Origin of the sequence: Saccharibacillus qingshengii (assembly GCF_013185195.1) — a bacterium.
Lineage (GTDB): Bacteria > Bacillota > Bacilli > Paenibacillales > Paenibacillaceae > Saccharibacillus > Saccharibacillus qingshengii.
In genome coordinates this window covers 1-46,238 of the sequence record NZ_JAAZWC010000034.1, presented here as the reverse complement: position 1 = coordinate 46,238, position 46,238 = coordinate 1, and the positions used below count along the sequence as shown (strand labels likewise).

The 46,238-nt window shown below is 55.9% G+C and carries 36 protein-coding genes and 1 other annotated feature; of the genes, 30 read left to right on the top strand and 6 right to left on the bottom strand.

What is annotated here, in order from left to right; all coding sequences use genetic code 11:
- The first annotated feature begins 590 nt into the window (after positions 1-590).
- Positions 591-1,577 carry an iron-hydroxamate ABC transporter substrate-binding protein gene (locus HRQ60_RS20865; RefSeq protein ID WP_425501732.1) on the top strand — a complete coding sequence of 329 codons (987 nt, stop codon included), beginning with the start codon at positions 591-593 and terminating at the stop codon, positions 1,575-1,577.
- Positions 1,578-1,742: 165 nt separating this feature from the next.
- Here the strand turns inward: HRQ60_RS20865 and HRQ60_RS20860 are convergent, their stop codons facing one another.
- Positions 1,743-2,453 carry a YoaK family protein gene (locus HRQ60_RS20860; RefSeq protein ID WP_246281422.1) on the bottom strand — a complete coding sequence of 237 codons (711 nt, stop codon included), beginning with the start codon at positions 2,451-2,453 and terminating at the stop codon, positions 1,743-1,745.
- A 250-nt stretch (positions 2,454-2,703) separates the two neighbouring features.
- Between HRQ60_RS20860 and HRQ60_RS20855 the strand changes: the two genes are divergently transcribed.
- A complete protein-coding gene (locus tag HRQ60_RS20855; RefSeq protein ID WP_343044771.1) occupies positions 2,704-3,282 on the top strand; it encodes a class I SAM-dependent methyltransferase in 579 nt (192 codons plus the stop codon).
- A gap of 17 nt (positions 3,283-3,299) precedes the next feature.
- Positions 3,300-4,280: an aldo/keto reductase gene (locus HRQ60_RS20850; RefSeq protein WP_172199778.1), complete on the top strand. Its 981-nt coding sequence runs from the start codon at positions 3,300-3,302 to the stop codon at positions 4,278-4,280.
- A gap of 210 nt (positions 4,281-4,490) precedes the next feature.
- Here HRQ60_RS20850 and HRQ60_RS20845 read toward each other — a convergent pair whose 3' ends face one another.
- Positions 4,491-6,653 (bottom strand): 5'-nucleotidase C-terminal domain-containing protein, encoded by a 2,163-nt coding sequence (locus HRQ60_RS20845; protein WP_172199775.1) that lies wholly within the window; start codon positions 6,651-6,653, stop codon positions 4,491-4,493.
- Positions 6,654-6,842: 189 nt separating this feature from the next.
- Positions 6,843-7,091, top strand: a binding site (T-box leader).
- Between the two features lie 57 nt (positions 7,092-7,148).
- Between HRQ60_RS20845 and tyrS the strand changes: the two genes are divergently transcribed.
- The 4 genes from tyrS to HRQ60_RS20825 all read left to right on the top strand — a co-directional run bounded on the left by tyrS (position 7,149) and on the right by HRQ60_RS20825 (position 13,576).
- Positions 7,149-8,447, top strand: coding sequence for a tyrosine--tRNA ligase (gene tyrS, locus HRQ60_RS20840; protein ID WP_172199772.1), 1,299 nt, complete (start codon positions 7,149-7,151; stop codon positions 8,445-8,447).
- 385 nt (positions 8,448-8,832) lie between these two features.
- Positions 8,833-11,934 carry a beta-galactosidase, LacZ type gene (gene lacZ, locus HRQ60_RS20835; RefSeq protein WP_172199769.1) on the top strand — a complete coding sequence of 1,034 codons (3,102 nt, stop codon included), beginning with the start codon at positions 8,833-8,835 and terminating at the stop codon, positions 11,932-11,934.
- 155 nt (positions 11,935-12,089) lie between these two features.
- Positions 12,090-13,049: a cysteine synthase A gene (gene cysK / locus HRQ60_RS20830; RefSeq protein ID WP_172199767.1), complete on the top strand. Its 960-nt coding sequence runs from the start codon at positions 12,090-12,092 to the stop codon at positions 13,047-13,049.
- The gene (locus HRQ60_RS20825) at positions 13,046-13,576 is read left to right on the top strand and encodes a DinB family protein (RefSeq protein ID WP_172199764.1); all 531 of its coding nucleotides are present in this window, start codon (positions 13,046-13,048) and stop codon (positions 13,574-13,576) included. The genes cysK and HRQ60_RS20825 overlap by 4 nt, the downstream gene beginning before the upstream one ends.
- A 229-nt stretch (positions 13,577-13,805) precedes the next feature.
- On the opposite strand, the gene HRQ60_RS20820 is transcribed toward HRQ60_RS20825, so the two are convergent.
- Positions 13,806-14,018, bottom strand: a complete 213-nt coding sequence (locus HRQ60_RS20820; protein WP_172199761.1) for a hypothetical protein — start codon at positions 14,016-14,018, stop codon at positions 13,806-13,808.
- Positions 14,019-14,029: 11 nt separating this feature from the next.
- The gene (locus tag HRQ60_RS20815; RefSeq protein WP_172199758.1) at positions 14,030-16,156 is read right to left on the bottom strand and encodes a sigma-70 family RNA polymerase sigma factor; all 2,127 of its coding nucleotides are present in this window, start codon (positions 16,154-16,156) and stop codon (positions 14,030-14,032) included.
- Between the two features lie 207 nt (positions 16,157-16,363).
- Between HRQ60_RS20815 and HRQ60_RS20810 the strand changes: the two genes are divergently transcribed.
- The 3 genes from HRQ60_RS20810 to HRQ60_RS20800 all read left to right on the top strand — a co-directional run bounded on the left by HRQ60_RS20810 (position 16,364) and on the right by HRQ60_RS20800 (position 18,965).
- Complete coding sequence (locus HRQ60_RS20810; protein WP_172199755.1) at positions 16,364-17,383, top strand: acyltransferase family protein; 1,020 nt, start codon at positions 16,364-16,366, stop codon at positions 17,381-17,383.
- A 64-nt stretch (positions 17,384-17,447) separates the two neighbouring features.
- On the top strand, positions 17,448-18,500 hold the full coding sequence (locus tag HRQ60_RS20805) for an LLM class flavin-dependent oxidoreductase (RefSeq protein WP_172199752.1): 1,053 nt from the start codon (positions 17,448-17,450) through the stop codon (positions 18,498-18,500).
- Positions 18,501-18,713: 213 nt separating this feature from the next.
- Positions 18,714-18,965, top strand: a complete 252-nt coding sequence (locus tag HRQ60_RS20800; protein ID WP_172199749.1) for a YolD-like family protein — start codon at positions 18,714-18,716, stop codon at positions 18,963-18,965.
- 141 nt (positions 18,966-19,106) lie between these two features.
- Here the strand turns inward: HRQ60_RS20800 and trhO are convergent, their stop codons facing one another.
- The gene (gene trhO / locus HRQ60_RS20795; RefSeq protein ID WP_172199746.1) at positions 19,107-19,988 is read right to left on the bottom strand and encodes an oxygen-dependent tRNA uridine(34) hydroxylase TrhO; all 882 of its coding nucleotides are present in this window, start codon (positions 19,986-19,988) and stop codon (positions 19,107-19,109) included.
- Positions 19,989-20,163: 175 nt separating this feature from the next.
- Here trhO and murB point away from each other — a divergent pair, with 175 nt between their 5' ends.
- The 3 genes from murB (at position 20,164) to HRQ60_RS20780 (ending at position 25,541) form a co-directional block, all read left to right on the top strand.
- Positions 20,164-21,186 carry a UDP-N-acetylmuramate dehydrogenase gene (gene murB, locus HRQ60_RS20790; protein WP_172199743.1) on the top strand — a complete coding sequence of 341 codons (1,023 nt, stop codon included), beginning with the start codon at positions 20,164-20,166 and terminating at the stop codon, positions 21,184-21,186.
- A gap of 187 nt (positions 21,187-21,373) precedes the next feature.
- Positions 21,374-24,214, top strand: coding sequence for a chitinase N-terminal domain-containing protein (locus HRQ60_RS20785; protein WP_343044770.1), 2,841 nt, complete (start codon positions 21,374-21,376; stop codon positions 24,212-24,214).
- 196 nt (positions 24,215-24,410) lie between these two features.
- A complete protein-coding gene (locus HRQ60_RS20780) occupies positions 24,411-25,541 on the top strand; it encodes a nucleotidyltransferase domain-containing protein (protein ID WP_172199740.1) in 1,131 nt (376 codons plus the stop codon).
- A 109-nt stretch (positions 25,542-25,650) separates the two neighbouring features.
- Here HRQ60_RS20780 and HRQ60_RS20775 read toward each other — a convergent pair whose 3' ends face one another.
- Positions 25,651-26,679 carry a LacI family DNA-binding transcriptional regulator gene (locus HRQ60_RS20775; RefSeq protein ID WP_172199737.1) on the bottom strand — a complete coding sequence of 343 codons (1,029 nt, stop codon included), beginning with the start codon at positions 26,677-26,679 and terminating at the stop codon, positions 25,651-25,653.
- 293 nt (positions 26,680-26,972) lie between these two features.
- Here HRQ60_RS20775 and HRQ60_RS20770 point away from each other — a divergent pair, with 293 nt between their 5' ends.
- The 17 genes from HRQ60_RS20770 to HRQ60_RS20690 all read left to right on the top strand — a co-directional run bounded on the left by HRQ60_RS20770 (position 26,973) and on the right by HRQ60_RS20690 (position 45,866).
- A complete protein-coding gene (locus HRQ60_RS20770; protein ID WP_172199734.1) occupies positions 26,973-28,022 on the top strand; it encodes an alcohol dehydrogenase catalytic domain-containing protein in 1,050 nt (349 codons plus the stop codon).
- Between the two features lie 550 nt (positions 28,023-28,572).
- On the top strand, positions 28,573-29,337 hold the full coding sequence (locus HRQ60_RS20765) for a GTP pyrophosphokinase (protein WP_425501734.1): 765 nt from the start codon (positions 28,573-28,575) through the stop codon (positions 29,335-29,337).
- Positions 29,338-29,526: 189 nt separating this feature from the next.
- Entirely contained in the window at positions 29,527-30,672 is a 1,146-nt protein-coding gene (locus HRQ60_RS20760) for a tetratricopeptide repeat protein (RefSeq protein ID WP_172199731.1), read from the top strand.
- Complete coding sequence (locus HRQ60_RS20755; protein WP_172199729.1) at positions 30,651-31,145, top strand: GGDEF domain-containing protein; 495 nt, start codon at positions 30,651-30,653, stop codon at positions 31,143-31,145. The genes HRQ60_RS20760 and HRQ60_RS20755 overlap by 22 nt, the downstream gene beginning before the upstream one ends.
- Before the next feature lie 187 nt (positions 31,146-31,332).
- The gene (locus HRQ60_RS20750) at positions 31,333-32,100 is read left to right on the top strand and encodes a response regulator transcription factor (RefSeq protein WP_172199727.1); all 768 of its coding nucleotides are present in this window, start codon (positions 31,333-31,335) and stop codon (positions 32,098-32,100) included.
- Positions 32,097-33,602, top strand: a complete 1,506-nt coding sequence (locus tag HRQ60_RS20745; protein WP_172199725.1) for a sensor histidine kinase — start codon at positions 32,097-32,099, stop codon at positions 33,600-33,602. The genes HRQ60_RS20750 and HRQ60_RS20745 overlap by 4 nt, the downstream gene beginning before the upstream one ends.
- Positions 33,603-33,684: 82 nt before the next feature.
- Positions 33,685-34,893, top strand: a complete 1,209-nt coding sequence (locus tag HRQ60_RS20740) for a TolB family protein (protein ID WP_172199723.1) — start codon at positions 33,685-33,687, stop codon at positions 34,891-34,893.
- A gap of 271 nt (positions 34,894-35,164) precedes the next feature.
- Complete coding sequence (locus HRQ60_RS20735) at positions 35,165-36,142, top strand: CehA/McbA family metallohydrolase domain-containing protein (protein ID WP_172199721.1); 978 nt, start codon at positions 35,165-35,167, stop codon at positions 36,140-36,142.
- Between the two features lie 2 nt (positions 36,143-36,144).
- Entirely contained in the window at positions 36,145-37,107 is a 963-nt protein-coding gene (locus tag HRQ60_RS20730) for a PHP domain-containing protein (RefSeq protein ID WP_172199719.1), read from the top strand.
- A gap of 46 nt (positions 37,108-37,153) precedes the next feature.
- The gene (gene phnW, locus HRQ60_RS20725; RefSeq protein WP_172199717.1) at positions 37,154-38,275 is read left to right on the top strand and encodes a 2-aminoethylphosphonate--pyruvate transaminase; all 1,122 of its coding nucleotides are present in this window, start codon (positions 37,154-37,156) and stop codon (positions 38,273-38,275) included.
- A complete protein-coding gene (phnX, locus tag HRQ60_RS20720; protein WP_172199715.1) occupies positions 38,275-39,093 on the top strand; it encodes a phosphonoacetaldehyde hydrolase in 819 nt (272 codons plus the stop codon). The genes phnW and phnX overlap by 1 nt, the downstream gene beginning before the upstream one ends.
- Positions 39,083-40,438, top strand: a complete 1,356-nt coding sequence (locus tag HRQ60_RS20715) for an aspartate aminotransferase family protein (RefSeq protein ID WP_172199713.1) — start codon at positions 39,083-39,085, stop codon at positions 40,436-40,438. Before phnX ends, HRQ60_RS20715 begins: the two co-directional genes overlap by 11 nt.
- Positions 40,439-40,595: 157 nt before the next feature.
- The gene (locus HRQ60_RS20710; protein ID WP_172199710.1) at positions 40,596-41,957 is read left to right on the top strand and encodes an extracellular solute-binding protein; all 1,362 of its coding nucleotides are present in this window, start codon (positions 40,596-40,598) and stop codon (positions 41,955-41,957) included.
- A gap of 123 nt (positions 41,958-42,080) precedes the next feature.
- Positions 42,081-43,028, top strand: a complete 948-nt coding sequence (locus HRQ60_RS20705) for a carbohydrate ABC transporter permease (protein WP_172199707.1) — start codon at positions 42,081-42,083, stop codon at positions 43,026-43,028.
- Positions 43,029-43,047: 19 nt separating this feature from the next.
- Positions 43,048-43,878, top strand: coding sequence for a carbohydrate ABC transporter permease (locus HRQ60_RS20700; protein ID WP_172199704.1), 831 nt, complete (start codon positions 43,048-43,050; stop codon positions 43,876-43,878).
- Positions 43,875-44,990, top strand: a complete 1,116-nt coding sequence (locus HRQ60_RS20695; protein ID WP_172199701.1) for an ABC transporter ATP-binding protein — start codon at positions 43,875-43,877, stop codon at positions 44,988-44,990. The genes HRQ60_RS20700 and HRQ60_RS20695 overlap by 4 nt, the downstream gene beginning before the upstream one ends.
- A 69-nt stretch (positions 44,991-45,059) precedes the next feature.
- Positions 45,060-45,866: a DeoR/GlpR family DNA-binding transcription regulator gene (locus HRQ60_RS20690; RefSeq protein ID WP_172199698.1), complete on the top strand. Its 807-nt coding sequence runs from the start codon at positions 45,060-45,062 to the stop codon at positions 45,864-45,866.
- The last annotated feature ends 372 nt before the right edge of the window (positions 45,867-46,238 follow it).

The window sequence follows — 46,238 nt, the reverse complement described above, 5'->3', positions numbered from 1 at the left end:
TTTATTCTACACGAATCCGGCCATGAGCCCTTTTTGTATTCAGTTCGAGGTGTTGCACTTCATTTTACAATCCGTCTGTTTAATAAAATTCGGGTTTAGAGAATTAATTTAGATGGAAGAAAGGTTTGTATCGGGGATTGTGCTCTATATAATATGTGTAGTACCAAATGGGAGGCGGCGCCGCTCGTATCCTATTTGGTACTACACATACAAAGATCAAAGATATATTTAAAAAACAGACTGACAACATTTTATAATGTTGTCAGTCTGTTTTCGTTGTCTCTTATTAAAAGCAATATGCAAGTTAAATATTCTTTGTTAAGAGTCTTTGCTGATTTATAGACGAATATTTTTTTGCCTGCTATACTGTTGATAACTAATCTCATTTAGGTTTTAGAAATGTCACACTAAAAATCACAAAATATCCGACGATGTGCGATGAGTGGCGTTGATCTTAAATCATAAATGTACGATTTAGGCGTATTGAAGGCATAAGTTGATGTTCGTTGAGCGTACACGAAACGTAATCTACGATAACGATTATCAGTGTCCGTGGGCAAAAGAACATAGACTTCGGGGGGACATTTGGAATGATGAAAAAGAATACGTTTGGTTTCGTGGCGCTGATGCTGCTGTTCGTGCTTGTACTGAGCGCCTGCGGCAGTGCGCAGCCGAAACAGACGGCAGCGACCGAATCGGCCGTGGAAACCGCTGCGGAACCGGCGGCGTCGGAACCGGCAGCCGCGGAAGAAACGGCTTCGGGCACCGTTACTTATGAGTCGGAAACGGGACCTGTCGAGATTCCGGCCAATCCGACGCGCATCGTGGCTTTGGCCAACGCGCCGAACGTGCTGTCGCTGGGAGTAACGCCGGTCGGCGTAGACCAGTGGACCGGCGCGAATCCGCTGTTTACGGATAAGCTCAAAGACGTTGCGGTCGTATCCGAAGAACAGCCGGAAACGGTAGCCGCTCAAACGCCGGATCTGATTATCGCCGGATCGCATATGAAGAATCTGGATCAACTGAGCAAAATCGCGCCTACCGTCGTGTATACCTGGGGGAAGCTGAACTATTTGGACCAACAGGTCGAGATCGGCAAGCTGCTCGGCAAAGAAGCGGAAGCCCAAGCCTGGGTGGATGATTTCTCGAAACGAGCGTCGGCTGTCGGAGAGCAGATCAAAGCGAAGTACGGCGACGAGGTCACGGTGTCCGTGATTGAAATCGACGGAAAAAGCGTGTATCTCATGGGCGACAGCTGGGCTCGGGGTACGGAAATCGTGTATCAAGCCATGGGCCTGAAGATGCCGGAGAAGGTCCAGGAAGCCGTGAAAGCGGAAGGCTACTATTCGCTGTCGCTCGAAGTGCTGCCGGAATACCTGGGCGATTTCGTACTGGTTAGCCGCAAGCTGGACGCAAGCGACGAGGTCATCGGTTCCGAAGTCTGGAATCAGGTTCCCGCGGTCAAAGAAGGGCATGTGATCGAATTCGAATCCAGAGCTTCTTCGTACAGCGACCCGACGACACTCGAGAATCTGCTCGGCATCTTCGAAAAAGGCTTCCTGGAAGACTCGAAGTAAGCGGACAGAACGTTCTTGAAGAACACTTGCGAACAGATTCATACGCTAGGCAAAAAAGCCCGGAAAACGCGGCTCCGACTGGGTCGGACGCGCTTCCGGGCTTTTTGTCGTTCGGATATTCAGGCAGGCACGGCGGGGAAGCCTGCGATCTGCCAACCGTTTGCGTCAACGTTCTCCTTGTTCGTCAAGACCCCGGAACATCTTCAAAGCCACGATCAAGATAATGACCATAATGATAATCGGAATCCAGATCGCGCTGAACGGCATGTGGATCTCCGCGATTCCGGCGATCAGCGCACCGAAGCAGTAGATCGCGACAGCGGTAAAACGCAGCCAGGTTTCCCCGTTTACTTTCGCGGATTTTGCTTTGCCCCCGAAACGGCTGCGGAAAAAAGCGACAAAGTCTTCGATAACGCTGGCCAGGTTGTTGGTCAGCACCGTCGTGGAAATACCGGCAACGCCGAGTTTGCGGGCGGCCGTCGTCTGCATGCCCATCGCGCTGCTCAGCAGGAGGATCAGCACATGAAGAAGCGTCTCGCTCATGACGGGACCGGCCAAAGCGGCGAAGACCAGATAGAAAGCCAGTTCGACAAACAAAATCAGCGTAATCCGCGCAGGCCAGAAGCCTTTGGCTTTGGAACCGCTGAGGAGAAAAGCCGCTGCGGCGTTGCCGGCGATAAAGCCAAGGCAGGCCAGCGCCGCGCGCAGGAACGACAGCTCAGCCACATGGGCGAAGGACATCCCGAGAATTACGATGTTGCCGGTCATATTGGCGGTGAATACGCGGCCCAGATGGATATAGCCGATCACGTCGACGATACCGGCCGACAAGCACAGCAGCATAAGAATACCGCCGCGCCAGGTTTTGGCGTGCAAAGCGTTCATTCCTTTCCGGGTGACGGTGCGCCGCAAGCGGCTGCGGTTCCGGCCCAAGACCGGCGAACCGGGAACGGTTGAAGCGCACCGAATCAAAAATTGAAGAGCCGTTCGTATAGCCCACCGTTTGATTCTCGCAAGAAAGTGGACTGATTTCAAGAAAACGAAGCAAAATGGGGCATTTTTCGAAAAAGGGGTTATGATTGAGGAGACGAAAAAATAGCATCCAACCCCAAAAAGGAGGACTGCCGTGCAGGATTGGTATTTGATACTGAGTGTTTCGCTTGCGGCCGTTGTGCTGCTGTTGGTCCTCTTGATCGTGGCTGCCAGTATTCGTAACGGAATTACGCCGATGCCGACCAGCCGCCTGGTCCGGCGCATGGTGATGCAGCAGATCGGTCTGCCGGCGGATCGCAGCGAGATCGTGGAAGCCGGTTCCGGTTTCGGAACGCTCGCCCTCCAGTTGGCGCGGCGGTTCCCGATGTGCCGGATAACCGGTATCGAGAATTCGATCGTGCCCCTGTTGATCTCGAGGCTGCTCGGCCGCTTCAACCGGATGCCCCGCTCGCGTCTGGAATTCCGCCGCGGCGATCTGTTTGAGCAGACTTACGAGACTTCGGATTTGGTCGTCTGCTATCTGCATCCGGCCGCAATGCGGCGGCTGGGTCCGATTCTGCGGCAGCGCGCAAAAGAAGGCTCGAAAATCGTCAGCGTCTTTTTTGCTTTTGACGATTGGGAGCCGGAATCTGTCGAGGTGTGCGGGGATATGTACCGGACAAAGGTATATGTGTACCGTGTGCGCAGACATCCGCTCGATATTCGGGTATAAAAAGGAGCGAATATAAAATGGAAACTGTCAAATTGGGCCGAACGGGACTGGACGTCTCCAGAATATGTCTGGGCTGTATGAGCTACGGCATTCCCGATCGGGGAGCGCACGCGTGGACGATGGACGAAGAAGCCAGCCGCCCGTTTATCCGCAAAGCGCTGGAGCTGGGCATCAACTTTTTCGATACGGCGAACGTGTACTCCGACGGTACAAGCGAAGAAATCGTCGGCCGCGCGCTGAACGATTTTGCCAATCGGGACGAGGTTGTACTGGCGACCAAAGTTCACGGCACGATGCGCAAAGGACCAAACGGCGGGGGATTGTCGCGCAAAGTCATTCTGACCGAGATCGATCACAGTCTGCGCCGGTTGGGAACGGATTACGTCGATCTGTACCAGATCCACCGCTGGGACCCGCATACGCCGATCGAAGAAACGATGGAGGCGCTGCATGACGTTGTGAAAGCGGGGAAAGCCCGTTATATCGGCGCTTCGTCGATGTATGCCTGGCAGTTTCTCAAAGCGCAGCATACGGCGGAGCGGTACGGCTGGACGAAATTCGTCAGTATGCAAAATTACGTCAACCTGCTCTACCGCGAGGAAGAACGCGAGATGCTGCCGCTGTGCGAAGCGGAAGGCGTCGGCGTCATACCCTGGAGTCCGCTTGCGCGCGGGCGCCTGACCCGCGACTGGGAGGAGACGAGCAAACGCTCGGAGAACGACGCTTTTGGCCGCACGCTCTATGACAAGACGGAAGAGGCCGACCGCCGCGTCGTCGAAGCCGTCGCGGAAGTCGCACAAGAGCGCGGCGTGCCTCGTGCGCAGATCGCGCTGGCATGGGTGCTGCAAAAACGTCCGGTGACTTCGCCGATCGTGGGCGCAACGAAGGCTCATCATCTGGACGACGCGGTCGCCGCGCTGTCGATCAAGCTGACGGACGAAGAGATTCGGCGGCTGGAAGAACCTTACGTACCGCATGCGGTGATCGGTCACCGTTGATCGGCGGATGACGGCCGCGCGAGGCTCGGGCCGCGCCAATCCATGACTTCGTATTCCGGCTGCAGAGAATCGGAATCCAACAAAAAACGTCCCGACTTCCTTTCCCTGTAAAAGGAAAAGAGCGGGACGTTTTTTGCTGCCAATCCGTATGAAAATTCGATTGCTATTCGTGCAAAACGAAAAGGAGAGGCGGCTTCACTGGGGGTCGGATCAAGAAGCGGAAGCTTCCAGAACCGCTTCCAGCACGGCTTTTACTTCAGCCGGTTGAACGGTGTCTTTTGGCATGAGTTTGCCCGGCTCGCTGGCGCTCAGGATACCGGCTTGCACCAATTGGGCAACCGGAGTCTTGGCGTAAGCCGCTACCGATGCGGCATCGTCGAACGCGCTCAGTACGGAAGCGGCTTCGACAGTCGGAAGCTGCTGCTTGAGTACATTGGCGAGGATCGTTGCCATTTCTTCGCGGGTGATGCTGCGGTCCGGATTGAACTTGCCGCCGCCGTAGCCTTTGATCAGGCCGGCTTTGACTGCTTCGGCAATATCATCGGCGTAAGGAGCGTCGCTCTTCACATCCGTGAAGCCGCTGGCCGGTGCGGATACGGCGTTCAGCTTCAGCGCTTTGACCACTTCGGACACGAAGCCCGCACGGGTTACGAATTCGCCCGATGGCGTGGAAGGTGTCGAAGGTGCCGTTGCCGGGCCGTCGGAATCCGGAACTTCGGAACCCGCTGCCGGCGTGTTCATGATACGGCCTTCAACTTTGGCCGTGATCGCTTTGCCTTTGAACGTATCGCCGATGTACTTGTAGAATACGTCCAGGTCGATTGGACCGGCGAGCGAAGCGCTGGCTTTGGTCAGCACTTTGTAGTTGTCGCCGCCGCCTGCCATAAAGTTGTTTACCACTGCGGTATAGGACTTGGCCGGATCGATCGGTGTACCGTCGGACAGCTGCAGATCGCTTACGCGCTCGGCTGCCGGTTTGTTCAGGTCGGCTTTGTATTTCAGGCCGGAGATTTGCAGGGTCTTCGTGTTCGGCGTGCCGTCGGCGTTCGTGCCCCACTGCTGCTGCAGCAGTTCCTGCACTTGTGCGCCGGTCAGCGTCAGCTTCACGAGCGTGTTGCCGAACGGCTGGATTTTTGCCAGATCCGCGAAGGTTACGTCGCCTTTCGGCAGATCGGCGCGGATACCGCCCGGGTTCATGAAAGCAAAGTCCGCCGCTGCGGCTTTGTCGCCGAAGTCCGCGGTGCGCATAGCATCGGCGATCAGGTTGCCCAGCGCCGCTTCATTGTTGTAAGCGTCGGTGCGGGTTACGGAACCGTCCGTTGTACCCACCGGTTTGGTCAGCTCGGGATGTTTGTCCAGATACTTTTTGATCAGAGCGACCGAATCCGCATCCGGCGTTACGCCAGCTTGGAACGTCGTCGTTACCGTCGCCGATTTCTCGGTCACGTCGCCCGTTTTCGGACTGATCAGCAGTTTGATGTCTTCAAACGCCGTACCGTACGAGTAAGCCTGTACGATCAGCTTGCCGTTCACTTCGCCGTTGGCCAGCGCATGGTTGTCGCCGGCTACGATGACGTCGATCGGAGAGTTGGCCGGAAGCGCTTTGGCCAGATCGGCCGCTTCGCCCGTTGTCGCGCCTTCTTTGGTGGATGCCGGATCGTGTGCGAGCACAACGATGGTCTCTACACCTTTGCCCTGCAGTTCGGCCGCGTATTTGTTGACGGCCGCCACTTCTTCTTCGACGCTCAGGAAGCGTACGCCTTTGGTGCCCGCCGGGGAGACTTTGGCCGGAGTCGACTTGGTCACGAGACCGATAAAGCCGATCTTCACGCCGCCGACTTCTTTGATCACGTAAGGATCGATCAGCGGTTTGCCGGTCGCTTCTTCAATGACGTTGGCGTTCACGTAGTCGAAGTTGGCGCCTTTGTGCGTCACGACGCCGTCTTTCGGATCCAGTCCGCCGTTCAGCTGCGCTTTGAGCGCGGCAATGCCTTGGTCGAATTCGTGGTTGCCCAGCGAACCGACATCGAATTTCATCATGTTCATCCACTCGATGGTCGGCTCGTCGCGTTCCAGCGAAGAGATCGGAGCGGAAGCGCCGACGGAGTCGCCGTTATGGAAAAGAAGCGAGTGCTCGTATTTGGCTTGCGCTTGCTTCAAATATGTAGCGAGAATAGGCGCGGTTCCGGCAGGCTTGTCGGTCACGACCGATGTCGTATCCAGCTGTCCGTGCAGATCGTTGATGCCGAGCAGATGGACTTCGACGTCGCCTTCGGCCGCCGAAACGGTATTCGCGGCGCCCAGTACCTGAGCCGACAGCAGCGCTGCGGCTGCGAGTCCGACGCTCGGTTTTCTCCAATTTTTCCAGTTCATAAACTTGCATTCCTCCTAAAATATAATGAATCCTGTCTTATTGTATCACAGGGTTTTTTTTGAAATCAAAGGTTATGTAAGCGCTGTGTAAAATATATTTAAAATCGTTTCGAGAAAAACCGGGTTTGACAGGCCTAGACGCCTCATGTTATAAAGTGAATCAACAAGCATCCGGCCTGCGGAGCTTTATAAAAAGCGTTGAAGGGAACCCAGTAGCGTTCAGATCCGGACTTTCAGAGAATCGGCGGGTGGTGCGAGCCGATAGACGAATGAACGCGAATTACGTCCCCGAGCTTCCCGTTACCGAAACCGCGAGAGCGGAAGGAACGGGACGGAATTGTCCACGTTACCGGACGTCAAAGTGGGAAACGCGCATTCGGCTTCAAGAGAAGCGCCTTTCCAATAAGGGTGGTACCGCGATTAAGACTCGTCCCTGCAGAAATGCAGCAGGCCGGGTCTTTTTTATTTTCACCCCATTTGAAGGAGGATTTTATAATGAGTACCGAACACACCCCAATCGAGAATAACGCCCTGCTGGATGACCTGGAATACAGAGGTTTGATCTACCAGGTGACGCACCGCGAGGAACTTCAGAAGAAGCTGAGCACCGAGAGCGTTACGCTGTACAACGGATTCGACCCGACGGCGGATAGTCTGCACATCGGCCATCTGCTGCCGGTCTTGACGATGCGCCGCTTCCAGCAGGCCGGACACCGTCCGATCGCCCTCGTGGGCGGCGGAACAGGCATGATCGGCGATCCGAGCGGCCGCTCGACCGAGCGCTCGCTCAATACGGCCGACACGGTTGCGGAGTGGACGCTGAAACTGCAGAACCAGCTGTCGCGTTTCCTTGATTTTGGCGAAGGCGATGCGAAAGTGCCGGCGAAGATGGTCAGCAACTACGATTGGCTGGGTCCGATCGGCATGATCGACTTCCTGCGCGACGTCGGCAAGAACTTTACCGTCAACTACATGCTGGCCAAAGACTCTGTCGATTCCCGTCTCCAACACGGCATTTCGTTCACCGAATTTTCGTACATGATTCTTCAGGCGTACGATTTCCAGCGTCTGTTCGAAGACGAAGGCTGCACGCTGCAGCTCGGCGGAAGCGATCAGTGGGGCAATATTACCGCGGGTCTCGACCTGATCGGCAAAACGGGCGGCGAAGGCGCGTTCGGTATGACGATGCCTCTGGTTACCAAAAGCGACGGTAAAAAGTTCGGCAAGTCCGAATCCGGCGCAGTCTGGCTTGACCGCAGCAAGACAAGTGCGTACGCGTTCTACCAGTTCTGGATCAATACGGACGACGCGGACGTGATCAAATTCCTGAAATACTTCACGTTCCTGAGCCGCGAAGAGATCGGGAAGCTTGAGAGCGAACACCTTCAGGCTCCGGAGAAACGCCAGGCGCAGCGCGAGCTGGCCCGCCGCGTGACGACGCTCGTGCACGGCGAAGACGCTGTCGCAAGCGCAGAGAAGATTACGGCCGCGCTGTTCTCCGGCAGTTTTGCCGAACTGAGCGAATCCGATCTGGCCGAAGCGCTGGCGGATATGCCGACGACAAACGCCGACGCTGCGTCCGAGCCGCTGCTGATCGACCTGCTGGTCGAAGCCGGTGCGGCGCCGTCCAAAGGTCAGGCCCGCAAAGATATCCAAAGCGGCGCGGTATCCGTCAACGGGGAAAAGCGCACGTCGATCGAGACGGTCATCGGCCGCGAAGATCGTCTGCACGGCAAGACGCTGGTTCTTCGCCGCGGCAAAAAGAACTACTTTGTCGTGAAGTTCGAAGGCTGATCCGGCGCGGGAGACTTTCTACGCTTGAACGGAAAAAAGGCAGGGCGCCCAGGCGCCCTGCCTTTTTGGGTTCAATCGGCTGTTTTTCCCGGGCGAACCTGACACGGGAAAATGAAACGCATAAAAAAAATACCGAAATCTATATTTTGTACAATTACAGGGGGGGCCTTGTACCTGCATTTGATCATAAATTTTCATCGATCATATAAAAATAAGGAAGTATTTTCGTTTTTTGCTTGTGCCGATTCCGTTTTCGGAAGCGGTCCGTGGAGACGACTTTAAAAGCAGGCTTTTCTTTTCCGCCGACAACAGTGTACACTGAATCATGAGATCGCGATTCAAGGTCAAGAAAAGGTTTTCATTATGCTGGCGAGGTGAAAAGAATATGTTTAAAAAGTATAAATACGTAGCACCCGAGAACGGCTATCCGGAATGGAACAACAACCCTGAAATTTTCCAGCTCAATCGTCTGGACGCTCACGCGAGCCTGATCCCTTACGCATCGGCCGAAGAAGCGCTGAATGCCGCAAGCGGTTCCAGCCGTGTGCATTCCCTGAACGGCGTCTGGAAGTTCCACCATGTAGACAAGCCGGCCGATCGGCCGCAGACCTTTTATGAAACCGGTTACGATACGTCGGAGTGGAACGATATTCCGGTGCCGGCCCATTGGCAGCTGCACGGTTACGACTATCCGCATTACACCAATGTCCGTTATCCGTGGGAAGAACGCGAGAAGATTCAGCCTCCGTTCGCGCCAACCGAGTTCAACCCTGTCGGTTCTTACGTACGGACGTTTACGGTACCCGAGAACTGGGAAGAAGATCCGGTTTATATCAGCTTCCAGGGCGTCGAAGCCTGTTTCTATGTATGGGTGAACGGCGATCTGGTCGGATACAGCGAAGACACGTTTACGCCGGCCGAGTTCCTGCTGACTCCTTATTTGCAAAAAGGCGAAAACAAGCTGGCCGTGCAGGTGTATCACTGGTGCGACGCAAGCTGGCTGGAAGATCAGGATTTCTGGCGCATGAGCGGTATTTTCCGCGACGTCTATCTGTACAGCAAACCGAAAGTCCAAATCGCGGACGTACTGGCGACCGCGGAACTGGATGAGAACTTCGAGAACGGACATTTGAAAGTGGGCGTTCAGATCGGCAATCCGCTTGGCAAAAAATCGGGCATTTACCGCCTGGAAGCCCGTCTGCTCGATGCTTCGGGACGCGAAGCGGCCGCGCGGATGACGAGCGAAGTCGAAATTCTCAAAGACACGCTGTATGCCGCCGATCTGTCGGCTGCCGTCACGAAGCCTGCGCAGTGGTCCGCCGAAGCGCCGAATCTGTACACGCTTGTGCTGTCTTTGTCGGATGAACAGGGCGAAGTCGAAGCGGTTACGCTGCGCGTCGGATTCCGCCATTTCGCGATCCAGGACGGCGTGATGAAGATCAACGGCAAAAGAATCGTATTCAAAGGCGTCAACCGTCATGAATTCAGCGCCGAAAAAGGCCGCGCGGTGACCGAGGAAGAAATGATCGCCGACATCAAGCTGATGAAAGCGTACAATATCAACGCGGTGCGCACCTCCCATTATCCGAACCAGACGCGCTGGTACGAATTGTGCGACGAGCACGGCCTGTACGTGATCGACGAAACGAATCTCGAGACCCACGGCAGCTGGGAATACGGACAGCTCGAAGAAGCGGAAGGTACGGTACCGGGCAGCAAGCCGCATTGGCGCGCCAACGTACTCGACCGGGCCAATTCGATGTATCAGCGGGACAAGAACCATCCATCGATCATCATCTGGTCGCTCGGCAACGAATCGTGGGGCGGAGACAACTTCCTCCATATGGCGAACTTCTTCCGTGCGGTCGACAAGACCCGTCTGGTCCATTATGAAGGCACCTTCCATGCCCGCAAATGGGAAGATGCAACCGATATCGAGAGCCACATGTACACAACGCCGCAAAATGTGGAAAAATACGCGCAGGAAGATCCGAAAAAGCCGTTTATCCTGTGCGAATACAGCCATGCGATGGGCAATTCCTGCGGCAACCTGTTCAAATATACGGATCTGACTTACAAATATCCGGTTCTGCAGGGCGGATTTATCTGGGACTGGATCGATCAGGCGATCCGTACCCAAACGGCCGACGGTGTCGAGTATCTCGCTTATGGCGGAGATTTCGGCGAGTCGCCGCACGACGGCACCTTCTGCGGCGACGGTTTGATCTTCGCGGATCGCACGGTCTCGCCGAAACTCGACGAGATCAAAGGCTGCTACCAGAACGTCCGCTTCGAAGCGGTCGATCTGTCCACAGGAACGGTTCGGATCACGAACGACTTCCTGTTCACGGACCTGAACCGCTACAAGCTGACTTGGGAAACGGCGCGCGGCGGCGAAGTCGTCGAACGCGGCACGCTGCCTCTGCAGCTCGCTGCGGGCGAATCGGCGGAGATCGAAGTGCCGTTCACCGCGCCTGCGCAGCAGGGCGAATATACGCTGACCCTGACCTTTGCCGAGTTGGAAGACCGGTTCTGGGCGGCCCAAGGACATGAAGTCGCATTCGGACAATTCGTGCTTCCGGCCTATCAAGGCGAAGCGGTATCCTCCGAATCCGTTTCGTTCTCGGGATCGGCACTCGAATCGAATGACAACGAAACATCGCTGACCGTGTCCGGCGACCGATTCACGGCCGTGTTCGACAAACAAACCGGCGATCTGTCTTCGCTGCTGCTCGGCGGGCAGGAAGTGCTGCTGGCGCCGGTACGTCCGAACTTCTGGCGGGCACTGACCGACAACGACCGCGGCAACAAGCTGGACGAACGCAGCGGCATCTGGCGCGAAGCGGGCCAGAAACGCAAACTGCGCAGCCTGGACGTATCGGGCACGGAGCATGTCGTATCCGTCGAAGCGCTGCTGGAACTGCCGACGTCGCCGGTATCCGAAGCGGTACTGCGCTATGAGATTCAGGCTTCGGGTTCGATCGGCGTGTCGCTGACACTGAAGCCGGGCGAAGGCCTGCCGGAAATTCCGGAAATCGGCGTCCTGCTTGAATTGGACGGAACGCTGGAACAGCTGAAATGGTACGGCCGCGGACCGCACGAGAACTACTGGGATCGCCATGCGGGTGCGCGTCTGGGCATCTACTCCGGTCTCGTCTCCGAGCAGTTGACTCCTTACCTGCGTCCGCAGGAAGCGGGCAACAAGACCGGCGTCCGTTGGGCGGAATTGACCGGATCGAACGGAATCGGCCTGCGCATGGAAGGTTCGCCGGAAGTCGAACTGAATGCACTGCCGTATACGCCGGAAACGCTGGAAGCCCACGACCACGGCTACAAGCTGCCGAAGTCGGACCGGACCGTTCTGCGGGTCAACCATCGTCAGATGGGCGTCGGCGGCGACGACAGCTGGCAGGCGCTCACGCATGAAGAGTTCACGCTGCCTGCGAATCAGACGTACACGTACGGCTTTACGCTTCGCGGCATCTGATCGGACCCTCGTATTTGGCAGGGAAATAAGGTACACTTTATAACAGAAAACGCATACGAACAGGAACGGCCCCCGGGCCGTTCCTTCATTCGTTATACGGCTTTTCGTATTCGCCCGAAGAAACGGAATGCCAAGCGGGAAAGAAGGAATGTGCGATGACAGACAAGCTTGAACGGGAAGCGCAGTCGAGGCGCGGTCGCGGCGTATTTCGCAGCGTGGCCGATCTGGTAGGGAATACGCCGATGGTCCGTCTGGGCCGCACGGCACCCGAGAATGCAGCGGACATCTATGTGAAGCTGGAGTATTTCAATCCGTCCGGCAGCGTCAAAGACCGTGCCGCCCGGAGCTTGATCGAATCGGCGGAGCGGGAAGGGAAGCTGCGTCCGGGCAGTACGATCATCGAGCCGACGAGCGGCAATACCGGTATCGGTCTGGCTATGATTGCGGCAGCGCGGGGCTACCGGGCGGTCCTGATTATGCCGGACAATATGTCGCGCGAGCGGATCAATCTGCTCAAAGCCTACGGAGCCGAAGTGGTGCTGACGCCGAGTGCGGAGCGTATGCCGGGAGCGATCGCCAAAGCGCTGGAGCTGCAGGCTTCGATTCCGGGCAGCTTTATTCCGCAGCAGTTCGAGAATCCGGCGAATCCCAATGCGCACCGGGGAACCACGGCTCTCGAGATTCTGGAGCAGACGGAAGGGCGGCTGGATGCTTTCGTGGCCACGGCAGGCACAGGAGGAACGATTACAGGTACCGGAGAGACGTTAAAGGCCGCACTGCCGGATCTGCATATCGCTGTGGTGGAGCCGGAAGGCTCACCCGTGCTGTCGGGCGGCGTGCCGGGTCCGCACAAACTGGTTGGCACCAGCCCCGGCTTCGTGCCGTCGATTCTGAATACGGACGTCTATGACGAGATCATTCGGATCAAAGACGACGAAGCGCTGAATACGATGCGCGATCTGGCCCGTCTGGAAGGCATGCTGCTCGGTCCTTCGTCCGGCGCTTCCGTCTATGCGGCGATGCAGATCGCGAAACGTCTCGGGCCGGGCAAAAAGATCGTCTGCATTGCCCCGGATACCGGGGAACGGTATTTGAGCATGGGGGTATTCGAATGACTCAACCGAGACTCGAAATTAAAGCTTTGCCCGGTTATCCCGAAGAGATCGGCCGTCAGTTATGGATGATGGAAGATATTCGGCGGGATCTGCTGCAAAAGCTGGAAGGCCTAACGCAGGAAGAATTGGATAAGACGGAAGGCGGAGATGTCACAACCATCGGGGCGCTGCTGTATCATATCGCCGATGTGGAGACCGGTTGGCTGCATTTTGATATGCTGCTGCGCCAAAAGCTGGACCCCGAGCTTGAGCCTTGGTTTACTGCGCCGACGCGGAATGAGCGGGGGGAGATTTGGTGTCCGCCGGGCGAAAGTCTGGAGCGTCATTTGGAACGACTGGCTGCGGTGAGACGCGACTTTTTGGAAAAGTTTCGTTCGGTGGATCGGGAAGATTGGCGGACGGTTCGCGAGGTGCCGGGAGAGTACGACGTGACGCCGGAGTGGATCGTGTATCATCTGATCGAGCATGAGGCTCATCATCGGGGGCAGATCTTCCGGATGATCGGGAGCGGTAGGCGGCAGGGTTAGCCGCGGAGCAGAGTTCTATTCGGTGTGAAGCCGGACGGCGGCGTAAGAAATTCGTTCAAAGGCGCTGTATCACGCAAAATGCTTGCAGTTCTCCGTGTTCAAAGGCGCCTTTCACTGAATTTCTTGCCCTCCTATCATTTCGCCTAATAATAGTGATAAAAGAAAAAATAGTGAAAAGAACAAAACTCCCGCCCTCTTTGAGGAGCGGGAGTTTTGGGGTCTACCGATCTTATTTTAAAGGTCCGTTTTTTGTTGCTTTTTGATATATGCCGTTTATTTCGACTGCGATGGCTTCGCTTGAATCGATTCCTTTGATTTCGAATAATCTGCTTCCGACAGGGGTGTCATTTAAAGAAACAACATTGGGATAAGCTCCTTCTGGTTGAGTTGAGCATCCCGTTGTGATCAAGATGGCAAGAAACACAGTAAATAAGGATTTCAAGGGTCGGCACCTCATTTATCGTTCAGGATCATGCCGGTAGTAGCGTCGATCATGCGGATGTGGCGGCCGGAGTCGACAGAAACGAGTTCGTAGTGAGGGACGTATTGTCCGGGCTGTAAACCGCTTGAATATTCGATATTCCAGATAAGCTGCGGACGGATGGCTTGAAGTAAGCGCTGCTTGGCTTCGTCTGGCGAAAAGGCTGGAATCACGGATAAGCGCTGCAGCTCTTCTGCGGACAGGTCGGCGTTCATGTAGTGATTAATCTGCCCGGTCGTGCGGTTGACGCTGATCGATATCTGGTGAAGGAAGCCGGGTACGCCTTCCTTGGCAATCGGGAAATGGAAAATAGCATGGGCTTGACGGTCTGTGTCGATCGTTGAATCCGGGTTCTGAATGGGGTCAACGAACAGGGTGTCAGCAGTGGATTCTCCGGCCTCCAACAGTAAATAAGGGGCAAGATCGGGTGCTGCTGCCGCGATCAGGCCAAGGGCGATATCCAGACAAGCGCGGTTGTCCAGCAAATAAGGACCTTGTTCCACATTCATATTCATCGCACCTGTCAGTTGGCCGCTTTTTTGATCGATTCGAATCTGGAGCACGCCTTCGCTGCGAGCTTCCATATAGCTTTCAAGCGTATGAGGGCCTTTTAAAGCTCCGGTCGGAGCGTTTGAAGAGGCCTTCTTTTTCGCGTAGACGATCCTTGTTTCCGTTTCGGAATTTTCTTCGCGCAGGATCACATATTCTTCCTCATGAAATCCCAGAAGTTCCAAAGGCGATTGAGAAGACGCTGCGGATTCGATCGGTTCTAAAAGATCGGCAATCGGTATAACGTCGGCTGCAGGCGTGCTTTCTATTTCGCTGCCGGATGAGTCCGGGATCGAATCCGTGGTGGGCCGTAAAGCGGAATGCCCGGTCAAGTAAGGCTCGGGAACGTATACCAGATGCAGGCGATCGTCGCCTTGTTCATACACGGACTCATGCAGGCACGTGAGGTGCAGCTTCATTTCCACAGTTTCGGCCAAGATCTCCAATACCTCTTCGGGCGTTAAAAGATCGGGAGGCAGAGCAGGCTCCGGATGTTCGCCGAAATATTTAAAAGCCGTCACAAAGCCCGAGCGATGCAGATCGATCCAATAGCCGGAACGCGGAAGCGGGATCCCGGCAGCGTATTGGCTGTGCGTGCAAAACAACCGTTCGCCGCGATCTTCCCGCTCCATTGTCGCAAATCGTTCGGGCGCATCCGGGCGATGATCGCGGACAAAGCGCTCGCCGATCGCCAGCAGTTCCTGCTCGCTGCGAGGGGGATCCAGGTTCAAGCCTGCATACAGTTCGGGATCGACGGCGTATTCAAGCAGATCGCCTTCAGGCGTGAGCGTTACGGATACGCCGATCTCGGTTCCGGGCTTGGTCCAGATAAACAGAAGCTCGCGTGTAACGCCGTCCTTTCGGAACACGTCTTCGATAAAAGGCTCCATCGCCGTACCGGCGGCAGCAAAATCGTGTTCGACCAGCGTTTTGGCGCGATCCCTCAAGTGATGCAGCAGTTCGGTCATTTCCATCTTCGATTCCCTCCATGAGAAAGATTTGGCAGGCTTGCGTGCAGGCCGTCGATCCGCGATCTCGCTTTGATAATGGCTGCGCAGCAGCTTCAAGCCTTTGTTCTGATAAGTCTTGATCGTTCCAAGCGGTTGACCCAGCAGGGCGGCGATGTCTGTTAAACGAAGATCCTGCATATATTTGAGCAAAATGACGCGGCGATACTTGAGCGGCAGTTCGGCAATCGCCTGCAGCAGGTCTATGCGGCGGTCGCTGTCTTCGCCGGCCGCTGCGAGATGTTCGGCGGCATCACCTGCGGGAAGTGTTCGCCTTGAACGTTCCAGCATGTTCAGCGACGCATTGATAACGATCCGGGTGAGCCAGGTACGGAAATATTTGGGCTCGCGAAGCGTAGGCAGCGCGATATAAGCGCGATACACGGCTTCTTGGACGGCATCTTCGGCGTCGGCGGAGCTGCGCACATAGTAACCGGCGACCCGGAGAAGTTGAGGACGTTCAGCGACGATCAGCTCGGCGAATGCCGATGCGTCCCCGTTAATCGCAGATTGGATGAGTGGATCAACAGCAGCAGAATTCAACCTTTTCACTCCTTATCAAAACGATATTCAATGATTGGACAAGCGAAAGCGGCAAATGGTTTTAGCTCAAACGAAAATAATCAAAGACAGGTCTGCCAAGCCCCGAAGGTTCATCCGCGAACGTGACGGGTATAAGGACCCCAAGCAAGGAAAGCTTGTACACCGTTAGATATAGGGAAAAAGCACGCTTCATAAAGGAGGGGCAGCATGGCTAGACGCGACGCGTATTTCGACAACTTGAAAGTTCTGCTGATCGCGCTTGTTGTGATCGGACACCTCATCGAACCTTTGAGCGGCAGCGAAACTTTTCGTCCGCTTTATCTATGGATCTATTCGTTCCATATCCCGCTGTTCGTTCTGATCTCGGGATTTTTCTGCAAAAAGATCACGAGCGGCGATTACCGGATCAAGGTAGTGGGCACTCTGATCGTGCCGTATCTGATTTTCGAGACGCTGTATTCGCTGTTCGATTATTTCGTCATGGGCGCACAGACGCTGCGATTCTCGTATTTTACACCGTATTGGCTGATGTGGTTTATCTTCAGCATGATTATTTGGAAAATGCTGCTGCCTTACGCGGTCAAGATCCGCTGGGCTCTGCCGATTTCGCTGGCAATCGCTATTCTGGCCGGTTACGCGGCGGACGCCCAGTATTATGCCAGTATATCGCGGACGATCGTGTTCTTCCCTTTTTTCCTGGCCGGATATTACCTGGACAAAGCGGATATTGACCGTCTGCGTACGCCGCTGATCAAAGGGGCAGCGGCGGTGGTCCTCTGCGCAGCGGCTTACGTTATGGTAAGCTATGGAGACCGTTTCCGTCCGGAATGGTTCTACGGCAGTCTGCCGTACCGGGCGCTGGATCACCCCGAATGGAGTGCCGGTCTGTACCGCCTGGCGGCTTACGCGGCTGCGGTCCTGATCGGGGGAGCGGTGATGATTCTGATGCCGGGCCGAAATTTGCGGGGATTGTCCGCACTCGGCCGAAATACGCTGTACGCGTATCTGCTGCACGGTTTCCTGGTCAAAGGCATGATCGCGGCAGGATTTTACGAAGCGTACGGGGAATCCGCCTGGATTCTGCTGCTTATTCCGCTGGGAATCCTGCTGGCTGCCGGTTTGTCTTCGAACTTCGTGCGTGGACGCTTCGGCTGGCTGCTCGAACCCAAGCTGGACGGGCTGTATAAAAAGCAGAACTCCGACAACAGCGCGGAAGCGGGGCGCTGAACGTCCAAGACGGACCCGGGCGCCCCGACCCGTATCCATTTTATTCGAACAAGGAGAGATCAATATGAGTCAATTCCAACCGACCGCCGGACAGAAGACGAACAAACTTGGGGAAATCCCGATTTCCGTACTCGACCTGTCCCAGATTATTGAAGGAAAAACGGCAGCCGATGCTTTTCGGGACAGTCTGGATCTGGCAAGGCATGCCGAGAAATGGGGCTACAACCGCTATTGGGTCGCGGAACATCACAATATGCCCGGGGTCGCAAGCTCGGCCACTTCGGTCGTAATCGGCTATCTGGCTGCCGGTACGTCGAGGATCCGCGTCGGCGCAGGCGGCATCATGCTGCCCAACCATGCGCCGCTTGTTATTGCCGAGCAGTTCGGCACCCTGGAATCGATGTATCCCGGCCGGATCGACCTGGGTCTTGGCCGCGCGCCCGGCAGCGATCGGCGTGCGTCGCTCGCCCTGCGGCGCGATATCAACAGCGGGGAAGATTTCCCGCAGCTGCTGGAAGAACTGCGCGGCTTTTTCGACGCTTCCAAGACGTCTTACCATGCGCCGGTCCGCGCCGTGCCGGGCGAAGGACTTAACGTTCCGGTTTGGCTCTTGGGCTCCAGCGATTTTAGCGCGCGTCTGGCCGCTTACCAGGGACTGCCTTTCTCGTTCGCCGGTCATTTCTCGCCGGATTATCTCGATCGGGCGATCGAAGTCTACCGGAGTACCTTCCGCCCTTCCGATACGCTGGACAAACCGTATCTCATGCTGGGCGTGTCGGTGATCGCCGCGGATACGCAGGAGAGAGCGGAATTCCTCGCGACGACGATGCAGCAGCAGGTTGTGGCGCTGACCCGCGGCCGTCCCGGCAAGATCCAGCCTCCCGCGGATCTGTCGTCGCAGCTCGATCCTCTCGAACTGTCGGCCGTACGCAAACGGATGGAATCTTCGATCGTGGGCGACCGAGAGACGGTCGAACGCCGCCTGCACGAGCTGATGGCAAGAACGCAGGCCGACGAGCTGATCGTCACCAGCGGAATCTACGATCATGCCGAGCGTCTGCACTCGTACGAAATGCTGGCCGACATTGCGCTGGCTTCGCGCAAAGCGGCTCTGTAAAAGGACGGTTTGACGCATGCGCAAAAGCCTCCGCCCCGATTCCGTCGGGGCAGGGGCTTTTTTTATTTCCGAACCGGGTTAACTTTCCAGACCGGAATTCCGATTAAGAACATATGTGCGTAAATTCTTCAATCAATTTCGTTTTTTGACGCGATTTTGACAAATAAAAATGTTATAATTAACAAATCACGCGTAACGCAAGGAGGAAGCGGTTTGGCAAAAGGAAAAGTAGCAAAACGGCCGACCCGCGACGAGTTTGTTCTGGAAGAAATAGGGAATCAATTGACTGAGGCCTACCAGGAGAAATCCGTTGTGGAATTGACGGTCTGGGGAGTAACGGAAGCGGTTCGGGGCATGATCGTCAAGCTCGATTCAAGAACCGGAAGAGTGCACGTCGAACAAGGGGAAGAAACGCGCAAGGTTCCTTTTATGGACATTATGGCCGTGAACTATCCGCGCGATTGACGAGCGATTCGTCCCGCAGACGCCCTGCACCGCGGAAGAACAGGTCTGACCGAAATAAAAAAAGCTCTGCCCGAGATTCTCGGATAGAGCCTTTTTTCATGATTTCGCCGTACTGCGGTATTTTTGTACGGCTTGAGGACTTTATACGGCCGCTACGGACTCTTTGCACTCGTCGGAGCAGTAGTGGCTGTGTTCGTCCGCGCACGATTCGCATACCAAGTGCTGCAGATTGCATACCGGGCAGTTGACGTACACGTCGGTCGGCTCGTCGCAGTGGTAGCATTTTCCGACGATGTTCGGTTCCACCTGGTTGATCGGAACCGAGATTCGTTCGTCGAATACATAACATTTGCCGTCGAACAGATCGCCGCGAACTTCTTCGTCTTTGCCGTAGGTCACGATTCCGCCTTCGAGCTGCGCCACATCCGCGAATCCTTCTTCCAGCATGAAGCCGGTCAATTTTTCGCAGCGGATTCCGCCCGTGCAGTAGGTCAGGATCGTTTTGTCTTTGTGTTCGGACAGATTCTCGCGTATCCATTCCGGGAATTCGCGGAACGAGTCGATATCGGGACGGATCGCGCCCCGGAAATGGCCCAGGTCGTATTCGTAATCGGTACGTCCGTCCAGTACGATGACATCTTCGCGCTGCAGCTGTTCATGGAACTCTTTCGGAGACAGGCGCTTGCCGGAGACCACGTTCGGATCCAGTTCTTTTTCATAGCGGAAAGTGACCAGTTCTTCTTTGTGGCGCACGAACAGTTTCTTGAACGCATGGCCTTCCGAATCGTCGATCTTGAATACGGTATCCGCGAACCGCTCGTCGGCCAGCAGATCTTTCATATACTGCTCAGTCTGCTCGTACGTGCCGGACAGCGTTCCGTTGATGCCTTCGCCGGCGATCAGGATCCGACCTTTGACGTCGAGGTCTTTGCAGTACTGAAGATGCTCGGCCGCAAACTGCTGAGGATCGTCGATCTGCACGAATTTATAAAAAAGCAAAATGCGGTAAGTTTGGTTTTCCATTTATTATCACCCAGGATTTCATTGATTTTTGCCGCCGCTTCCTGTAGGATGCTTGCGTGCAACTTAAAATTCTAGACGTTTTATCGGCATTCGTCAATTGATTCCCCACGATTTGCTGCGGGAATTTCATATAAGCTTCATCCAAAGAAGAACGCAAAGAGGAGAGTTAAGCAATATGACTTCGCAAAATCAACTGTTCGACCGATTGTGCCGCACCGGCGCGGACCTGTCCGTATATTCGACGTATGAAATCGGGGGAGAAGCCCGACATCTTGCGCTTCCGCATACGATCGAAGAAGTCTCGATCATGCTCGAAGGAGCGAAGACGCGCGGATTGAATCCGTTTTTGTTCGGCATGGGTTCCAACACGCTGTTCCCGGATCGTCCGGGCGACGACACGCTGTTTTTCTCGCTTAAGGAACATATCGAATTCAAGCTGCTGCCGGGACGCCTGTTCGTTTCCGCCGGTACCCCGATGACGCTGCTGGCACTGTTCGGCCTGTACACGGGGATTTCTTCGTTCGATTTCATGTTCCTGCTGCCGGGTACGCTTGGGGCGGGGGTCTACATGAATGCGAAATATTTCAGCCACCAGGTCAGCGACGTGCTGGAAACCGCCTACGTGATCGACAAGGAACATCCGGAACAAGGCATTATCTCCGTTCCGCTCGGCGGCTGCGAATACGGCTACAAAAAGTCCGTCTTTATGCGCAAACCTTGGATCGTCGTCGGCGCGGATCTCAAACTGCCGGTCGACCCCAAGCTGACGCCGGAGCAGACGCAGGAACTGTTCGACAAGATCAAAGCGAAGAATCTGTCGACTTCGGTGCTGCCGGATTATTTCCGCCATTATACGAACGAGCTGAACGCCGCGGCCCGAATGGGCTTCCAGGTGCGCCAGGAACTGCTGGACGTGATCGAAGACCGCGGAGGCAAAAAGCATTTCGACTATCCGTCGTGCGGTTCGGTGTTCAAAAACAATTACACGATCGGAGAGCCGATGGGCAAACTGGTCGACCGGATCGGTCTGCGGGGCACGATCCGCGGGGGAGCGATGATCTCCGAGCATCACGGCAACATTATTCAGAACCGCGGAGGAGCCAAAGCAGTCGATGTCACCGATCTGGTGCAGCTGGTCCAGGAAAAAGTCGAAGCCGAGTTCGGTTTTGTGCCCGAGCCGGAACTCGTGATCGTCTAATGCGAACATACGGAAAATCGGCGGAGTAGGGTTTTACGAAGCGTTTACAATTTTTTTCATAATTTTTACGGAATCGTGAACTTTCTTGTTTGGACCCGTGCTAGAATGGGAATCGAGCGGTTTGATACCAAAAACAAACTGTTCCGAAAAATGTTCTCAAACACAGATCCAAACAGGAGGCGGTTAAGTGGGAAAGTTTTCGCTGTTGAAGTCTAAAGGAATCAAGGCTGCGCTTGCGCTGTCCGTTGTCGCATCCGTAGAGATGGGACTGCTGAGTTCCGTTCCGATCTCGGCCGAATCGGCTGTCGATCCGGCGCCGTACATTGCGGCAAAAGTCGTGAACGAGAACGCGGGCAAAAAAGTTCTGTTCGACAACACGCACGGTCAGACCGCCGGTGCGGCGGACTGGGTGATCGACGGCGGCTTCTCCGATTTCGGCAACGGAATCGCGGGCGACGGCTACGATGTCAAGGAACTGCGCAAAACAACGCCGATTACATACGCCGACCTGGCGGATTATGACGTCTTCGTCGTATCGGAGCCGAATATTCCGTTCAAGGCAAGCGAGCAGGCGGCCATGCTGCAGTATGTTCAGCAGGGCGGCAGCATCTTCTTCGTCGGCGATCATTACAACGCCGACCGCAACAAGAACCGCTGGGACGGTTCCGAATCGATCAACGGCTACCGCCGCGGCGCCTGGGAAGATCCGGCCAAAGGCATGAGCACGGAAGAGCGGAATTCGGCGGCGATGCAGGGCGTCGAAAGTTCCGACTGGCTCGGCGAAAACTTCGGCGTACGCTTCCGTTATAACGCGCTGGGCGATATCACGGCGAACAACGTCGTGGCTGCCGACCAGGCTTTCGGAATCACCGAAGGCGTCAACGGCGTAGCGATGCACGCGGGATCGACGCTTGCGATCATGGACCCGACCAAAGCCAAAGGCATCGTCTATCTGCCGAAAACGAATGCGGCATGGGGCAATGCAGTCGATCAAGGCGTCTACAACGGCGGCGGGATCGAAGAAGGTCCTTATGTGGCGGTCTCCAAAGTAGGACTCGGCAAAGCGGCATTCATCGGCGATTCTTCGCCGGTCGAAGACGTTACGCCGAAATATCTGCGCGAAGAAACCGGCAGCAAGAAAACGACGTACGACGGCTTCAAAGAAGTCGACGACGCCAAACTGCTGCTCAATACGATCGATTGGTTGGCGGAGCAGGAGAACTACACGGGCTTCGATCAAGTCGACGGCCTGACGCTCGACCAGCCGACGGCACTGCTGCCGTTTGAAGCTCCTGTGACTTCGACCGAGCCGCAGGCGGAACCTTGGTCCGCTCCGGCGGCCGGCTACAGATGGTGGGATCCGACAACGTTCAAGCCGGGTTCGTACGGTTCGTCCGTCACGGTTACCCAGCCGGACTACAGCCTGATTCATCAGGATCAGCTGCCTAACGCGCAGGAATTCCAGGTGCGCGTCAAGATCGGCAATCTGGCACCGAACTCCACGGTATCCGGCTACAGCGCCGGTATCTACGTGACGGGCGGTACCCAGGTAGCCATGATCCAGAATCCGGACGGCACTTGGCCGGCTTCGTACGGCTACAGCCAGGCGTTCAGCGTAACGGCGGATGCCACGGGCACCGCTTACCGCGATCTGGGCGTACGCATCAAGCCCGGCACATCGGGCGCGGCCAGCCTGCGTCTGCGCCAGAACGGCACGAACCTGATCACGAAGAGCGTGACGCTTGCGAACGTGCCGGCGCAGCCTCTTCCTTCGATCGAACAGCCGGGCAGCCAGATTCCCGAACTGAGCACGATCGCTTCGGCCCGCACACAGGCCGAAGGTACGGTTGTCACGCTGGAAGGCGTAGCAACGACGGAGCCGGGCGCTTTCGGCGGCCAGGCTTTCTATCTGCAGGATGCAACGGGCGGCATTTATGTCTACCAGAGCGAGAGCGGATTTCATCAAGGAGACAAGATCCGCGTGACTGCGCCGCTTGCGCTGTACAATACGGAGCTTGAATTGACAACACCGGTCAAGATCGAGAAGACCGGAACGGCCGATCTTCCGGCTCCGGCTGCGGCCGCTGCCGTAACGGATGCCAACCAGGGTCAGCTGATCCAACTGAAAAACGTAACGGTAGCGAATCTGGCTGCCGCTACACCGGCAGGCACTTTTGAATTCGATGCGGTATCGGATGCCGGAACGACGCGTGTTCGCGTCGACGGCCGTACAGGTCTGACGCAGGATCAATTCGCTTACGCCGAAGGCGACAAGCTGGATGTGACGGGCGTATCCGCGATCTTCCGCGGCGTATTCCAATTGAAGCCGCGCGGCGCTTCGGATATCGTCAAAGCTGTTGTCGTAGTGGAACCGCCGGTGGAAGAGCCTCCGGTTGAACAGCCATCGGAAGGCCCGGCAACGGCCGCTCCGGCCAAGCCGGTTCTGACGGACGATAACGGTCGGGACAACGGTCTGCGGGACGGAAGCTACAACGTGAACATGAATCTGTGGTGGGGCAACAACGCGACTTCGTACAAATTGTACGAAGAAGGCGTCGTGATCGCGGAAGGACCTCTTACAGACGCTTCCCCGAACGCCCAACAGCTGAGCGTACCGGTTGTCGGCAAAACGAACGGAACGTACAACTATGTAGTAGAACTCACCAACCGCTTTGGCACTTCGAAAAGCGAACAGCTTAAAGTCAAAGTTACCGATGCTTCGCCGGGCGAAGCTGTGCTGTCGAGCGACAATTGGGACGGCGACGGAAACTACAAAGTGACGATGAACCTGTGGTGGGGCACCAATGCTTCGCAGTACGAATTGTACGAAAACGGCAAACTGATCGACACCCAGACCCTGACAGCGGGAAATGCGGGTCCTCAGAGCGCCGTAACGGACATGACCGGCAAAGAACCGGGCATCTACGCGTACAAAGCCGTACTGAAAAATGCAGCGGGCGAGACAGACACTTCGGTTCTTCGGGTGAAAGTCGATACGCTTAAGCAGCAGCAAAACAAAGCTTCGTAAGCCAAGTCTTCCGTTTGCGGAAAATCCGCGCTTCGGCAGTTTGTCATCAAGAGTCGTCCGCGATGTTGCGGACGACTCTTTTTGCATCGATCGGCGGAAGAAGGAGAAGGACTTTGCTTCTTCGCTTCCGACAATGCTAGGATGAAGAAGAAAGCCTGCCGCCTCCAGGGCGGGCGGATGACGGAGGAAGACCCCTATGGACACATTCAACGTATTCGACGTTTCTGCGGCACTGATCGAACGGATTAACCGCGATTATGCCGAAGATGTCGCGATTGCCGCTTATTACGGTTCTTATCTCGACGGAACGGCATCGGAGCGCTCCGATCTCGACTTTTTCTTTATTCCAACGAACCCGGATGGGTATAAAGCGGGGCTGACGTTTATCTTGAACGGCATCAGCTTCGACTTTTGGCCGATCGATTGGGAACGGGCGGAGCGAATGTCGAAGCTGGAAGACGGTCAGGCCGGAATCCTTGCGGACTGCAAACTGCTGTATGTGCGTTCGGATGAAGACCTGGACCGGTTTAACGACTTGAAGCATCGAATCAAAGATATTCGGGCTTTCGAAGGCGAAGAAGCATTTCTGCTGCGCGCCGACCAGGTGCTGAGCGAGGTGTATCCGCTGCTGCATGAGCTGTACCAAGCGGGAAGCGGCAGACCGCTGTCTTTTTACCGGCTGCAGGCGTTTGAAGTAATGATGCCGGTGTTCGAAGCGATCGCGCTGCTGAACCGGACCTACCTGCGCAAAGGCTGGGGGAGAAATCTCACGCAGCTGTACGATCTGCCGATCCGTCCGGCGAATCTCGAAGCGACGGTACATACGATCCTGCGCAGCCCCGACGTGCCCGAGACGTCTGCCGCCCTGATCCGTTTGGTCGATGCGACTGCTCTTCTGGTTGAAGAACGGCGCCGCACGCTGCAAAGTCCGGCGGCGGATGAGATTGGACGCGGCACAGGTTTTTTCGAAGAGTTCAAAGGACTGCTGGATAAGCTGCAGACGGCCTGCGAACGCGGCGATTATGAGCTGGCTTTCTTTACTGCGGCTCATGCGGAAAGCCAGTTGAACGGTTTTCTGGTATACATGGAGACGGGACAGTGGGGGAAGGGGGCCCAAGGCGCGGAAGCAGGCCGCCGGATTGCCGAGCAGGCCAAACTGCCGGCGCTGATGCCGCTGTTGGACCCGGCCAGCCTGATCCCGCTGCAGTCCGCCGCGCATTGGCTGGAAATCTCGCTGGAGCGTTATCTGCGCGCAAAAGGTGTAGAGATCCGGAAATTCGGCACGGTGGAAGAGCTTCGCGGCTATTTGCTGGACCCCAAGGCTTAACCTACCGAACCGGCCCGTACGTCAAAAACACCGCTTATCCGAATGTCTCGGGATAAGTGGTGTTTAACTGCGTCCAAAAAGAAACAAAGGCTTCGCGCCCAAGCGGAGGTTAGGACCCGTGCATCGGAGACCGCTTAAGCGAAACGCTCGATTCCCGCACAATCAGGCGAGGTTCGAACTGGACTTTTTCATAATCGCCGCGCGTCTGCTCACGAATACGTTTCAGCAGCAGTTCCGCCGCCAATCGGGCCACTTCGCTGCCCATGATCGAGACGGAACTGATCTGGGGGCTGCTGATGGTCGTCCATTGATTATTGTCTACGCCGACAACCGCTACGTCTTCGGGAACGCGCACACCCAATTCTTTGAACCGATTCACGAGACCGATCGCGACCATATCGTTCACCGCATAGACGGCATCGGGCATATGGGCCAGTCCGTGAAAATAGTCGGCGGCGCGTATCCCGGTCTGGAGAGAGAAGTCTTCACCGAAATAAACAAGCGAAGCGTCTACCCGATTCAAAGCCCGTTCATAGGCAAGGTAGCGGTCTTCGATGACGTCTTTTTGCGTACCGGCATAAGCGATCCGGCTGCGGCCGATCTGCTGCAGATGGTCCATGACAAGTTTGCCTTCCAGAATCGACAAACAAACGACATCCGCCTGCAGCGAATCGTCCAGCTGTTTGCCGTAATTGATGACGGAGATCGGGACGCCGGCTTTGTCGATCAGCTCGGGCAGAGCTTTGGGGTAGGCCAGCGGCATGATAATCAGCCCGTCGACATGCAGCTTTTTGATATCGCGGACCACTTCGAGTTCGGCCCGGGCATTGCCTGCCGTATTGATCTGGACCACCCGGTAGCCGTGCGCTTTGGCCGCCTGCTCGACAGCCCAGGAAATGTCGGGAATGATCGCATTGCGGATATCCGGCACAGCCAGCGCAATTTGGTTCGTCAGCCGAACCTTGAGGCTCTGGGCAGAGGTGTTCGGAACGAAGCCCAATTCTTCAATCGTCTGGAGAATGCGCATACGCGTCTTCGCGCTGATGCCTTCCGCATTGTTGATCGCTCTGGATACGGTGGCGATCCCGACTCCGGCCTGCCGGGCCACATCTTCGATCGTCACTTTTTTTGCTGTCATGGCTGAGACCTCGCTTGTATATAATTCCGGAATCGTTTCCGGTAGATAAGAACTCGAGAATTGCGTCTTCTTATTATAACATCCGTCTATCGGCAAGTCTCAAATTCAGGCTTATACGCCTATAAAGTCTTATATTTAAAGCTTTACATAACGAAACCATTGAATTGCGCAAGGAGATTTGAGCTTATTTGGTTTGACAGTGTGACAGATATGTGACATATTTAATTTCGGAAACGTTTCCGGTTTGTGTTGAAGCGTACCTTGTATTCTTACATCGAAGGAGATGACCGGCAGTGAAAGCACTAAGATGGCACGGCCCGAAAGATCTGCGTCTGGAACATATCGAGGAACCGGCGGTTCAGCCCGGAAAAGTAAAAATCAAAGTGGAATGGTGCGGCATCTGCGGCAGCGACCTGCACGAATATACGGCCGGGCCGATCTTTATTCCGGCCGGCGAGCCGCATCCGATCACCGGCGAGATGGCCCCGGTCGTAATGGGACATGAATTCTCGGGACGCGTTGTGGAGACCGGGGAAGGGGTAACCCGCGTTCAGGCCGGCGACCGCGTCGTGGTTGAACCGATCTATGCCTGCGGCAAATGCGAAGCCTGCCGCAAAGGCAAATACAATCTGTGCGAACAGATGGGATTCCTGGGACTGGCAGGCGGCGGCGGAGGTTTCTCCGAATACGTATCGGCCGAAGCCTATATGGTACACAAAATTCCGGACAGTCTGTCCTACGAGCAGGGGGCATTGGTCGAACCGTCCGCGGTAGCGCTGCATGCCGTTCGCCAGAGCAAGCTCAAAGTCGGAGACAAAGCCGCCGTATTCGGCGCAGGCCCGATCGGACTGCTCGTGATCGAAGCGCTCAAAGCTTCCGGCGCCGCCGAAATTTATGCGGTCGAATTGTCGCCGGAACGCAAAGCCAAAGCGGCCGAACTGGGAGCGATCGTGCTCGATCCGCAGGAAGTCGACGTCGTGGCCGACCTGCATGCCCGCACTGGCGGCGGTGTGGACGTCGCCTATGAAGTAACCGGGGTTCCGCCGGTGCTGACTCAGGCTCTGGAATCCACCAATATCGGCGGCGAACTGATGATTGTCAGCATCTTCGAGAAAGAAGCGCCGATCATGCCAAACCGCATCGTGATGAAAGAGCGCACGGTCAACGGGATTATCGGCTACCGCGACGTTTTCCCGGCGGTCATCAGCCTCATGCAGCAGGGCTATTTCCCGGCCGAGAAACTCGTGACCAAGCGGATCGGACTGGACGACGTGCTGAGCGAAGGATTCGAGACGCTGCTTCAAGAAAAGAACCAGGTCAAGATTCTTGTCAAAGCGGAGTAAAGCACAAGGGTGCGAAGCGTGGGCGCTGAACGTGTCGAGAAAGGTCTGCTTCTGAGGAAAGCGAGGAGGCGAAGGGAGAAATTTAGTGCAGGAGCTAAAGCATTTCGAAGAAATGCACTTCGGAAGCTTATGCTATAGTTCGCCTTTGAAATCGGGGAAATTCCTCTAAATTTCAATCCTTTCCCCGATTTCAACACGCGACCGGAACGAATTTCTCCCGCAGCTGACGAGCTTCTACAACGAATAGGACTTTCTCGACAGCCTGGGCGCGGAATTTATTCCGCGCTTTTTTGGTGTGAACATCACTAAGACTCTATACCCGCCGCGATGTCTGAATCACACAAAGCGCAGCAAGCACAGAAGCTCCCAATCCCGCAGCTGCGGCGGTTGGGGCTTTTTGGCATGGCAGCCGAGCCGATTTCGCAATTTGTAAACGCGGGGGGTAAACCCTATACTTAAAGTGACCGATATTCAAGGTATACGAATATTCTACAGACGGCCGAACACCGAGTCCGGCCGCTTTGCGCAGAGAGGAACGGAAATGAAATTGATGGAAAATAACGCTCTCGACATGAAAAAAGATTTTGTCCCGATGGAGCAGCTCAAGACGTTTCGCGATGAAGTGACCCGCTTTATGATGACGTACAAGTTTGCTCTCGACGAGATGGAGACGAAAATCGACATCCTGAAGCAGGAATTTCAGACGCTGCACGACTACAGCCCGATCGAGCATACCAAATCCCGCCTGAAATCGCCGGAGAGTATTGTGAACAAGTTGATTCGCAAAAACTACGACATTTCCATGGAATCGATCAAGGAACATATTCGTGATATTGCCGGCCTGCGCATTACATGCTCCTTCATCTCCGATATCTATAAAGTCAGCGAGATGCTGAAGCAGCAGAGCGACCTCAAAGTGCTCGAAATGAAAGATTATATCGAAAATCCCAAAATAAACGGATACCGCAGTCTGCATCTGCTGATCGAAGTGCCGGTGTTTCTGTCCGACCGGACCGAACATGTCTGCGTCGAACTCCAGATCCGTACGATCGCGATGGATTTCTGGGCCAGCCTGGAACATAAGATTTTCTATAAATACAACCAGGATGTACCGGGCGAACTGCTCGGGGAGCTAAAAGCGGCTGCGGATTCCGCAAGTTCGCTTGATCTGCAAATGGAACGGCTGCAGCATGAAGTGCAGGCGATCAAAGATGCGCACAGCAGCGAAGAACACGAAATGCTCAAGACTATCCATATCAACGGACAGCAGTTCCGAATTCCGGGCACGCTGCTGGATATACTGGGACAAAATTAACATTCCTGAAAAAGTCCGGAAGAAGACCTACTCAATTCGGTCTTTTTTCCTATATCCCTATTCTATTTGCAGGATAAACCATTGATTTTAACGACTGGGAATCGTAGTATAGGGTATACTTGGGAATTAGGCCCTAGAGCAAGTTTGGCCGTTTCGAACGGAATTTGCCGCTGTATGGGGGGAGAAACCTTGCCGGATCATCAATCTTATAAGAAAAGCGCACAGTTCAAACAGCCGGATTGGGGACTGCTGGACCCCGAATCTGCCGCGCAGTTCAGCTCGCCCGAGCAATTCGGGCGCCTGCTCGATATTCTTGAAATACAGCCTTACCGCGATATCAATTCGGCGATCGTTCCGGTGCAGCAGGCGTTGGGCATTGCCGCGCGTCTGGGACAGGAGACGCTGGCCCAGCGCGCCCGTCTGATTCATGCCGACGTGCTTGGACGGCAGGGACAGATCGCCGAGAGCGGCCGGTTGATCCGGGAGATCAACGCCTGGGCGTCTGACAACGACCATGCACATATTCTGGCACGCAGCCACAGACTGCTGGGCGGTTTTTTTCGCCGTCTCGGCGACCCGTCGAGTTCGCTTGAACATGCCCTGCGGGGGCTGAAGCATCTGCCCAGCGGCGTGTCTCCGGCGACCCGTGCCGATCATCTGATGATGCTCGCGCTGGCTCTGGACGAGTCGGGTTCGTTCGACGATGCGAAGCAGCGGTTCGACGAGGTGCTGCGGATCGCCAAAGCGACCGGAGACGTGCAGTTCGAGCTGTATGCGCTGAACAATATGGCGTTTACTTACTATGAGCTCGGCGACCTGGAAAAAGCGGCGGAGCTGATCGCGCAAATTCGCGAGCTGTCCGAGCGCCATGAATTCCCGCTGATCGCTATGCAGCTCGATACGATTGCCAAAGGAGAGATTCTGCTCGGACGTCCCGACGAAGCGGAGCGGACGCTGCTTCCGGTCATTACGGATCCTTCCGAGCGTCGGCTCAGCGAACTGGCTTCGCTGCCGGAATGCATGCTGACCGTCGCCCAGGCGCAGCTGCTGCAGGGCAAGCTCGACGAGGCGCAGAGCATGCTGGAAGAAGCCAAGCACCTATGCGACGATCACGGATTGTCGGGGTTGTCCGTACAGGCTCGTCTGCGCCAAGCCGAGCTGCATGCGGCGGCAGGGCGATACACGAAGAGCACCGGCTGTTTCATGCGGAAGCGGAAGCGCTGCGTTCGGCGGAGCGCGAAGCGAAGTCGCATATTTTCCAGGCTGTCTTCGAAGCGGAAGAAGCGCGTAAGAGCAGCGAGCATTTCCGGGAAATGTCGCTGCGCGATCCGCTGACGGGACTGCGCAACCGGCGCTTTATCGACGACCATATCGACGAACTGCTGGAGCAGACCCGCGAAACGGGCGAACCGCTGACTCTGGCGATCATCGATCTGGATTTCTTCAAGCGGATCAACGATACGCTGTCGCATGTGGTCGGCGATACGGTGCTGATCAACGTAGCCAAAATCTTGTCGGTAGCGGCGGCCGAGCCGGCTGCCGTCGCGAGAATGGGCGGCGAAGAATTCGTCGCCTTGTTCCCGCGCACCGATGCGAAGCAGGGGCTGGAATTGGCGAACCGGATGTGCCGGGCCATCCGCGGCGCGGATTGGAGTCCGATCACGGGCACTCTTCCGGTGACGGCAAGTATCGGCGTGCACACGGTATACGGCGGCTCGATCGGACGCACGGAACTGCTGGGCATCGCCGATCGGCGGCTCTATATTGCCAAACGCGCCGGCAAAGATCAGGTTGTGGCGGAAGGTTGATTCCGATTTCGATTGTACAGCTGCAGCGGGCCGAATCGGCTTCCGCTGCGGCTGTTTTTGCATCCGGAAAAAGATCGGTAGACCTGCCGTGCCGCATGGAGCCGCCGTGCGGGCAGGAAGGGTTTTGGTCTTTGGCGGAAGATGGTGTTTAATGGGGAAAAGACGTACACGAACAGGAGGAGCGGAGATGAACAAGAAAGTGCTGGTCGTGGACGACGAGCCGGGCATCCACAGCGCGATCGCCTATGCGCTGAAGCGTGAAGGGTATGAGACCGAGACGGCTTCGGACGGAGAGGAAGCGTTGGAGAAAGTCGAAAGTTTCGGGCCTTCCGTGCTGGTGCTTGATGTCATGATGCCGAAGATGGACGGTTACGAAGTCTGCCGCCGTCTGGAACACCGAAGCGGAATCGGGATTATCCTGCTGACCGTCAAAAACGAGCTGACCGTCAAAAACGAGCTGATCGACAAGATCGTCGGTCTGGAACTGGGCGCGGACGATTATATGACGAAGCCGTTCGAAATTCGCGAAGTGCTGGCACGCGTGAAAGCTTTGATCCGGCGATTGGAGAAAAGCGCGCCCGCGGATTCGGCGGCCTTGACCGAAACTGCGGACAGTCAGAACGAGCCCGAAGAAGCGGGCGACCGGGTTCAACTTGGGCCTCTTCGGATCCGGATCTCCCACCGATCGGCCGAACTGGACGGCATCGAGCTGGAATTGACGCCCAAAGAGTTCGATCTGCTGACACTGCTCGCTTCCCGGCCGTCGCGGGTATTTACCCGGGACGATCTGCTTGACCGGGTCTGGAGTATGGATTATGCGGGAGGCACGCGCACGGTGGATATCCATGTACAGCGGCTGCGCAAAAAGCTGGGCGAGAAACATCAGGGGCTGCTGCAGACCGTATACGGAGTCGGCTACAAAGCCTCGGCGCAGGCAGCCGGAACGTCAGCATGAAGCTCGGAATCCGGCTCAAATTTACGCTGTTTCTCGCGGTGCTGCTCCTGCTCAGCATAGGTCTTTTGAGCGCTTTTGTGCTGCGTGGGATTCAAGACAATCAGACGGCGCAGATCGAAGACGTGCTGGCGCGCCAGACGCAGCTGGCCAATCTTCGCCTGCGGCAGGAATATTATACGGAGACGCCCTATGAGGACGCCTTGGTTTTTTATAAGCGGGAAGGTGTACGTTTGGCCAGCGAACTGGCGGATTTGACCGGAATGCCCGTGACGCTGTATGCCCGCGACCGGAGCGTACTCGGTTCTTCGATACGGACCGTTCGCACCGGATTGACGCAGCCGGAAGGCGCCGGAACGGAATCGCTCGATTACGCGCTCGCCGGAAGTATCGCTTATTTCAGGCAGGGTGCGGAAGGCGGGACGATTCTGTACTTCGCGCCGGTGGAAGGTCCGCAAGAGCAGCTCGGCGCGATCCGTTTCGATTATCCGATCGACAGCTATCTGAGTTTTTACCAAGCGATCCGGCGGCTGTTTCTGATTGTGGGCGGTGCGGTCGCGGCAGCGGCTTTCCTGCTCGGTTACGCGTATTACAGCCGTTTTGCTACCGCCATTCTCAAGCTCAAAGCCTCGGCCGACCGGATTCGGATGGGACAGTTTCTGACGGAAGAACCGCTTGCGCGCCGGGATGAACTGGGTGAGCTGGGCCGGGGAATCACGTATATGAGCGGCGAAATCCGGCGTAATATGGCGGGACTCGAAGACGAACGAAGCAAGCTCGCCCAGGCGGTCGAGCGGCTGCAGGCGCTTGAGCACCGGCAGAAGCAGTACATCGGCAATATCAGCCATGAATTCAAAACACCTCTGACCACGATCAAGGCCTACACGGAGCTGCTCGGGATGTATCCGGACGATCCGCAGCTGCTGGGCGAGGCGCGCGTCAGTATCGACAAAGAAGCGCAGCGGCTGTACGAAATGGTGGAAAAAGTGCTTCGGCTGTCTGCGCTTGAGCGCTACGATTTCGAATTGGAAGCTTCGGAAGTGGATGCGGCTGCCGCCCTGCACGATGTGGCGGCGCGAATGCGGGGCAAAGCGGAGCAGTTCGGCGTCACGCTCGAGATCCGGGTGAGGCCTTCCACCGTCTGGTGCGATGCCGAGAGCTTTATGCATATTTTTACGAATCTGTTGGATAACGCGATCAAATACAACCGTCATGGCGGAACGGCGAAGGTGGAAGGCGGGCCGGTCGAAGAAGCGGTGCGATTGGTGGTAAGCAGTACCGGACTTTCGATTCCGGAAGATGCCCGGGAGAAGATTTTCGAACCGTTCTACACGGTCAACAAAGACCGGGCCCGGCTGTCGGGCGGAAGCGGACTCGGACTGTCGCTGGTCAAGCGGCTGCTGGAAGCGCAGGGAGGCCGAATCGAACTGCTGCGGACGGAAGGAGAAGGCGCCTCGTTCGAGCTGATCTTTCCGGCTGTACAGCCCAAGCTGCCTGCCGATTAACGCGTTCCGGTCTGGAATTCGCAATATTTTGGACGTAATTCCCGGGTAAGCTGTAGTTATGATCAAGGGGAGGACGACAGAAATGAATCGAAATCGATCCAGCAAAGACCCGAACGAATCGGGCATTCCACAATCCCGCCGACGGCTCATCCTGCTCGGCAGCATGCTTGCGGTCGTTTTGATCGGAGGCTGCGCAGGCGAAAAACAGGTCCAGGTGAAAGGCGGAGCGGATCTGGAGACGGCGGCTGCGCAAGGTGCGGCGAAGCCTTCCGTAACCGTCAAATCCAATCCCAACCCATCGGTGTATTCCGGTCTCAAGCTTGAAAAGATCGACGAGCTGGAGCATACGCTTGGCGGTATCTGGCTGGACGACACCCACATTATTGTGCAAAAGCCCGATCCGGAAGCGGAACCGGTCTGGATCGGCGAAACCAAAATGCCGCCTTACAGCCTGTATATCCGGGACCTGGATTCCGGCGAAGAAGAACTGCTCCACGGCGGCGACGGCCTAAGTTGGGGAGCTCCGCTGCTGTCTCCGGACGGCGGGCATCTGTTTCTGCTGAACGACAGCGGGAACAGCGGTATTCCTTATCTGTTGGAGATGAAGAGCCGCAAGCTGACGAAGATTGCGGCGCCGGACGGAAAAGAATACGTATCTTCGCAGGATGCAGGATGGCTGGGCAGCGATCATATCGTGTACGCCAAAGAAGGCGAGCCGGATATTTACGGAGCAGATCTGTCGGGAACGGAGACGCGGATCGCGGATACGGACGGGAAAAGGGTGATGATGCACTCGCTCCAGGCGGCATCGGACGGTCGGATTTATTACGGATTGGCGGATACCGACTGGGGCATGTACGCCTACGATCCTGCAAGCAAATCCGCCTCGCCGATCGGAAGTCCGTTTCCGAGTCTCGTCCCTTCGCCCGACGGGACGCAGTTGGCGGTCGTGAAACGGATCGGCGATACGCAGGAAGAGCTGCTGCTCACCGATCCTTCCGGCAAAGAAATCAAGAAGCTGGCCGACGGCAAAGGCTTTTTCGGAACAGGGTGGTCACCGGACGGCAAACGCTTGGCGTATACGGTCACGGCGAGCCGGGAGGCCGGACGCGACGGGTTCTATATCGCGGACGCCGGCACCGGTCAATCGTTTCTGCTGTCTCCCGATTTGGCCGATGCCGGCGATCGGATGAAATGGAGTCCGTCCGGAACCAAGATTATGGTCACGAAGTCGGAGCGATTGAACGGCGAGTTGGTATCGACCACAACCGTCATCACTGTTTCCTGGTAGGAAAGAAGATTCGGATTCGGGAAAGCCCGCGCTTTAGCGCGGGCTTTTTTTCGTGCCGAAACTGCCGCCGCCCAAGTCGACTTTTGTAATTTCTGATGCAGGATCGACAGGAAAAGGCCAAGTTGTTTTCGATTTGGATTAACTTTGTTAGGCCTCTGTTAAATCCTTCAAATTCGATTGAAACGCTCGAAACTTCGCCGTATGATAAGCGCAAACAACATTAATCCATACAAAAACACAAAAAAACAATCGAGTGTGGAGGGAAACAGCGGTGGAAAATAAAATTTATCTGCATGCCGATCAGTCGTCGTACAAAGGCAATCTGCATCTGCACACGACCTGGTCCGACGGTTCGCTTTCGGCGGCGGAGACGGTGGAAGTATTCAAGGAAAAAGGCTATCACTTCGTATGTATCAGCGACCACGATGTCTATGCGCGGACGGACGAGTTCAATACGGACACGTTCATCACGCTTCCCGGCATGGAGCGGGGCGGACTCAATCCGGTGGCCGACCGCGATCCGGGCTATCATTTTGGCGTGTTGGACGATCCGGACGCACAGCCTGCGCAGGTTAGATTCGAACATCTGGAGCGGTTTCCGGTTCCGCTGCCGTGGGAAGGCGATCACTCGCCGCAGGCGCTGATCGACGAGATGAACGCGCACGGCAACCTCGTGATTTTTAATCATCCCGAATGGCATCTGACCCGCTTCGAAGATATGGTCCGCTACGACGGATTTTTCGCGATCGAGATCTACAATCACGCGACCGAGTGGTCGCCTGTCAGTTCGTACGGCGCCGCTTACTGGCATCACGCGCTGCAGAACGGCAAACGCGTCTTCGGTATCGCGGCGGACGATTCCCATACCCATGACCGGAATTGGGCCATGCCGGAATACGGCGGAGGCTGGGTTTGCGTCCAGGCCGATACGCTTACTCCCCGTGCAATCGTCGCAAGTCTCAAAGCCGGCCGCTTTTATTCCAGTACCGGACCTGCCATTCATGCCCTGCGGGTAGAAGACGGCCAGCTGATCGTCGAATGTTCTCCCTGCAAGCTGATTATGTTCAAAGCCTTCCCGCTGCGCGGTCCGTTCGTCGGCGATTTCCAAGGCGGCAGCCCCCAGACGCTCGCTTCCATACCGATTGAGCCGGAAATGCAGTATATCCGCGTGGAATGTATCGATTTCGACGGCAATGTGGCTTGGTCCAACCCGGTCTTCGTGGCTGATCTGCTGCGGGAGGAGGAATAACGATGCGTGAATTCGTACTGCTCGATGGCGGAAGCCGCATGTACAAAGGCAATCTGCATACCCATTCCACCCGCAGCGACGGACAATATGAGCCCGAGACCGTTATTGCGGCTTATCGGAACAAAGGGTATGACTTTTTGTGCCTGAGCGATCACGAGATTTATTTCAAGTCCGAAGCGTACGACGACGGGAATTTCATTATGATCGGCGGCTACGAGATGGCGTGCGAGATGAGCCGGGAAGAGACCGGGCAGCAGTACCATCTGCATGGGCTGCTCGATCGCTTCGTGGAGCCGATCGGAGAATTCGAACATAACGAAGAGCATGCCAAACCGGATTACGAGAATCTGAACACGATCCAGACCCTGATTGACGACATGCGCGCCCGAGGCAATCTGGTGATCTTGAACCACCCCGAATGGTCGAAGAACAAACCGACAGATCTGCTGGCCCTGCAGGGATATACCGCAATCGAAATCTACAACCACCAGTCGGAGCTGGACGAAGCGGCGGGATGCGGGATCGCTTACTGGGATTATCTGCTGAGGCACGGGCGCCGGATCCACGCGATCGCTTCGGACGATGCGCACGGCGGAGCGATCGATGCGGTGGAATCCGAATTTTTCGGTGGATGGGTCGAAGTCCAGGCGGACAAGCTTGAAGGTCAGTCCGTGGTCGATGCCTTGAGAAAAGGCCGGTATTATTCGTCGAACGGTCCGAAGATCCTGGATCTGCGGGTACGCGATGGCCGGCTCGAAATCGAATGTTCCCCGGTCAAACGGATCAAGTTTCTGGCACATCCCGGAAACGGGCATATGGTATACGATCCCGGGGGAGAGCCGGTATCGCACGGGTCGTTCCCGCTCCGCGGCGGCGAAGGATATGTCCGGGTCGAGTGTATCGGCTTCGACGGCAGTACCGCGTGGTCGAATGCGGTCTTCCCGGCCGATCTGTTTCTGCCCTAACGCGGTATAGACCGCAAATTCGAACTTGAAGGAGGAGCCGAATACGATGGATAAACCTTATTTGCTGCTGACGCCCGGCCCCCTGACCACCACCTCGTCGGTCAAAGCCAGTATGCTGACCGACTGGTGCACCTGGGATACCGAATACAAAGAAATCGTTCAGGAGATTCGCGCCGCTCTGCTGCGTCTGTCCGGCGCTTCTTCCGAAGACTATACGGCCGTGCCGATGCAGGGCAGCGGAACGTTCGGAGTCGAAGCGGCGGTTGGAACGGCCGTACCCGAAGACGGCCGGCTGCTGATTCTGGCCAACGGAGCTTACGGGCAGCGGATCGGGGAGATTGCGGACGTTCTGCGTATCTCGCACCGCCTGCTCGAAAGCCCGCCGGACCGTCCGACACAAGCGGAGAGGCTGGACGAAGCGCTGCGGGAAGATCCGTCGATTACGCATGTCGCTCTTGTGCACTGCGAGACGACAACCGGGATCTTGAATCCGCTGGAAGCTCTGATCGAAGTGATCCGCCGTCATGGAAAAATATCGGTTGTGGATGCCATGAGCAGCTTCGGCGGTATACCGATCGATGTCCAGCAGCTGGGTATCGATTATCTGGTCAGCAGCGCCAACAAGTGTATCCAGGGCGTGCCCGGATTCAGTTTCGTACTGGCCCGCACCCGCTTGCTGGAAGTCTGCGAAGGCAATGCCCGCTCGCTGTCGCTCGATCTGTTCGACCAGTGGCAGGTGATGGAAAAGGAACAAGGCAAATGGCGGTATACCTCGCCGACGCATACCGTCCGGGCTTTCCGGCAGGCGCTGCTCGAATTGGACGAAGAAGGCGGAGTCCGCCAGCGCTGCGCCCGGTATACGGCCAACCAGCGGACGCTTGTGCGCGTGATGCGCCGGGCGGGATTCGAGACCCATCTGCCGGATGCGTTTCATTCCCCGTTTATCACCACATTCAACGACCCCAATCTGGCAGGTTTTACATTCGAAGATTTCTATCTGCACCTGAAGCGGCAGGGTTTCGTGATCTATCCCGGCAAGTTGAGCGGAGCGAAGGTGTTCCGGATCGGCACGATCGGCGACGTACACATCGAAGATATCGAAGAGCTGGGCGAAGCCGCGGCTTCTTATACCGCAGACTTGCGCAGCCGAGAAGGAGAACAACAGTGATGACGGAAAAAGTGCAGGGAATTGTGCTCGACTGGGCCGGTACAACGGTCGATTACGGATGTATGGCGCCGGTCCGGGTGTTTCTGGAAATCTTCGGAACGTTGGGGATCGAGCCGACCCTCGAAGAAGTGCGGGCACCGATGGGCAGACTCAAATGGGATCATATCAAAGAGATGCTGGATATGCCAAGAATCGGCAAACTGTTCGAAGAACGGATGGGACGCCCTTATACCGACCGGGATGTGGACGGGATGCACGCGGAATTCGAACCGATGCTGCTGAGCATTCTGCCTCAGTTCTCGGAGCCGATCGGCGCCGCGGCGCAAGTGGTCGAACAGCTGCGCGGTCAAGGCTTGAAGATCGGCGCAACGACCGGTTACAACGACGCCATGATGGCGGTGGTGGCGGCCGGTGCCAAGGCCCAAGGCTACGCACCCGACCATTGGATCACGCCCGATTCGGTCGGCGGCCGGGGACGTCCTTATCCCTATATGATCTTCGCCAACATGATCCGGCTGGATATGGGGATGCCCCGTCAAGTCGTCAAGGTCGGAGACACGGCCTCGGATATGCAGGAAGCGAGAAGCGCCGGCGCCTGGGCGGTTGGAGTGGTCGAAGGCAGCTCCATGCTCGGCCTGACCCTCGAGGAGAAGAACGCCTTGAAACCGGAAGAACTCCGGGAACGGGCGGAGCTCGCAAGGCAGCAGTTTATCCGCAGCGGTGCGCATCACGTGATCGACCGCATCGAAGACCTGCCGGAGCTGATCGAAGTCATCAACGCGAGGCTGGCCCAAGGAGAGTCCCCGCATGGAGATTAGAGCCAATCTCAAGACGGAAGGGGATATCAACCTGTCCGACGAGCGGCGCCGCTGGCAGGAGGCCCATCTGGGTCCGGAAGCGCTGGAGATCCTGGAGGAAGACAGCCGGTATTTCCTGCACCAATCCATGTCCACTCCCTGCCTCAATGTGATTGTCGATGCCGAAGGCATCTATCTCGAAGACATCGACGGCCGCAAAATTATGGATTTTCACGGGAACAGCGTCCATCAGGTTGGCTACAAGAACCGTTTTGTCCTGGATGCGGTGCAGGAACAGATGGAGAAACTTCCGTTTCTGCCCCGCCGTTTCACCAGCCATTCGGCTGTCCGGTTGGCCCGCAAGCTTGCGGAACTGGCTCCGGGCGATCTGAACAAAGTGCTGTTCACGCCGGGCGGAACAAGCGCGATCGGACTTGCACTCAAGCTTGCCCGCCGGGCGACAGGCCGGTTCAAGACGGTATCGACCTGGGACTCGTTCCACGGGGCCAGTCTGGATGCGATCTCCGTCGGAGGAGAAGGCGTGTTTCGCGGCGGAATGGGACCGCTTCTGGCCGGTTCGGAGCATATGATGCCGTACAACGGGTACCGCAGTTTGTTCGGCGAATCAGACGACGGTTCTTATTCCCTGAATTATCTGGAATACATGCTGGAACGCGAAGAAGATATCGGAGCCGTGATACTTGAGCCGATCCGCAGCACGGATGTGCAGATTCCTCCGCCGTCTTACTTCCTGAGGCTGCGCGAATTGTGCGACCGTTTCGGAGCGCTGCTGATTCTCGATGAGATCCCTACGGCTTTCGGCAGAACCGGTACCATGTTCGTACACGAACATTACGGCATCGTGCCCGATATTGTCGTGATCGGCAAAGGGTTCGGCGGTGGACTTTTCCCCATGGCCGGCATTATTGCACGCGAAGGACTGGATATCGCTTCCGATATTTCGCTCGGGCATTATACGCATGAGAAAAGTTCCGTAGGCTGCGCGGCGGCGCTGGCGGCGATTACCTTTATCGAAGACAATGATCTGCTGGCGCATGCGGTTCGTATGGAAGAATTTCTGCGGCAGAGGCTGTCCAAGATGATGGAGAAACACGAAGCGATCGGAGACGTGCGCGTAATCGGCATGCTGGCGGCTATCGAGCTGGTAACGGACCGCACCACCAAGGAACGCGCGGTCGAACAGACCGAGCGGGTCATGTACCGCTGCATGACCCACGGACTCAGCTTCAAAGTATCGGGCGGAAATATCATCACGCTGGTACCGCCGCTGATCACGACCCAAGAGCAGTTGGACGAGGCTTTGACAACGATTGAAGAAGCGATCTCCTCTATTTTCGGCACATAAAAGTACATTTTTACAATAGAAAAACAATTAAAACAATAACAAACAACAACAAAACAAAAATCGGCGTTGGATTTAATCTCCGGATGACATGCGGCCCCCATATTGGGGGTAAGATCAATCCCAATCATTGATAAGACCACAAGGAGGAATTCAAAGCATGAAGAAGTTGGTTCTTGGCGCGTTAGGCCTGGTATTGGGCACAGGTTTGTTGGCGGGCTGCAGTGCGGATAACGAGGCGGCTGAAGCGGCTTCGGCGGACGGAAAAACCAAACAAATCACGATTTCGGTCCGGGAAAGTACATGGGGAGCACGCAAAGACAACTTTATCGAAGCCGAGAAACGCTTGAACGAAGATCTGAAAGCCGAAGGCGTAGAGGTCAAGATCGACTGGTGGCCGGGAATCGGCGACGACGAACTTATCCTGCAGGCACAGGCCGGCAAAGTCGCCGATATCTTCATGAACTCCAGCGTCGATATCGGATGGGAACTGAACGCCGGTATTATCCGCGAAATCGATTGGGTGAAAGATTCGGCCGTGTTCAAGGATGTGCCGGAATCGTATACCGATATCATGAAATACGACGGTCATTATTACGGAGCTATTCAGGATATGGACGCTTCCCCGGTCTTTATCAGCCGTCAGGCGCTTGAAGGACTGGGCTGGACGGCGGCCGAGATCGACGGACTGCGCGGACGCGTAGATGCCGGCGACTTCACTTTCGGAGACCTTGAGCAGCTGGCCGAGCAGGCGAAGCAGAAAAATCTGGTCAAAATGGGATTCGCGGTGGAAGACACCCGGTTCGAAGGCTGGAATTACGCGTTCGGCAATTATAACTACAACGCCGAGCAGAACAAGATGGTGCTGACAGGCAAGACGAAGAACGTATACGACTTCTGGGCCGATGCGGTCAGCCGCGGTGTTATCGACAAATCGATCGGCGAGATCGGAACGGACAAGGCGGCGCCGATGTTCGTCAAAGGCGAAATCTTCGCGGAATTCGCCCGTACGGAATTCTATCAGCTGATGCGCGAAGCCAAAGGCATGCAGGAAGATACGGAAGGCTTCGACAAGTGGTTCAATGAAAACGTGGTCTGGATTCCGATTCCTTCCGCGGAAAAAGGCGGCAAGCCTGTCTCGTACAGCAACCCGGCGATGATCTATGTCGGTCCGAGCGTGGATGACGAGAAGATGCCGTATGTACAGAAACTGATCGAGCATGTGCTGGATCCGGATCTGCAGATCAATCACACGCTGGCCAGCGGCAAACTGCCCGTAACGCCGGAAGCGCAGGAAGACGAGCGGTTCAAGAAACTGGATTTTTACAAAGACCACGCCTACCTGCTTGAATTGACCCGTACCCGTCCGGCGCAGCCCGATTACGCCACGTATACCCAAGCGTATGTGCTGGGCGTCGATGCGATCCTGACCAAAGGCCAAACGGCGGAGCAGGCTTATGAATTGTTCCGCAAGGATGCCCAGCAGAATGTACCTTCCGACCGGCTGCTGATCGAACCGTAACGAACGACAGAGCGGCCAGAAATACAGCCTTACCGGAAATCGCTGTTTGGGAAAAGGGAATCCGATCTTCGGTTCGGAGCCCTTTTTCCCTTTCCTATCCGAGAGACGAGGTGAAAGACCGGCATGGATCATCTTACGGACCGGCCTGCCGCAGTGGGGCCTGCTTACCGCAAACCGTTCAAAAAAAAGATTTACCCTTACCTGTTCATTATGCCGTTCGCCGCTCTGGTGCTTGTCTTTTTCGTGCTGCCGGCACTGGCGACCGTCGCGATGTCTTTTACCGATCTGAATGCGTCGATGAAACCCAAGTTCGTAGGACTCGAGAATTTCAAACGGGTATTCGCCGACTATAATCTTCCCGACATCCTGCGCAACACGGCGATTTTTGCTATTTTATCATTGGCGATCTCCCTGCTGTTCGCTCTGGTCATCTCGATCGCCACGCAGTATTTTCTCAAAGGAAAAATAGCGGCCGTTGTGTACCGGGTATTGTGGCTGATCCCCAGCATCATTCCCGCCGTCGTCTATGTCACGTTCTGGAAGTATCTGTTCGATCCCACGGAAGGCGGGCTGGTGAACCGGATTCTGCTGCAGTTCGGACTGGAATCCGATCCGGTATCATGGTTCTCCAAAGCGGCCATGGCGATCGTCATTCTGGCGACCGTCGTCTCCACGATCTCGGGAGGGATGATTCTGCTGTCCGCCGCGATCAATTCGATTCCCGAAGATCTGTACAAGGCGGCCAAAGTGGACGGAGCCAGCGAGAAGTCGGTTATTCTGAAGATCATTATGCCGACGCTCAAATGGCCGCTGATGTATATCACGATCTCGGAGCTGATCGGATTCGTCTCTTCGTACTTCTTCATTATGCTGCTGACGAACGGCGGTCCGATGAGAGATACGACCACGCTGTCGCTGTACGCGTATCAGCAGGCGTTCAATCTGAAATACTACGGCTACGGTGCAGCGGTCTCGCTGATCGTCGTCGCGATCTCGTTCGTGCTTACGCTGCTGTTTTTGCGGCTGTTCGATTTTGACGAAATGATCAAGCCTTCGAGAATCGAAGACTAACCGGAAAGGCGGCTGCCCGATGTCGACCCGTACGCTCAAACAACTGCTCGTACATACGTATCTGACTTTGTTCACCCTGCCGATCATCGCGATGATCGTCTGGTATTTTCTGGCCGCGACGCTGAATTTCACGACCGGACAGTTTTCGCTGGAGAACTTTTCCTTTTTTCGCGAACCTGTCGAATATGCCGGCGTCGAACTTCCGCTGATCTGGCCGATTGTGCTGAATACCCTGGTTTATTCGTTTCTGATCGTGTTTCTCGAAGTGTTTATCTCGGTCCCGACCGCGTACGCTTTTTCGAGGCTCGACTTCAAAGGGAAAAACGCCGCGATGAAATTCCTGTTTCTGATGCGTTCTTTCCCGGGTATCACGCTGATTATCGCAACCTTCTTTATCCTGGTGCAGATGCATCTGGTCAATACGTACCTGGGTGTGCTGCTGGTGGCGGTCACCGGATCCCTTCCCGGGCGTGTCTATATTATGAAAGGGTTCTTCGACGAAGTGCCCTGGGATATCGAGTGGGCGGCGATGGTGGACGGCTGCACCCGCTACGGCGCATTCAAAAAAGTGCTGGTCCCGTTCGTGCTGCCGGGGATCGGCGCTATCTCGGTCTTTTCTTTTCTGGGGGCGTACGGCGAATGGTTCTTGTTCAAACTGCTGATCTTCAATGACGACATGCTGACGCTCGCCGGTTATCTGGCCCGACTGGTCACCAAAGAAGATCAGATCCTGAACTACGGACTGATCACCGCAATCGGACTGTTTTATACGCTGCCGATTATCGTGTTCTACATTTTCACCCAAAAAGTATTCATGAAGGTCAACTTGGGAGGGGCGAAGCAGGTATGATTACGCTGAGTAATATCGTCAAGGAATACGAAGGCAAGCAGGAAAGCGGACGGGCGGTCGACGGGCTGAATCTCGAGATCCGCAAAGGCGAATTCGTCGCGCTGCTCGGTCCTTCCGGCTGCGGCAAAACGACAACTCTGATGATGCTGGCCGGGCTGCTCAAACCGACCTCGGGCGACATTCATTTTAACGGCAAATTGGTCAACCACACGGAACCCAAAGACCGCAATATCGGAATGGTGTTCCAGTCTTACGCCCTGTATCCGCATCTGACGGTGAGAGACAATATCGCCTTTCCGCTGCGGGAACGCAAAATGCCGAAGCGCGAAGCGTATGAACGGGCCAAAGAAACCAGCCGGATCCTGCAGATCGACCATCTGCTGGACCGCAAGCCTTCGCAGCTGTCGGGCGGTCAGCAGCAGCGGGTCGCTATGGCGCGGGCGCTGTCCAAAGATCCGGAGATTCTCCTGCTCGATGAACCGATGTCCAATCTGGATGCCCGCCTGAAGCTGGATGTCCGCGACGAAATTCGCAAAATCCAGCGCAAGCTCGGCGTCACCACGATCATTGTGACACACGATCAGGAAGAAGCGCTCGCGATTTCCGACCGGGTCGCGATCCTCAACGGAGGCCGGATTCAGCAGTACGCGCCTCCGCACGAGCTGTTCAACCATCCCGTCAATCTGTTCGTCGCAAGTTTCCTTGGCAGTCCGCCGATGAACCTGATCCTGGGTCAGCTGCAAGAAAGCGGCGGCAGACAGATCGTCTTAACGGAAGGCTTCGAATACGAACTGCCCGCAGGGCGCAGGCTGGAAAAAGAGCATATGGGCAAAACGGTCCGCTTCGGGATCCGCCCGCACGATATCTCGATCTGTTCCGCGGACCAGCCGGGCAGCCTGCGAATGAAAGTCGATCTGGTCGAGCATCTGGGCAGCGGGAAACTGGTGAAAGTCATGGACCCGGAAGGGAAGCTGGACACGATGATCCGTCTGTTGACCGGTAACGAAGTTCAAGTCGAAGCGGGCGACGACATTTACGTAACGTTCAAAGCGGATAAATTCCATCTGTTCGATACGGAAAACGGAGGATTGAACTTGACGCAGCATGTCTGACAGGCTCTTTATTATTGAATGCGGAGCCCCTATAATAAAAGTTCACGATGCGAAAGGGGGAATGGCAGATTGTCCCTTGCCAGCGAAGCAAGAAAAGAGACGATCATGACTCTCCTCAATGAGAGAGGCAAAGTGATCGCGGGCGAGCTCTCCACGCTGTTCGAAGTCTCTACCGAAACGATCCGCCGGGATCTCGAAGAGCTGGAGAGAGAAAGCAAACTGAAAAAAGTATACGGAGGCGCGGTGAAATTCAAGCCGGAAGCCGAGCCGCCTCTGCTTGAACGCGAAGCGGTCCATGTGGAAGCCAAACGCACCATCGGCCAGTTGGCCGCGGGATTGGTCGAAGATAACGACGTGATCATCGTAGACGAAGGCAGTACGGCTCTGCAGATCGTTCATTGTCTGGAAGGCAAGCAGAATCTGACGATCCTGACGAATTCGGTGCCGGTGCTGATGCTGATCATCGAATTCCAGAAACGCGGCACGTTCGACGGAAAGCTGGTGTTTATCGGCGGGGAAGTCAGCGCCAAGCATCTGCGCGTCTCCGGCCCGATTGCCGAAAAAGTGCTGGAAGATTTCTATGTGAACAAATCGTTCGTCTCCGTGGACGGCGTTTCTCTAAAGTACGGCATCACGAGCTACGATTACGAAAAAGCGGTGTTCACCCGGCAGATGGTCCGCAACTCGGAGACGGCGATCGTCGTAGCCGACTTCTCGAAGATCGACAAACGAACCGTAGCCAAGATTACGGATCTTCCGGAGATCCAGCAGATCGTATCGGACCGCGAGCCTCCGCCCGAATGGAAAGCCGCTCTCAAGAAAATGGCGGTCACCTGGATTTATCCGGAACACACCTCCGCATCCGAAACCGAATAAGCTTCCCGATGAATCCGCGCCGAGCGCGGATTTTTGCTGTTAGGTGGGGGAGGGGGAAGTGGAAGGGGATTGAGCAGTAGGAGTAGGAACTGTCGAGCGGGAGTGGACGGTGTTTAAAAGAACCCGGGAGGAATTTCCCGGGTTCTTTTTGCAATGAATATAATCCTTTAATTCCCAAAAAATGATATGATGAACGAGGTGAAGCAAAAGGTTCGTAAATCCCGCAGAGAAGAGGGATTGTAGGAAGTTCGGGAATCCTACGAGAATAGGAGGGTTGGTGAAGTTCGGGAATAAGACGTTAAGCGCAACTTCTGAAGGGCAGATTTAAGAACAATTTAAAAGCTGAGAATTGCTGAAGAGCTGTTGAGATCG

Coding starts and splice junctions, on each gene's coding strand:
- HRQ60_RS20865 (WP_425501732.1), top strand. CDS start 591: ATGATGAAAAAGAATACGTTTGGTTTCGTGGCGCTGATGCTGCTGTTC.
- HRQ60_RS20850 (WP_172199778.1), top strand. CDS start 3,300: ATGGAAACTGTCAAATTGGGCCGAACGGGACTGGACGTCTCCAGAATA.
- HRQ60_RS20845 (WP_172199775.1), bottom strand. CDS start 6,653: ATGAACTGGAAAAATTGGAGAAAACCGAGCGTCGGACTCGCAGCCGCA.
- tyrS (WP_172199772.1), top strand. CDS start 7,149: ATGAGTACCGAACACACCCCAATCGAGAATAACGCCCTGCTGGATGAC.
- lacZ (WP_172199769.1), top strand. CDS start 8,833: ATGTTTAAAAAGTATAAATACGTAGCACCCGAGAACGGCTATCCGGAA.
- cysK (WP_172199767.1), top strand. CDS start 12,090: ATGACAGACAAGCTTGAACGGGAAGCGCAGTCGAGGCGCGGTCGCGGC.
- HRQ60_RS20825 (WP_172199764.1), top strand. CDS start 13,046: ATGACTCAACCGAGACTCGAAATTAAAGCTTTGCCCGGTTATCCCGAA.
- HRQ60_RS20810 (WP_172199755.1), top strand. CDS start 16,364: ATGGCTAGACGCGACGCGTATTTCGACAACTTGAAAGTTCTGCTGATC.
- HRQ60_RS20805 (WP_172199752.1), top strand. CDS start 17,448: ATGAGTCAATTCCAACCGACCGCCGGACAGAAGACGAACAAACTTGGG.
- trhO (WP_172199746.1), bottom strand. CDS start 19,988: ATGGAAAACCAAACTTACCGCATTTTGCTTTTTTATAAATTCGTGCAG.
- murB (WP_172199743.1), top strand. CDS start 20,164: ATGACTTCGCAAAATCAACTGTTCGACCGATTGTGCCGCACCGGCGCG.
- HRQ60_RS20780 (WP_172199740.1), top strand. CDS start 24,411: ATGGACACATTCAACGTATTCGACGTTTCTGCGGCACTGATCGAACGG.
- HRQ60_RS20775 (WP_172199737.1), bottom strand. CDS start 26,679: ATGACAGCAAAAAAAGTGACGATCGAAGATGTGGCCCGGCAGGCCGGA.
- HRQ60_RS20765 (WP_425501734.1), top strand. CDS start 28,573: ATGGAAAATAACGCTCTCGACATGAAAAAAGATTTTGTCCCGATGGAG.
- HRQ60_RS20755 (WP_172199729.1), top strand. CDS start 30,651: ATGTCGCTGCGCGATCCGCTGACGGGACTGCGCAACCGGCGCTTTATC.
- HRQ60_RS20750 (WP_172199727.1), top strand. CDS start 31,333: ATGAACAAGAAAGTGCTGGTCGTGGACGACGAGCCGGGCATCCACAGC.
- HRQ60_RS20745 (WP_172199725.1), top strand. CDS start 32,097: ATGAAGCTCGGAATCCGGCTCAAATTTACGCTGTTTCTCGCGGTGCTG.
- HRQ60_RS20740 (WP_172199723.1), top strand. CDS start 33,685: ATGAATCGAAATCGATCCAGCAAAGACCCGAACGAATCGGGCATTCCA.
- HRQ60_RS20730 (WP_172199719.1), top strand. CDS start 36,145: ATGCGTGAATTCGTACTGCTCGATGGCGGAAGCCGCATGTACAAAGGC.
- phnW (WP_172199717.1), top strand. CDS start 37,154: ATGGATAAACCTTATTTGCTGCTGACGCCCGGCCCCCTGACCACCACC.
- phnX (WP_172199715.1), top strand. CDS start 38,275: ATGACGGAAAAAGTGCAGGGAATTGTGCTCGACTGGGCCGGTACAACG.
- HRQ60_RS20715 (WP_172199713.1), top strand. CDS start 39,083: ATGGAGATTAGAGCCAATCTCAAGACGGAAGGGGATATCAACCTGTCC.
- HRQ60_RS20710 (WP_172199710.1), top strand. CDS start 40,596: ATGAAGAAGTTGGTTCTTGGCGCGTTAGGCCTGGTATTGGGCACAGGT.
- HRQ60_RS20705 (WP_172199707.1), top strand. CDS start 42,081: ATGGATCATCTTACGGACCGGCCTGCCGCAGTGGGGCCTGCTTACCGC.
- HRQ60_RS20700 (WP_172199704.1), top strand. CDS start 43,048: ATGTCGACCCGTACGCTCAAACAACTGCTCGTACATACGTATCTGACT.
- HRQ60_RS20695 (WP_172199701.1), top strand. CDS start 43,875: ATGATTACGCTGAGTAATATCGTCAAGGAATACGAAGGCAAGCAGGAA.